Origin of the sequence: Sphingobacterium sp. UBA1897, from assembly GCF_002337775.1 — a bacterium.
Lineage (GTDB): Bacteria > Bacteroidota > Bacteroidia > Sphingobacteriales > Sphingobacteriaceae > Sphingobacterium > Sphingobacterium siyangense.
Genome location: NZ_DDGR01000003.1, coordinates 69462 through 127132, shown reverse-complemented (window position 1 = coordinate 127132; position 57671 = coordinate 69462). Strand labels below are relative to the sequence as shown.

General features: G+C 38.3%; 51 protein-coding genes and 1 tRNA gene (1 of these 52 only partly in view). 31 read left to right on the top strand and 21 right to left on the bottom strand.

Going from position 1 to position 57671, the window contains the following annotated elements; genetic code table 11:
* From B4N43_RS02500 to B4N43_RS02455, 10 genes are all read left to right on the top strand, one after another.
* Nucleotides 1–462, top strand: partial view of a BON domain-containing protein gene (locus tag B4N43_RS02500; protein ID WP_088160876.1) — the 3' portion only. Its footprint begins 45 nt before the window's first position; 462 of the gene's 507 nt are visible here — the last part of the coding sequence; the start codon falls outside the window, past its left edge; the stop codon is at nt 460–462.
* A 12-nt stretch (nt 463–474) separates the two neighbouring features.
* Nucleotides 475–894: an SH3 domain-containing protein gene (locus B4N43_RS02495; protein WP_046675658.1), complete on the top strand. Its 420-nt coding sequence runs from the start codon at nt 475–477 to the stop codon at nt 892–894.
* 228 nt (nt 895–1122) lie between these two features.
* A complete protein-coding gene (locus tag B4N43_RS02490; RefSeq protein WP_158638950.1) occupies nt 1123–1962 on the top strand; it encodes a hypothetical protein in 840 nt (279 codons plus the stop codon).
* 240 nt (nt 1963–2202) lie between these two features.
* The gene (tyrS, locus tag B4N43_RS02485; RefSeq protein ID WP_286732549.1) at nt 2203–3402 is read left to right on the top strand and encodes a tyrosine--tRNA ligase; all 1200 of its coding nucleotides are present in this window, start codon (nt 2203–2205) and stop codon (nt 3400–3402) included.
* 133 nt (nt 3403–3535) lie between these two features.
* A complete protein-coding gene (locus B4N43_RS02480) occupies nt 3536–5293 on the top strand; it encodes an aromatic amino acid hydroxylase (protein ID WP_286732547.1) in 1758 nt (585 codons plus the stop codon).
* Nucleotides 5294–5374: 81 nt separating this feature from the next.
* The gene (locus B4N43_RS02475) at nt 5375–5734 is read left to right on the top strand and encodes an S-adenosylmethionine decarboxylase family protein (RefSeq protein ID WP_088160879.1); all 360 of its coding nucleotides are present in this window, start codon (nt 5375–5377) and stop codon (nt 5732–5734) included.
* Nucleotides 5735–5737: 3 nt separating this feature from the next.
* Nucleotides 5738–7156 carry a hypothetical protein gene (locus B4N43_RS02470; RefSeq protein WP_286732545.1) on the top strand — a complete coding sequence of 473 codons (1419 nt, stop codon included), beginning with the start codon at nt 5738–5740 and terminating at the stop codon, nt 7154–7156.
* 13 nt (nt 7157–7169) lie between these two features.
* Nucleotides 7170–7388 (top strand): DUF350 domain-containing protein, encoded by a 219-nt coding sequence (locus B4N43_RS02465; RefSeq protein ID WP_088163497.1) that lies wholly within the window; start codon nt 7170–7172, stop codon nt 7386–7388.
* A complete protein-coding gene (locus B4N43_RS02460) occupies nt 7381–8898 on the top strand; it encodes a polyamine aminopropyltransferase (RefSeq protein ID WP_286732543.1) in 1518 nt (505 codons plus the stop codon). Before B4N43_RS02465 ends, B4N43_RS02460 begins: the two co-directional genes overlap by 8 nt.
* Nucleotides 8876–10492, top strand: coding sequence for an FAD-dependent oxidoreductase (locus tag B4N43_RS02455; protein ID WP_145330039.1), 1617 nt, complete (start codon nt 8876–8878; stop codon nt 10490–10492). The genes B4N43_RS02460 and B4N43_RS02455 overlap by 23 nt, the downstream gene beginning before the upstream one ends.
* Before the next feature lie 106 nt (nt 10493–10598).
* Here the strand turns inward: B4N43_RS02455 and B4N43_RS02450 are convergent, their stop codons facing one another.
* A complete protein-coding gene (locus B4N43_RS02450; RefSeq protein ID WP_286732542.1) occupies nt 10599–11498 on the bottom strand; it encodes a flavin reductase family protein in 900 nt (299 codons plus the stop codon).
* 10 nt (nt 11499–11508) lie between these two features.
* Nucleotides 11509–12483, bottom strand: coding sequence for a fumarylacetoacetate hydrolase family protein (locus tag B4N43_RS02445; RefSeq protein WP_286732541.1), 975 nt, complete (start codon nt 12481–12483; stop codon nt 11509–11511).
* 317 nt (nt 12484–12800) lie between these two features.
* Between B4N43_RS02445 and B4N43_RS02440 the strand changes: the two genes are divergently transcribed.
* The 8 genes from B4N43_RS02440 to B4N43_RS02405 all read left to right on the top strand — a co-directional run bounded on the left by B4N43_RS02440 (nt 12801) and on the right by B4N43_RS02405 (nt 22739).
* Complete coding sequence (locus tag B4N43_RS02440) at nt 12801–13958, top strand: homogentisate 1,2-dioxygenase (RefSeq protein WP_286732540.1); 1158 nt, start codon at nt 12801–12803, stop codon at nt 13956–13958.
* Between the two features lie 31 nt (nt 13959–13989).
* Nucleotides 13990–15117, top strand: a complete 1128-nt coding sequence (gene hppD / locus B4N43_RS02435) for a 4-hydroxyphenylpyruvate dioxygenase (RefSeq protein ID WP_088160885.1) — start codon at nt 13990–13992, stop codon at nt 15115–15117.
* Entirely contained in the window at nt 15089–16375 is a 1287-nt protein-coding gene (locus B4N43_RS02430) for a Glu/Leu/Phe/Val dehydrogenase dimerization domain-containing protein (RefSeq protein WP_286732538.1), read from the top strand. Before hppD ends, B4N43_RS02430 begins: the two co-directional genes overlap by 29 nt.
* An 818-nt stretch (nt 16376–17193) precedes the next feature.
* A complete protein-coding gene (locus tag B4N43_RS02425; RefSeq protein ID WP_286732537.1) occupies nt 17194–17973 on the top strand; it encodes an N-formylglutamate amidohydrolase in 780 nt (259 codons plus the stop codon).
* Nucleotides 17963–19795: a flavohemoglobin expression-modulating QEGLA motif protein gene (locus B4N43_RS02420; RefSeq protein WP_145331289.1), complete on the top strand. Its 1833-nt coding sequence runs from the start codon at nt 17963–17965 to the stop codon at nt 19793–19795. The genes B4N43_RS02425 and B4N43_RS02420 overlap by 11 nt, the downstream gene beginning before the upstream one ends.
* 13 nt (nt 19796–19808) lie before the next feature.
* On the top strand, nt 19809–20813 hold the full coding sequence (locus B4N43_RS02415; RefSeq protein WP_145331291.1) for a glutathione synthase: 1005 nt from the start codon (nt 19809–19811) through the stop codon (nt 20811–20813).
* A gap of 132 nt (nt 20814–20945) precedes the next feature.
* Entirely contained in the window at nt 20946–21929 is a 984-nt protein-coding gene (locus B4N43_RS02410; RefSeq protein ID WP_070569302.1) for a lipoate--protein ligase, read from the top strand.
* A 42-nt stretch (nt 21930–21971) separates the two neighbouring features.
* Nucleotides 21972–22739: a methyltransferase domain-containing protein gene (locus tag B4N43_RS02405; protein ID WP_145331293.1), complete on the top strand. Its 768-nt coding sequence runs from the start codon at nt 21972–21974 to the stop codon at nt 22737–22739.
* A 1-nt stretch (nt 22740) separates the two neighbouring features.
* Here B4N43_RS02405 and ybaK read toward each other — a convergent pair whose 3' ends face one another.
* Together ybaK and B4N43_RS02395 are read right to left on the bottom strand one after the other, a co-directional pair.
* On the bottom strand, nt 22741–23217 hold the full coding sequence (gene ybaK, locus B4N43_RS02400) for a Cys-tRNA(Pro) deacylase (RefSeq protein WP_286732534.1): 477 nt from the start codon (nt 23215–23217) through the stop codon (nt 22741–22743).
* A 3-nt stretch (nt 23218–23220) separates the two neighbouring features.
* On the bottom strand, nt 23221–24882 hold the full coding sequence (locus B4N43_RS02395) for a DNA polymerase/3'-5' exonuclease PolX (RefSeq protein ID WP_286732533.1): 1662 nt from the start codon (nt 24880–24882) through the stop codon (nt 23221–23223).
* Between the two features lie 260 nt (nt 24883–25142).
* Here B4N43_RS02395 and B4N43_RS02390 point away from each other — a divergent pair, with 260 nt between their 5' ends.
* A complete protein-coding gene (locus tag B4N43_RS02390; RefSeq protein ID WP_286732532.1) occupies nt 25143–26267 on the top strand; it encodes a lipid II:glycine glycyltransferase FemX in 1125 nt (374 codons plus the stop codon).
* A gap of 3 nt (nt 26268–26270) precedes the next feature.
* Here the strand turns inward: B4N43_RS02390 and B4N43_RS02385 are convergent, their stop codons facing one another.
* Nucleotides 26271–27473 (bottom strand): hypothetical protein, encoded by a 1203-nt coding sequence (locus tag B4N43_RS02385; protein WP_286732587.1) that lies wholly within the window; start codon nt 27471–27473, stop codon nt 26271–26273.
* Between the two features lie 342 nt (nt 27474–27815).
* Between B4N43_RS02385 and B4N43_RS02380 the strand changes: the two genes are divergently transcribed.
* Nucleotides 27816–28244: a nuclear transport factor 2 family protein gene (locus B4N43_RS02380; protein WP_083663549.1), complete on the top strand. Its 429-nt coding sequence runs from the start codon at nt 27816–27818 to the stop codon at nt 28242–28244.
* Between the two features lie 63 nt (nt 28245–28307).
* Here B4N43_RS02380 and B4N43_RS02375 read toward each other — a convergent pair.
* From B4N43_RS02375 to B4N43_RS02365, 3 genes are all read right to left on the bottom strand, one after another.
* Nucleotides 28308–28381: transfer RNA gene (locus B4N43_RS02375), tRNA-Ala, on the bottom strand.
* Nucleotides 28382–28600: 219 nt separating this feature from the next.
* Nucleotides 28601–29353: a BlaB/IND/MUS family subclass B1 metallo-beta-lactamase gene (bla, locus tag B4N43_RS02370; RefSeq protein WP_286732530.1), complete on the bottom strand. Its 753-nt coding sequence runs from the start codon at nt 29351–29353 to the stop codon at nt 28601–28603.
* Between the two features lie 73 nt (nt 29354–29426).
* The gene (locus B4N43_RS02365) at nt 29427–29765 is read right to left on the bottom strand and encodes a cupin domain-containing protein (RefSeq protein WP_145331301.1); all 339 of its coding nucleotides are present in this window, start codon (nt 29763–29765) and stop codon (nt 29427–29429) included.
* Between the two features lie 214 nt (nt 29766–29979).
* On the opposite strand from B4N43_RS02365, the gene B4N43_RS02360 reads away from it, so the two are divergent.
* Nucleotides 29980–31893: an AAA domain-containing protein gene (locus B4N43_RS02360; protein WP_286732526.1), complete on the top strand. Its 1914-nt coding sequence runs from the start codon at nt 29980–29982 to the stop codon at nt 31891–31893.
* A gap of 82 nt (nt 31894–31975) precedes the next feature.
* Here the strand turns inward: B4N43_RS02360 and B4N43_RS02355 are convergent, their stop codons facing one another.
* Complete coding sequence (locus B4N43_RS02355; protein ID WP_286732525.1) at nt 31976–33496, bottom strand: acyl-CoA dehydrogenase family protein; 1521 nt, start codon at nt 33494–33496, stop codon at nt 31976–31978.
* Nucleotides 33497–33670: 174 nt separating this feature from the next.
* On the bottom strand, nt 33671–34537 hold the full coding sequence (locus B4N43_RS02350) for a helix-turn-helix domain-containing protein (protein WP_172840662.1): 867 nt from the start codon (nt 34535–34537) through the stop codon (nt 33671–33673).
* Nucleotides 34538–34767: 230 nt separating this feature from the next.
* Between B4N43_RS02350 and B4N43_RS02345 the strand changes: the two genes are divergently transcribed.
* Together B4N43_RS02345 and B4N43_RS02340 are read left to right on the top strand one after the other, a co-directional pair.
* A complete protein-coding gene (locus B4N43_RS02345; protein ID WP_088163500.1) occupies nt 34768–35976 on the top strand; it encodes an exo-beta-N-acetylmuramidase NamZ family protein in 1209 nt (402 codons plus the stop codon).
* 24 nt (nt 35977–36000) lie between these two features.
* Nucleotides 36001–37254 (top strand): PQQ-binding-like beta-propeller repeat protein, encoded by a 1254-nt coding sequence (locus tag B4N43_RS02340; RefSeq protein ID WP_286732524.1) that lies wholly within the window; start codon nt 36001–36003, stop codon nt 37252–37254.
* Between the two features lie 33 nt (nt 37255–37287).
* Here B4N43_RS02340 and B4N43_RS02335 read toward each other — a convergent pair whose 3' ends face one another.
* Nucleotides 37288–37638 carry a DUF2200 domain-containing protein gene (locus B4N43_RS02335; protein ID WP_075991811.1) on the bottom strand — a complete coding sequence of 117 codons (351 nt, stop codon included), beginning with the start codon at nt 37636–37638 and terminating at the stop codon, nt 37288–37290.
* A 190-nt stretch (nt 37639–37828) separates the two neighbouring features.
* Here B4N43_RS02335 and B4N43_RS02330 point away from each other — a divergent pair, with 190 nt between their 5' ends.
* Nucleotides 37829–38578, top strand: coding sequence for a ThiF family adenylyltransferase (locus B4N43_RS02330; RefSeq protein WP_075991812.1), 750 nt, complete (start codon nt 37829–37831; stop codon nt 38576–38578).
* Nucleotides 38579–38696: 118 nt separating this feature from the next.
* Nucleotides 38697–39389 (top strand): hypothetical protein, encoded by a 693-nt coding sequence (locus B4N43_RS02325; RefSeq protein ID WP_075991813.1) that lies wholly within the window; start codon nt 38697–38699, stop codon nt 39387–39389.
* A 2-nt stretch (nt 39390–39391) separates the two neighbouring features.
* On the opposite strand, the gene B4N43_RS02320 is transcribed toward B4N43_RS02325, so the two are convergent.
* On the bottom strand, nt 39392–40153 hold the full coding sequence (locus tag B4N43_RS02320; protein WP_075991814.1) for a response regulator transcription factor: 762 nt from the start codon (nt 40151–40153) through the stop codon (nt 39392–39394).
* Nucleotides 40154–40955: 802 nt separating this feature from the next.
* On the opposite strand from B4N43_RS02320, the gene B4N43_RS02315 reads away from it, so the two are divergent.
* The 3 genes from B4N43_RS02315 (at nt 40956) to B4N43_RS02305 (ending at nt 49017) form a co-directional block, all read left to right on the top strand.
* Complete coding sequence (locus B4N43_RS02315) at nt 40956–44093, top strand: GH92 family glycosyl hydrolase (RefSeq protein ID WP_088160899.1); 3138 nt, start codon at nt 40956–40958, stop codon at nt 44091–44093.
* Nucleotides 44094–44450: 357 nt separating this feature from the next.
* Nucleotides 44451–46736: a GH92 family glycosyl hydrolase gene (locus B4N43_RS02310; RefSeq protein ID WP_286732523.1), complete on the top strand. Its 2286-nt coding sequence runs from the start codon at nt 44451–44453 to the stop codon at nt 46734–46736.
* A 34-nt stretch (nt 46737–46770) separates the two neighbouring features.
* Nucleotides 46771–49017, top strand: a complete 2247-nt coding sequence (locus B4N43_RS02305) for a GH92 family glycosyl hydrolase (RefSeq protein ID WP_075991816.1) — start codon at nt 46771–46773, stop codon at nt 49015–49017.
* Nucleotides 49018–49086: 69 nt separating this feature from the next.
* On the opposite strand, the gene B4N43_RS02300 is transcribed toward B4N43_RS02305, so the two are convergent.
* The 3 genes from B4N43_RS02300 to B4N43_RS02290 all read right to left on the bottom strand — a co-directional run bounded on the left by B4N43_RS02300 (nt 49087) and on the right by B4N43_RS02290 (nt 50272).
* Nucleotides 49087–49671: a GNAT family N-acetyltransferase gene (locus tag B4N43_RS02300; protein WP_286732522.1), complete on the bottom strand. Its 585-nt coding sequence runs from the start codon at nt 49669–49671 to the stop codon at nt 49087–49089.
* A gap of 114 nt (nt 49672–49785) precedes the next feature.
* Nucleotides 49786–50016: a hypothetical protein gene (locus B4N43_RS02295; protein ID WP_075991818.1), complete on the bottom strand. Its 231-nt coding sequence runs from the start codon at nt 50014–50016 to the stop codon at nt 49786–49788.
* A gap of 7 nt (nt 50017–50023) precedes the next feature.
* On the bottom strand, nt 50024–50272 hold the full coding sequence (locus tag B4N43_RS02290; protein ID WP_088160902.1) for a redox-active disulfide protein 2: 249 nt from the start codon (nt 50270–50272) through the stop codon (nt 50024–50026).
* 386 nt (nt 50273–50658) lie between these two features.
* Here B4N43_RS02290 and B4N43_RS02285 point away from each other — a divergent pair, with 386 nt between their 5' ends.
* Complete coding sequence (locus B4N43_RS02285; protein WP_248933332.1) at nt 50659–51159, top strand: hypothetical protein; 501 nt, start codon at nt 50659–50661, stop codon at nt 51157–51159.
* Between the two features lie 26 nt (nt 51160–51185).
* The gene (locus B4N43_RS02280) at nt 51186–52061 is read left to right on the top strand and encodes a hypothetical protein (RefSeq protein WP_286732521.1); all 876 of its coding nucleotides are present in this window, start codon (nt 51186–51188) and stop codon (nt 52059–52061) included.
* A 63-nt stretch (nt 52062–52124) separates the two neighbouring features.
* Here the strand turns inward: B4N43_RS02280 and B4N43_RS02275 are convergent, their stop codons facing one another.
* Nucleotides 52125–53240 (bottom strand): glutaminyl-peptide cyclotransferase, encoded by a 1116-nt coding sequence (locus B4N43_RS02275; RefSeq protein WP_088160905.1) that lies wholly within the window; start codon nt 53238–53240, stop codon nt 52125–52127.
* Between the two features lie 200 nt (nt 53241–53440).
* On the opposite strand from B4N43_RS02275, the gene B4N43_RS02270 reads away from it, so the two are divergent.
* Entirely contained in the window at nt 53441–54211 is a 771-nt protein-coding gene (locus tag B4N43_RS02270) for a DUF72 domain-containing protein (protein WP_075994709.1), read from the top strand.
* 12 nt (nt 54212–54223) lie between these two features.
* On the opposite strand, the gene B4N43_RS02265 is transcribed toward B4N43_RS02270, so the two are convergent.
* From B4N43_RS02265 to B4N43_RS02245, 5 genes are all read right to left on the bottom strand, one after another.
* Nucleotides 54224–54556 carry a hypothetical protein gene (locus tag B4N43_RS02265; RefSeq protein WP_088160906.1) on the bottom strand — a complete coding sequence of 111 codons (333 nt, stop codon included), beginning with the start codon at nt 54554–54556 and terminating at the stop codon, nt 54224–54226.
* An 11-nt stretch (nt 54557–54567) separates the two neighbouring features.
* Nucleotides 54568–54888, bottom strand: coding sequence for a hypothetical protein (locus tag B4N43_RS02260; RefSeq protein WP_088160907.1), 321 nt, complete (start codon nt 54886–54888; stop codon nt 54568–54570).
* Nucleotides 54889–54920: 32 nt separating this feature from the next.
* Nucleotides 54921–55235: a hypothetical protein gene (locus tag B4N43_RS02255; RefSeq protein ID WP_088160908.1), complete on the bottom strand. Its 315-nt coding sequence runs from the start codon at nt 55233–55235 to the stop codon at nt 54921–54923.
* 330 nt (nt 55236–55565) lie between these two features.
* A complete protein-coding gene (locus B4N43_RS02250; protein ID WP_232475732.1) occupies nt 55566–56624 on the bottom strand; it encodes a major royal jelly family protein in 1059 nt (352 codons plus the stop codon).
* Between the two features lie 318 nt (nt 56625–56942).
* Nucleotides 56943–57596 carry an alpha/beta hydrolase gene (locus tag B4N43_RS02245; RefSeq protein WP_286732520.1) on the bottom strand — a complete coding sequence of 218 codons (654 nt, stop codon included), beginning with the start codon at nt 57594–57596 and terminating at the stop codon, nt 56943–56945.
* Between the last annotated feature and the right edge of the window lie 75 nt (nt 57597–57671).

The window sequence follows — 57671 nt, the reverse complement described above, 5'->3', positions numbered from 1 at the left end:
GTGCTTTCCTTTACGGCTTGCAAATCAGGTTTATCTGATGAGAAGTTGGAAGAAAAGATCGAAAACGCACTTACCGGTCGTAAAACCGTGGACGTCGACGTCAAAAAAGGGGAAGTTATCTTAAGTGGTACGGTTGCTTCCGAAGAAGAAAAGCAACAAGTGGAGTCTATTGCTAAAACAGCAGGCGATAAGGACATCAAGTCTATTCAAAACAATATTATCGTTAGCGCCCCAGTGTCATCGACTCCAGCTCCTATTGAGGTATCCAATAATGATGCGGTGCTTGGAGCAGCAGTGAATACGTTTATGAAGGATTTTCCTACGGTACAGGCAAGTGTAAAGGATGGTGTGATCGCTGTTACAGGTACTTTGGAGCAGCCTAAGATAATCACCTTAAAGCAAGGTTTGGATAACTTAAATCCAAAAAAAGTGGATCTAAGCGGTATTGTTGTCAAAAAATAAAATAGTGAAGTTATGTCATTGCAGGAAAAATATAAGGTTCTTTTAGATACGGCACAGTCTTCAGGTGTAAATGACCTGAACTACGCCGAAATGGATGGAGTATTGCAAATTCGTGGTACAGCACCAACAGCAGATGTGAAAAATAAGCTCTGGGAAATCTACGGTAATATAGATCCTAATTTCCAAACTGGAGATGTGGTCTTAAATGTAGATGTGGCAACGGAAGTGCCCGGAAGCCAGGTGAAAGTTATAACAGAAAATAGCAATTTGAATATTAGAAAAGGCCCTGGTACAGACCAGCCTATCGTGGGAAAAGCTGCTAAAGGAGAAATCATCACATTGATTAGTAAGGCTAATGATCAATGGTGGTTGGTCAGAACCAAAGATAATGAAGAAGGGTATTGTTATGCACAATATTTAGAGTCTGTTTAGTTCTCGAATGTTATTTGCATGATGGGTACCAGTACCAATTGGCTTTGAAAAAAGGGGAGTTATTGATAAATAACTCCCCTTTTTTCATTTCACGATTAAGCTTGTCTGTTCTGTAATATGGAGGTACTACAGCATCTATCGTATTGGGGAATTATTTGGAAAATCAACCGTATTTTAATTTTTGGTGTAATAATTGTATTACTGTTATTGCAACAATTTTATTACATTATGTCGAAATCACGTTTTATCATATTATTATGCTTGTGTTTAGCTGTTCAGTTGGGAGTTGCGCAAGAGTATGTTCGCTTGGACAAAGATCGTTATCAATTGCATTTGTCAGAATATCCAAAGGATACAATCCGGGTACTTGAAAAAGGCAAAGAAACGAAGTTGAAACAGGGGAAATATATTCTGCAAAAGAATCAATTTATGGGACTTTCCAATGCATTTATAACGATTAATCAGGATGGCATCGTCGATGGTGATTTTAAAATTGAAAGAGATGGGCGTACCGGTGATGTTATCGTAAGACATGGTGTATTGCAGCAAATGACTGTGAAATCTGCTGCATTACCAGACTTTCAATACACCATAACGGATAGTTCAAGTGTGCAGCGTAATTTTAAGAATGGGAAAATCAGTCAGGAAAAAACGGTATTCTACCGAGCAGCAAATAGTGGTAAAAAAGTGACAAAAGTCTTCTTTGATAATTACTATACGGTTGAAAATGATTTTGACCATACCCGAGCTGACTATCGATTAGACAATACCTTAATGTACAGCGCCAAATTAAATTGTGGTGGGCAGATACAGGAATCAAAGTCATTTGATGTCAATGGTCAGTTACTAAAACATACCTATCGGAAAGCTAAAATTGATTACACTGATCTGTATCAGAATAATAATCTCGTTGAGCGGAAATATAACCTTAATAACTGCTTTTACCATGAGTATTTTAAGAATTCATTGTTAGTGCAAAAGGTCGTGGAGAAAAAGGATAAAGGGAGTATAGAAAAGTATGTTTATAATGGAGCCGGAAAATTGATAAACAAAAATACCGGCGGATAATTTAAAAATGCATCTTGAATCAAGTATGGATGCCAATATTTTTGCATTTTAAAAATATAGCACTACCTTTGTCAAGCAATGAAGAAAATGAACAACATATTACGTCTTCCATTTTTCTTTAATTATTATCGCCCGATAATCGTTCGGGACCCCTATGCCTATTAAATTAAGAAATTCAAATTATTATTTATAGCTAAGCCCGAACATAACGTTCGGGCTTTTTTTATTTTATATAACACCATGTTAAAAGAGTTAGAAGAAAATATCGAAATTATTTTACCGAAGGAGGGGCTTGCATCGAAGTTGAAGGAGGCCGAAGAAAGGAACCGACCATTGATTATAAAACTTGGTTTTGATCCAACAGCACCGGATCTTCATTTAGGGCACGCTGTAGTGTTAAAGAAACTACGCCAGTTTCAGCAGCTGGGCCACGAAGTCGTGATCCTCGTTGGTAGTTTTACAGCTCGGATCGGCGATCCTACAGGAAAAAATAAAGCCCGTAAACCTTTATGCCAGGATGCGATAGCGCACAATGCGGCAACTTACATTGCGCAACTGTCTAAAATTATTGATGTATCAAAAGCGAAAGTTGTTTTTAATGGAGACTGGTTGGATCAACTAAATTTTACAGAAATTATCCAGCTGGTATCGAAAGTCACTGTCGCTCAATTGATGCAACGGCATGATTTTAATAAGCGTTTTAACGAAAACCAATCAATAGCCATGCATGAATTGCTTTACCCGATATTGCAGGGCTTTGACTCCGTACATGTCAATAGTGATATCGAAATGGGCGGAACGGACCAACTGTTCAATTGCGCGATGGGCCGGCAGCTACAGGAATCTTTTGGACAGGATCCACAAATAGTACTGTGTATGCCGTTGTTGCGGGGGCTGGACGGAAAGGAAAAAATGAGCAAATCATTAAACAATACGATCGGTCTTTTGGATGAACCGAATGAAATGTTTGGTAAAACCATGTCTATTCCTGATCATTTAATTCCAGAATATATTGACTTGACAACTGATTTCAATCAGGAAACCAAACTTGGCATGAAGACCCGTATTGAAATGGGCGAAAATCCAATGGAAATTAAGAAACTTATTGCACATAATCTAGTTGCTCAATACCATGGCGAGGAGTTTGCGACCAGTGCGGTTAATTTTTTTGTTAAGCAATTTCAGAGCAAGAAATTAGAAGAAAAGGCTTTTGAGGAGGTGTCGGGTCAAGTATTGCGCGAACAGTTTGGTGAACAGATTAAACTGGTCGATCTATGTCATTTCCTAAAGGGAGCAACAAAGTCAGCGATGCGAAGATTGATTATAGGCGGTGCAGTGCAGATCGATTCAATAAAACAGCTGAATCCGGATCTGATGCTTGATTTGAATACATGTTTTAAAATTAAATTAGGTAAAAGGGCTTATTTTAGAGTTATCTAGTAAGGTTTGTGAGGGTATACTTTTTTGTTATTTTGCTGAAAGTAGTAAAATAACATCGTGGTTCTTTCTTAAACCATAAATAATTTCTACCTTCATATAGGAGTCTCATACTTTATTTTCATACCAATTATAGATGGAAACATATAATAACATTGTTTTGGAGCGCTTGCCCAAACATTTGAAACGCTATGTAGTAGCCCAACGATATGAACGTTACACCGCGCTGGATCAAGCATTGTGGCGTTATGTCATGCGTCAGAATTATTCTTTTTTGAAAGATGTAGCCTATTACCCTTATATTCCGGGATTGAAGAAAGCAGGATTATCCATTGCGACCATCCCGAACCTACAGGACATGAACGATAGTCTAAAATTAATTGGCTGGGGGGCTGTGACTGTGGATGGATTTATTCCGCCGGCTGCTTTTATGGAATTTCAGGCGCACCGCGTACTAGTTATTGCTGCAGACATACGTCAATTGGAACATATCGAATATACACCGGCACCAGATATTATTCACGAATCTTCAGGACATGCGCCTATAATCGGTGAGCCAGATTATGCTGCATATTTGCAGTACTTTGGGGAGGTTGGTACGAAAGCACTTTCTTCAGGCAAAGATTTTGAACTCTACGAAGCTATTCGCCACCTATCTATTTTAAAAGAACACGCTACAACAACGGCGGCTGAGTTGGCGGAAGCAGAGAAAAATTTGCAGATCATTCAAGATAATATGGGCGAGCCTTCGGAGATGGCATTGTTGAGCAGGTTACATTGGTGGACTGTGGAATATGGACTTATTGGAGATCTTCATAACCCCAAAATTTATGGAGCTGGTTTACTGTCTTCCATTGGAGAAAGCGCAAGCTGTATGCAGGAGGATGTGCCCAAGTTGGCGTATGGTTTAAATGCAATCGAATATCCTTATGATATTACCAAACCACAACCACAGCTATTTGTTACACCGGATTTTGAACACCTAAAGCTCGTATTGGATAAATTTGCTGATACCATGGCTTTTCGCGTAGGGGGCAAACAGAGCCTTGACAAGGCAATAGACTGTAAAGCTGTTTGCACTGTGGAATATAGTTCCGGTTTGCAGGTGTCGGGCGTTTTTAAGTTGGCCAACGCGGATAAAAATCTTTCTTATATTCAAACACAAGGACCTACAGCTTTGGCTGTAGCAGGTAAACAGCTTGAAGGGCACGGTATAATTTATCATAGCGAAGGGTTTGGCTCTCCAGTAGGACACTTGCGTGGTGCATATCATAACTTAGCCGATTTTGATGAAGCAACATTGATTCAATATGGTATAGTGGAAGGGCAGCAGTGTTCGTTAAACTTTGCTTCAGGGATTATTGTATCGGGAATTGTTCAAAAGATTGTACGTCAATTTGGCAAGATTGTTTTGATTTCATTTATAGGATGTGAGGTATATCGTAGCGATAGGGAAGAGGTATATTTTAAACCTGAATGGGGAACATACGATATGGCTGTCGGAGCGGAAATAGTATCTGTATTTGCAGGCGCTGCAGATAAAGATGCCTATGATGCGCTGGAAGAGCATTTGGATCAGGATCTATCTACAATATCTACCGAGACGGAAGATGTAAAACTAGTGAATTGTCATGCTGCGATACGGAATTTGCGGGACAACGGTTTTGATCAGAAAGTATGGCTGGAGATTTTCAGTCAATTGGGACCGGAAAATGCAGATCATTGGTTAGGTTTGGTTGAATTATTTGAAATTGCCCGGACTAATGATGGAGGGGAATTAACTACTCAGGCCGAACAGAGGCTCTTGGAATTTATTATCCGATATCCAAATTTGAAAAAACTGATTGATGATGGGTTACGTGTTGCTAAGGAGGAAGATTTAAATAACCACTAGGTTAGATGATCGTGGATTATTATCGTAAATCATGTAAAACTTTCTATATTTGCGGAAACAAAATTAACCGCATTATTTTTGATGAATGATAAGTATACTCCAGGGAGACACTTGCTTTTGACTTTGCAAGTTGAGGACGTATTGTTATTAACTAGTTTGGATCCATTTTTGGAGTTTACGAAAGATCAGATTAAGGTCAATCATTTAAACATTGTTGGCACTTCGACGCATACTTTTCAGGGGGGAGGATTTACAGCTGCAATTTGCTTAATGGAATCACATATATGTATCCATACGTGGCCTGAGTTTGGACAACTCACATTGGATATTTATTTGTGCAACTATCTGAAAGATAATAGTGATAAAGTCTTTCGATTAGGCAGTCTTTTCAAGGACTATTTTAATGCCATTGTTATTAACGAAACAGTCGTAGATAGATAGTATATGGAAGTTGTTTGTGCTGACTGTGGCCATGTTCATAAATTTATTGTGGATGTATCTGATTTCTCTGGTTTTGTATGTGTCAACTGCCATAGTTATTTTAAAGGAACAACACTGGCGACGCTGACGTTTGTCAAAAAGTTTGAAGTTCCCAAAATCTTGCAATGGGCTAAATTGAATGAATCCATTCAATTTAAACGGATGAATTATAGGATTATAACCAAAATTCTTAGACTTACAACAACAGGGGCTTATGGCAATGAATATGTAGGATTAAATAATGGTAATAAAAATCCGATTTATTTAGCCGATGGTGTTGATTACACAAGTGTTCTACATGCTATTTCTAAGAAAAAGGTGATCGTTACCCCCGATAGCGTTTGTAAATTCGAGAGAGGAAATTATGATTTAACATATACAGATCGCCAGCGCGTCATCTATGCCGAAGGTTTTGTGTTTGAAGATTTAGATGCTGAATCTACTGTCAAGACCTATATTCGAACGATAGATGAAGATCGTTTTATTTCAGAAGAGTTTATAGACGATGATATCGAATACTATCAAGGTTCTTATATTGACGAGAAGTCATACTTTAGTCTATTTGATTTTTATAAAGATTATAAATTCACAAGTGACCTTGTAGGGCGAAAGTTTGAGAAACTTGGGGTTATTTTGGTCTTATTAATAGCGTCCATCTTTCTTGCATTAAATTTTAAACAGATCGGAAGTGATGTCTATACTTTTGATGAGACGTTTAAGGTCAAGAAAGCCAGTAGCGAATTTATAGGGACGTCTTTTGAACTAAAAGGAGAGGTTTCAAAAACATTGCTGCTTGAAGGTATATCTGAAGCTAAAAATTATCCTCTTTTTTTGGAGATTAAGCTGGTAAATGAAAAAACAAATGCGGTGATCCAAACAAATTCTTTTGTACATGAAGATAATGATATTAATTATGCAAGAGGATTGACCGTAGATTTTTGTCGTGTGGAGCCTGGTATCTATCATCTTGTTTTTGTAACGTCGTTATCCAATGCCTCCCGAGATATGGCGCTTGATGTTGAGCTCTCTGAGGATTATAAATTAACCTATGGAGGTACAAGCTACCTTCTTTTCATCTCCTTTTTGGTAGGAGCGATTATTTTACTGTGGGTCTACCGCTATTGGTCCTCAGAATTAAAAAATAAAGATTTTTTTATAAGACTTGATCACGTAAATCTTTTTAGTATTTTAAAATTTAGAGGTTTAGCGTTTGTTTTGTTCATTTTTGTTGCCACATTTATTGTAATAACAGTCCTTGTTAATTCGTCGACCAGTTGTAAAACAACAATCAGCACAAATACATTGGAGGATCATACCTATACGGGTTCTAGAGGACATTACTACCGATCATACTATGATGAAGACGGTTCTGGTCATAAATAAAAACAATATAAACATGAATTACGAATTATTTTATAAAGGAGTAGCAGCTTCATTAATCTACTCAATTGTAGGGATAGCTGTATTGTTGTTGGCTTATTGGGTTATTGAGCGTTTAACCCCGGAAAAATCCTGGCAGGAAATTGTACAGAACAAAAATATGGCCTTGGCGATTGTTTTTGCTGCATTTATTTTAGGGATATCTATAATTATAGCTGCAGCAATACATGGGTAAGAGAAATAATTTGCCCATATTTCTTTTATTGGCAGTTTTTATCATCGCTACTTGTGGTCTGATCTATGAGTTGGTTGCTGGCGCATTGGCGAGTTACCTATTGGGAGATTCTGTTAAGCAGTTTTCATTTATAATTGGTACATACCTGTTTTCAATGGGGGTGGGATCGTTTTTGGCAAAGTATATTACCAAAAATTTATTTGATCGATTTATCGATATTGAATTGATGATCGGACTTATTGGTGGTTGCAGTTCTGTCGTTTTGTTTTTGATGTTCCAGCGGATCGAACATTTTCAGTTTGTGCTCTATTTCTTCGTGTTTCTGACAGGCTGCCTCTGTGGAATGGAAATCCCGCTGCTGATGAATATTTTGAAGGATAGAATACAGTTTAGAGATTTAGTTTCCAATGTTTTTGCCTTCGATTACATTGGAGCTTTGATCGCTTCGGTTTTATTTCCTATACTGCTTATCCCAAAGCTTGGCGTTATGGGGACATCGTTATTTTTTGGTATTATCAATATCTTGGTTGGTGTATTTTTATCGTTCTACCTTTCAAAAAAATTGAAAAATCCAATTTGGATAAAGATGAAATCTGTTTCTTGTTTGGTATTGCTATCCATAGTTTTTTTTTATTCAGATGATCTGTTGAAGTATTCCGAAAGCCAATTATATGGGAATAATATTATTTACAAACATTCTACGCCCTATCAGCGTATAGTCTTGACAGAAAATAGAGGTGATTATCAGTTGTTCCTAAACAATAATCTACAATTTAACACGAAAGATGAATATCGTTATCATGAAGTATTGGTGCATCCAGCCATGTCCATGGCTAAAGATATTTCCAATGTTTTAGTTTTTGGAGGAGGGGATGGGCTTGCTGTAAGGGAAATCTTAAAATATCCTGAAGTAAAAAAGGTAACGTTGGTCGATTTAGATGAAGGAATGACAAGATTATTTAAGACGAATGAGCTGTTGGTTCGGTATAATCAAGGTTCGCTAAACGATCCTCGGGTAACTGTCATCAATCAGGATGCTTTTATATGGGCCAAGTCGGCAAAGGATAAATATGATGTCATGATTATTGATTTTCCAGATCCTTCTAATTATAGTTTAGGGAAATTGTTCACCAACAGCTTCTATCAAACGTTGGCAGCTCTAATGACAGATAACACCATGGTTTCGGTACAGACAACTTCGCCCTATTTCGCTCCCAAATCTTATTGGTGTATACATGAGACCATCGGTTCGGTTTTTCCGAATAATATTGCCTACCATACTTATGTACCGTCATTTGGAGAATGGGGTTTTTGTTTATTCTCTACGAATATGCAGCAACGCTTTACTCAATTACGTCGCCGTGTAGATAAAGTTCGTTATTATAATTATAAGTTTGAAGAATTGACAAATTTTCCAGCTGATATGCGTACAACGGAAAAGGTAGAAATAAATCGATTGGATAATCAAATTTTAGTGCGGTATTTTGATGAGGAATGGGGTAAAATCTAATCAATCAAGGCGAGGATTTCTCAAAGCGACAGTTTTATTGGCACTCGGTGCTCAATTTTTACAGGCCTGTCGAACGAAAGTGAACCATATTTTTCTGCAGCTAACAGGAACCAATCATATTTTGGGGCACCGGCTTCGATTTCCGGATTTCCCCGCTTCGACCGAAGTAATAGAAGTACCCATCCTGATTGTGGGTGGCGGCATAGCAGGGCTTTCAGCTGCTTACCGTCTACAACAGAAGGGCTATTCTGATTTCATCCTTTTGGATTTAGAAGATGAGGTTGGAGGAAATGCCCGGAATGGTCAGAATGCACATAGTGCTTATCCTTTGGGCGCACATTATCTTCCTATTCCCAATGCCTCCAATAGGGAACTGCTTCAATTTTTGGAAGAATCGGGAATTATAAAAGAATGGACTAGCACAGGCAAGCCCATTTTTGATGAAGAACAGCTTTCGTTTGCACCGCATGAAAGACTGTTTATTCATAATGTATGGCAGGAGGGAATTGTACCCAGCTATGGGATTTCGGATGCTGAATCCGCAGAACTTGCGCGGTTCTTTCGGCAAATGCAAGATTTCAAAAAGTTGAAAGGCGCCGATGGTAAATATGTATTTGATATTCCCATGCGTAATGCTTCACAGACCCATGATCGAACAGTTCTTGACGGGCAGGATATGCTATCTTGGCTGAAAAGTCAGGGATATCATACCGAAGCTCTTCTAGAATATGTAAATTATTGTTGCCGAGATGACTATGGTACTGGAATAAAGTGTACTTCTGCATTTGCAGGGATACATTATTTTGCAAGTCGCAAACACGATTGGGACGACTATCAGGATCTGGTGTTGACTTGGCAAGAGGGAAATGGGCGGCTGGCCTCTCATCTCAAAAAATATGTCAAAGGAAAAGTCTTGAATAAGAATATGGCCTTTCGGATTGACTTCAAAGCCGAGAAAGTAGAAGTTTCTGTATATGACGTAGCTAAAGCAATTACGAAAGTTATAAAAGCAGACCGTATTATAAATTGCTGTCCCCAATTCGTCAATCAGTATTTGTTACCGAATAGAACTTCAATAACTAGGGAATTTCATTATGCGCCCTGGATTGTAGCCACTATTGTCTTGCGTCGCTTTCCTTTTGCTGATGGTGTACCTCTTTCTTGGGAGAATATCATCTATAAGGGGCATGGTTTAGGATACGTTTACGATCAGCATCAAAGCTTAAAGCAATTCAATAGTCCATTTGTAATTAGTTATTATCACAGTTTAGGAGATGGCGATTTAAAACAAAATCGAAAGCAGTTATTTGCTTGGACGGATCAACAATGGAAGAGCTTTATTTTAACTGATCTTGAAAAAGCTCACTATGGAATAGAGAAGGAGATTATTAGTATGGAAATATTTAGACATGGGCATGGTATGATTAGCCCAGTCAAGGGATTTTTGACTTCACAAGCGCGTACTGAACTAGCAAAATCGATTGGGGACAAAGTATACTTTGCACACTCCGATTTAAGCGGTATTTCGATTTTTGAGGAAGCTTTTTATCAAGGTTTAGATGCCGTAGATCAGCTGATTGCCGATCTTAGCTAAGTGCGCGTTGTTACAAAGCTAACGGTCTGGTTAAGTTTTCACTTTCCATATACTTAGTGCAGCACAAGGAAAGTGAAAGAGATTTATATGCTAAGATACTTTAATACTAGCCCCTTAATAAAATTTGCCAGGCTTCATGAAGTTTGCCCGCATCTAATAGTTGGGCAGCATATTCGTGAATTTTTTGTGTGAACTTTGATGGGCTGTCTTCAAAGTTTAGCTTCAGATAGTTGAAGTACTTATCTTCTTGCTGCGGGTCTTTTAATGTTGGTCGTGTTTCTACATTAGCCAGCAACCCCAGGTGATTTCCGGTTAATACATTCGAAAATCTAATTTTTTCTGGAAGTTGGTCTATGCCAATTCCCAGGCTACGGAGGGGCTTCGGGACAATAAATAAGTTTTCGTCGGTTACACGACAATACCAATCACCACCGAGCCGGGCTACCAGATCCAAATCTTTTTGTTGAATGGTATTGTTCTTGCCCAACACGTGTTTATGGACATGCATATAGAGGATCTCGGCGATAACGAGATTTCCAGCTCCTGGCTCATCGCTTAATGCGATAACCTCTCTGACCCGACATTCCAGCTGGACTGGGGATTCGGCTACACGAGGTGGTGCGACTCGAATAGAGGGAATGGGCGTAAAACCCGACTTATCAAATTCATTTATTTCCTTGCCATATTCGGTACTGGCAAGTGATTGTTGCTGGACCATATCGTAGTTAACAATATTGATGACAACTTCATTAACCTCCTGTATATTATCCAATGTATGTTTGGTACTACCATCACGCATGCGTCGCAAGGGAGAAAAAACACAGATTGGCGGCTGATGGGACATCAGGTTAAAATAGCTGAAGGGGCTTAAATTTATGTTTCCATTGCTATCGATCGTGCTTGCAAAGCAAATTGGCCGCGGTGCAACAGCATACTTAATTAAATTATCTATAATAGCTTTGTCTTTAACAGATTCAAAGGTGATGGTTTCAAAGGAAGAGGTCATATCCGTAGATTTATGAATGGTATAATACAATAGAATTGGAAAGTTTTCCGAGCGCCGTGATTTCTAGTTCAATCTCATCGCCAAGGTCGAGCCATTGGTCTTTATGATTAGGATCCGCTATGCGTGCTGTACCATTGAGCTCAAGAAAGCAGCCTGTTCCGACTGTCCCAGAACCGATTATATCACCAGGGGAAATTTGTACACCATAGGAAACACGTTCAATAATTTCTGCAAAAGTCCAGTGCATACTCGCAAAATTACCCGCTGAGACTTGCGTGCCGTTTACTTTACAAGTCATATTGAGCTCATAACAGTCGCCAATATGTCCTGCTGCAGGTTGAACCTTATAAGGTTCCAATTCATCCTTTGTCACCAAGTAAGGTCCAATTGCTGTTGCAAAATCTTTGCCCTTGGCAGGGCCCAAACTCAATTTCATTTCCTCCATTTGGAGTTTTCTGGCACTAAAATCATTCATAATCATATAGCCAGCAATATACTCATCCGCCTGAGTAGCGGGGATATTGATTCCTGGTTTGTTGATGACTATTGCAATTTCTAGTTCGAAATCCAGTTGATTTAAATGTAAGGGCATGCATTGAACGGGACCAGGTCCCTGTATGGACTGATGGTTGGAGAAATAAAAAACGGGAAATTCATCAAATTCAGGGATCATATCTAATCCGCGGTTTCTTCTCGAGGTTGCGACATGCTGTCGAAAAGCGTAAGCATCACGAAAAGATGTTGGCTGTGGCACGGGGGCGATGAGTTGGATATCGTCTAGTAGACGATAGGGCCTGTTCATAGCTCCTTGACGCAAAGCTGTTTCAAAGATTTGTAGCTGATTCATGGTCTCTTCGCCACCATTGAGGAAGTCCGACATCGTTGTGGGAAGGTTTTGATCGATGACTGAGCAACTATAAAAGCGGTCGTCTATAACAATGCCCAATTCTTGTTGACCATTTTTAGTGCTAGTGACAATTCTCATATATGAAGTGTTCTATTTGGTTATTCAATGTTGTTAGCATTCGACACAAATATATTGTATAAGATTTGAAAAAAATATTTCTTCTCTTGAAAATAGAAAAATATTCTTACCTTTATTAAAGCATTATAAACTATAAAAAATGATCAATCGTGGTGTACATCGCTTTGCGTCCTCCATGCCCTATGTTGCTTTTAATAAAGCAATCATAGCTGATATCGTTTTTGCACAATACTAATCTTCTCTTTTACTACTTGCCGATAGTTCTATTGGCAATTTGGATATTCATTTAATTTTATAACCGTTTAAATCGTAGAATTATGCCATTTTATGTTAAACAAGGGCAAATTCCAATGCAGCGACATACTGTTTTTAGAAAGCCCGATAACACGCTTTATGCCGAGGAATTAGTATCCACACATGGTTTTTCCAGTCTTTATTCCTTAGTGTACCATTGTCATCCACCCACACTCGTTAAACAAATAAGAGAGCCTTATGATGTGTCTCCCCGGATTGCCCGCGACAAACATCTTAAACATACCAGTCTAAAGGGATTTCAGGTACAGGCAAAAGATGACTACCTCGAAAGCAGGACACCTGTGTTGGTTAATCAGGACTTACATATATCCTTAGCAGCTCCCCGTCGGTCGATGGATGACTATTTTTATAAAAATAGCCAGGCAGATGAGATTGTCTTCATCCATCAGGGGATGGGGAAACTCAAGACTGGATATGGGAGTATCCCCTTCAAGTATGGAGATTATTTGGTAATCCCCCGAGGAACGATTTATCAAATGGAATTTGAACAGGAAGATAATCGACTGTTTATTGTTGAATCATTCTCTCCCGTACGTACGCCCAAACGTTATCGCAATGAATTTGGTCAATTGATGGAACATGCGCCCTTTTTTGAGCGGGACATTCGGGTACCTCAAAATTTGGAAACTTTTGATGAACTGGGTGACTTTGAAGTGAAGATCAAGAAGCAAGGGATGATTTATCCGTATGTTTATGGGAGCCATCCATTTGATTTTGTTGGTTGGGATGGCTATCATTTTCCATGGGCATTTTCGATTCATGATTTCATGCCGATAACAGGTAAATTGCATCAACCGCCACCCGTTCACCAGACCTTTGAAACAGACAATTTTGTCTTATGCAGTTTTTGCCCTCGTATGTATGATTACCATCCTCATTCGATTCCAGCACCATATAACCATAGTAATGTAGATTCAGATGAAGTCCTATATTATGTGGATGGCGATTTTATGAGTCGAAAATCCGTGGAAAGGGGACAGATAACGTTACATCCAGGTGGTATACCGCATGGACCTCATCCAGGGACGGTGGAAAAAAGCATTGGGCAAGTGAAAACCGAGGAGTTGGCCGTGATGATCGATCCTTTTCGACCACTGATGTTAACCCAAGAAGCACTCGATATAGAAGATCCAGATTATTATAAATCTTGGATGAATTAGGAAAAATAAAAGAATAACCTTTATATAAATTATGGCAAATACATTTGCAGAAAAGATTGCCCAAGCGCAAGATTTTCTACCTATTAATGGCACAGATTATATTGAATTTTATGTTGGCAATGCCAAACAGGCCGCACATTATTACAAAACAGCTTTTGGTTTCCAGTCGGATGCGTATGCCGGACCGGAAACAGGCGTTCGAGATCGGGTATCCTACGTGTTAAAACAAAATAAAATACGTTTAGTGCTTACCACAGCGTTGAAATCTGACCACCCTATAACAGAACATGTTAAAAAACATGGTGATGGTGTCAAAATATTGGCGCTTTGGGTAGATGATGCACGAAAATCATTTGAAGAAACAACAAATAGGGGAGCGAAAGTCTATCAGGAACCACAACTTCTGAAGGATGAAAATGGAGAAGTTTGGACAGCAGGCATTTATACCTATGGCGAAACAGTTCACATGTTTGTTGAACGCCGCAATTATGCTGGTCCATTTATGCCAGGATATGAAAAATGGGAAAGCGATTACAATCCAACGGAAACTGGACTGCTTTATGTTGATCATTGTGTGGGTAATGTTGGCTGGAATAAGATGAATGAAACTGTAAAATGGTACCAGGATGTGATGGGGTTTGTCAATATTTTATCTTTTGATGACAAGCAAATTAATACAGAATATTCGGCTTTGATGAGTAAAGTGATGAGCAATGGAAATGGCTTTGTTAAGTTTCCAATTAATGAGCCTGCCGAAGGAAAGAAAAAATCGCAGATAGAAGAATACCTTGAATTTTATGAGGGTGAAGGTGTTCAGCATGCGGCTCTAGCAACCAAAGATATTGTGGCCACCGTGCGGGAACTTAAAGCAAGGGGAGTAGAATTTTTGGGTGCTCCTCCCGAAGCATATTACGATATGTTGCCCGAACGAGTTGGAAAAATTGATGAAGAGATACGGATCATCCAAGAACTGGGTATTCTAGTTGATCGTGATGAAGAAGGTTATTTGCTGCAAATTTTTACAAAACCGGTAGAAGATAGACCAACTTTATTTTATGAAATCATCCAACGTAAGGGGGCACAAAGTTTTGGCGCAGGAAATTTTAAGGCTCTTTTTGAAGCAATAGAACGTGAACAAGAACGCCGAGGAAACTTATAGAAATATGAAAGGGATGAAGGAATTATTGCGGGCTTTTGAGCATAAAAGTCCGGAAATTGTTTTCGAATGGAAAGATAGTGAAACTGATGCTAGAGGATGGATTGTTATCAATTCTTTACGTGGAGGTGCAGCTGGCGGGGGCACCCGAATGCGGGCTGGATTGGATAGGCATGAGGTAGAATCTTTGGCAAAAACAATGGAGGTCAAATTTACGGTATCGGGCCCTGCAATAGGGGGAGCAAAATCTGGAATTGATTTCGACCCACGTGACCCAAGGAAAAATGAAGTCTTAGAACGTTGGTTTAAGGTTGTCACACCGCTATTGAAAAACTATTATGGGACAGGTGGAGATTTGAATATCGATGAAATTCATGATGTAATCCCGTTGACGGAAGAATATGGACTATGGCATCCTCAAGAAGGTATTTTGAATGGTCACTTTAAGGTGAATGAAAGCAATCGTATTCATCAAATTGGACAATTGCGTTATGGGGTTTCCAAAGTATTGGAAGATAGCTCCTACAGCCCGGATCTGAAGCGCAAGTACAAAGTGGCAGATATGATCACGGGATATGGCGTGTCAGAGTCAATTCGTCATTATTATGAACTTTTTGACGAAAATTGCTTTGGAAAGCGAGCGGTAATTCAAGGTTGGGGTAATGTTGCTGCCGCAGCGGCATTTTATCTGTCTAAACTTGGTGTAAAAATAGTTGGTATAATTGATCGAGTCGGCGGACTGATCAATCCGGAAGGATTTGGAGAGGAAGATATTACCCGTTTGTTTTTAGAGCGAAAAGGCAATGAGCTTTGTTCTCCGGATCTGATTCCCTTTGATCAGATACAAAAAGAAATATGGAGCCTGGAAACGGATATTTTTGTGCCTGCTGCGGCCTCCCGCCTAGTGTCAAAAGATCAGATCCAGCACATGGTAAATCATGGGCTTGAGGTGATCGCTTCAGGTGCCAATGTACCATTTGCAGATCAAGAAATATTTTATGGGCCTGTTATGGAGTTCGCAGATCAGCATGTTGCGGTCATACCAGACTTTATTGCGAATTGTGGTATGGCGAGAGTATTTGCTTATTTAATGCAACGTAATATCGAAATTAGTGATGACGCAATTTTTTCGGATGTTTCCAGTGTGATTTTTGAAGCATTAAAGAAAATTAGGACCGTTTCTTCTAAAAAGACACATATATCATCGAGAGCATATGAAATTGCATTAAAACAGTTGGTGGAAACCGGTAACGAACAATAAGAGGCTAAACTCTAATTTACTTCTGCTATAACGCTATAAAAAAAACACTTGAAGCGGGGAACTTCAAGTGTTTTAACTAACCAATTATTAACCTAAATTTATGAATGCTTAAAACAGTGCAATACCTATGCCAAAACTTATTTTCTTAGCATGAACATATTGTCATTTTTTTGTTATTAAAATTTCTGCCTGAAATTTGATTTTTTTGAAGTTTTGTTGAAAGATCAAAACGGGGTAGACTAAAAACAAATTTCATCCTGTAGTTTTCAAATACTGGTCCTCTTGATGAAATTTTTTGTTTTTTATTTTTCTTAAAGTACTGATAAACAAAAACTCCCGAAGCGGGGAGCAACAGGAGTTTTCCTAACCAATTATTAACCTAAATTTATGAAAAGTACCTATATAACGTAGTAAGTTCAAGAAATGTTTCAACTGATTGGAGTTTTTTTTACTTTTTAACATTTTTTGACTATTGGCTATTGATTTTCAATAAAATGTACTACTATTTATTTTGTTTTCTTTTTAGGGGAAATAAAAAACCTGTTAGCGGGGACTAACAGGTTTTTTATAAACTAACTAAATTATTAACCTAAATTTATGAAACTACAAAATAATATTCAAGAAGGATGCCAATGTACTGAACCCGTTAGCTGTTTAACGATTTTTAACAGCCTCTTTTCGGATAAGAGGGGGAGCCCCTAATTCTCAAGACAATCCAGTTAATTTTCAAACCTTTTGTTACTCATAAGCGTTTATCTAAACAAAAAGGTCAGCAATCAATGCTGTCTATTTGACGTAAACTGTTTAAAAAAAGGTACATGTCTTTAACATATCGCTATCAATTTGAAAATTACGATAGCCCATTTTGGGCTTTTGCCATTCATGATGGACATCAGGTCGATGCGCATTTGATGCCCTACATAAATATTTCAGACGAGGAACGATTACGCGAAGAGGATCCTTATACGGCTATTTTGGCCGAATTACCCTGTAATCGATTTGTATCTGGAACTTCCAGGTTTCAACTGGATCTTAATCGAAAACGAGAAGATGCTATTTATCTTACACCTGAGCAATCTTGGGGGATGCGGGTATGGCGAACAGATCTACCCAATGAACTAAAAGATCAGCTGTATGCAGCCTATGATGGCATATATGATGAAATAAACCAAGCTATTCAGCGCACGATTGATCGTTATGGCTATTTTATCGTGTATGATATTCATAGTTATAATATGCGTCGCGGGGGGGCTGAAACCAGTTTGAATAATGAAACCGACCCGCAGATCAATATTGGGACACAACATAATCATAAAAAATGGCGAACGCTGACTGATCAGATTTTGGAAGCACTACAGACTGGAAAAGATGGACAAGTTTACGACGTACGTGAGAATGTCAAGTTTAAGGGCGGATTCCTTTCTGCGTATTTGAATGATAAGTTTGGTGATAAAGGCTGTATTTTTTCTATCGAATTTCGGAAAGACTTTATGGACGAATGGACTGGGGAAGTATATCCGCAAAAGCTTCAGGAATATAAGCAACTTCTCTTGCACAGCATTGGAACACTGGAAAATTATTTTGCCTATGAAAGATAATGCGAAACAACTTGCTGGCATTTTAAAAATGATCAAAAATAAGGAGGTTTTCCACGTACAGATTCCGCCAAAAAACAAACTGGTATTTAATCAAGTTGTTCCTTATCTGTTTTTATACAGACAGTTTTTTAGTCAAGATCCTATGCTGGCAGAGTTGGTTAAATCAGAACCAGCTTATTTTAGGGTAAGAGATCCACAGATGAATGTTTCTGAATGGATCGCCCCAATCCTCAATCAACTTGTCGAAGAGTTTGGTGCTTGTTTGATTATTGAAGCTTGGGCAGCAGATTCAGCACAGGAGGAAGATATCCAAATTCATATTGCACGGAAAAATGTACAAGCTATCGCTCAGTATCTAGGTAAGCAACTAACAACAGAAGAATCGATTTCCAAAGTGGAGATATTGACAGATTCCAAAACAAATGCAACGCAAAGTTTATCCCCTTCGAGTGTACAGTTGGATAATCTGAACACCAATATATTTTACATGGGGCTGGAGATAAAACCGAAATACCTTTTAGGCGTAGATCAGCAAATTTTACCGATCGATCTGCGTCATTTCCGTGAAGCCATATCCAGGAGTCTGTCGAAAACATTCTTTGAATTCATTCGTATACATACCTTATCTAAACCTACGGCATTTAAAATAAGTCAGCCTAAAAAGATGCTTCCTTTAGCTTGGGAGATTGATCAGAAATTAGCGCGGGAAAGCCAACGATTTGATTTTTTATTATTGGTTACACCAACAAATTCTTATGATGCCTGGCAGCAATTTAAGAAGGGAAATTATCGAAAAACTCCTGTTTTTCGATATAGGCCCATGCCTATTGATCCAGATATTATCAAGAGAAACCTCTATAACTTGCATATCGAAGATTTATTTGATCCATCCATTGCTTATTTGTTTCGTGATAAACGCAAGGAGCTTGATCAGATGATGACCATGTTGAGTGAGCGGGGAAAAGAAGGATTTTTGTTGGGCAGTATGCAGGTTTTTGGTACTGTCAATGAAAAATTGTTGGAAAAGGCTCAGGCAATTTTGACCATTACGACAACGGATCGAGAAGTGAGAACGAAAGAAGAGGATATTGTCTATGCCGAAGAGTTCGCTAAGCTCGCCCAGGAAGAATTGGATTATCTGAAAAACCAAGATCCAAGCTTTGGCACCACAGTGAGGCTACGGGATGATATTTATGGCGTGATGGTGAATCAAGGCGTACTCAATATAAGTAAGCAGTATAGTTTGCCAAGGAATAGGGTAAAGGCATTGATTCAACATGAGGTCGGTACACATATTGTTACTTACTATAATGGGAAGCAACAGCCGTTCAGTCTCTTTAGATTGGGGGTTCCCGGTTATGAAAAACTTCAGGAAGGCCTCGCTGTACTTGCTGAGTATTTGGTGGGCGGTCTGACAAATAATAGACTACGTATTCTGGCAGGCAGAGTTATCGCTGTCCATCATATGCAGCAGGGCGGTTCATTTATTGATACATTTTCAGTATTGGTAGATAAGTACCAATTTTTGACCGAAACAGCTTTTCAAATGACGATGCGGGTCTATCGAAGTGGTGGGCTTACCAAAGATGCATTATACTTGAGTGGTTTAATCGAATTGACTAATTATATCAAGAGCGGGCGAGATCTATCCCTGTTGACGATGGGTAAAATCCGCGAAGATTATATACCAATCGTTGAAGAACTCATGTTAAAGGGCGTCTTGAAGGCCCCGGTCCTGACACCAAGGTATCTAATGGATCCATACAAGGATGCCTTGTTACAGCTCAAAAAAAGTAATGGAATATTTCAAATGATTCAGTAATCAGATATTTTATATGAAGATAGCATTCGTGATCAACCAAACCCATAAAGAAACTGCTCGTTTCACGACGACTGTTTTGGCATTGAAAGCCCATCAAATGGGACATGAAATTTATTATATTGGCTTGGCCGATTTCTACTATGAGTCGGCCCATATTGCCGCCCATGTGCGAAAAGTACTCCCTGATCAGATGCTTACCTCTACCAATAGCCTCATGGAAGTATTGCGCGCAACAGAGAAAACGAAGATGATTTTGGAAGATATGGATGTGGTTTGGCTACGGTTTGATCCAGTCCTCGATATGGTTAGCCGACCTTGGGCTGCCGCTTCAGCCCTACAATTTGCCGCTCTCCTAAAAGAAAAAGGTGTATTGGTTATCAATGATCCCGATAGCCTTAGTCGGGCTAGTAATAAGTTGTATCTCGAGGGATTTGATGAATCTATTCGACCTAAAACAATTGTAACCCGAAACTATGCCGATGTCATTGAATTTTTTGAACAACAGAATAAGCTTATTATTTTGAAACCCTTGAAGGGGTCCGGCGGTAAAAACGTGTTTTTAATCAATAAGGATAATCAGCAAAACCTCAAGCAAACTGTAGAGGCTATTGCCCGAGATGGTTATGTGATTGGCCAGGAATATCTTCCGGAAGCTGCCCGCGGTGATATTAGATTCTTTTTACTAAATGGAGAGCCTATTTCGATCAATGGTAAGTATGCTGCTGTTCATCGCGTGCAACAGGGGGATGAGATTCGGAGCAATGTGCATCAAGGTGCAAAGACGCAAGAAGCTATTATTTCACCGGAGTTATTGCTTATGGTTGATAAGATCCGGAATAAATTAGTTCAAGACGGAATGTATTTTGTTGGTTTGGATGTGGTAGGAGATCGTATTATGGAAATCAATGTATTTAGTCCGGGCGCATTATGCCAGACGGAAGAAATTGTAAAAGAAGATTTTTCGGCGCTTATTATTGAAAAATTAGCGGAGAAGGTTGCTTTCAGAGAACGAGGTTGATGACAATTGTATCGATGAAAATTGATGTTGTTGAAATCGCTGCGGGAGTGCTAAGTTAATGATTTGCGGTAATTATGAATTTGAAATGAATTACAGGAATTAAATTCTTGTTATTTTTGAAAAAAGAAAAATATGCTGATTATCGATTCTCCATCCCGCAACGCCTATTTTAACATCGCTTCAGAGGAGTATTTATTGGGTAAATTTCCTGAAGAGGATATTTTTTTACTCTATGTAAATGACCCTTCAATTATCGTGGGTAAATTTCAGAATACCTTGTCCGAAATCAATCTTGATTATGTCAACGAGCATCAGATTAAGGTTGTGCGACGAATGTCTGGCGGTGGTGCTGTTTATCATGATGCTGGAAACTTAAATTTTTCTTTTCATACCTTATTGGGAAATCATGATTTTATGGATTTTTCTACCTTTACACAGCCGATTGTACATATTTTGAACAAATTGGACATCCCTGCAAAATTAGAAGGAAGAAATGACCTCCTGGTAGATGGGAAGAAGTTTAGTGGAAATGCCAAGCTTGCAAAAAATGGGAAGATGATTCAACATGGTACGATATTGATTGATTCGCAGATGCAGGTATTAAGCGATGCTTTAAAGGTCAATCCATTGAAGTTTGTAGATAAGGCTGTAAAATCGAATCGCGCACGTGTCACAAACTTAATTGAATATCTACCTGCTGGTTTTACGACTGGAGATTTTAAGGAATTGTTGATTGAAGAAATAAAACGTGAGAATCCGGCAGCCAAAATGATTGAGTTTACCGCTTCGGATATTAAAAATATAGAAAAATTGGTTGAAGAGAAGTATGAAACATGGGATTGGAACTTCGGTTTTTCACCAAATTATAACTTTAAAAAAGCAATTAAGATCCCTGCGGGATTCATCGAGTTGCATTTGGATGTACATAAAGGATACATTGAAAGGGCTAAAATTTTCGGTGATTTTTTTGCATCCCGATCAATTCATGAACTTGAAAATTTATTGATTGGTGAAAAGCATGAAGTAGGAGAGATTGATACCTTACTGAAATCAATTGATTTGACGACGTATTTTGGAAAAGTTGAACCCGCAGAAATTCTTACCTTGTTTAAATAGAAAATGTAGTATTGCCCGATACGGGTGTTAATTAATAAATATATGCCTTGGAATCCAGCTATATACAATCAATTTAAAGATGTCCGTTTTAAACCGTTTTATGATTTATCTGAACTAATTACTACCGATAAAATGGAACATGCCGTCGATTTAGGTTGCGGTACAGGTGAACAGACAGCTATCTTAAGCGAACAATTTTCTCAAGCGACCTTTCTTGGGATAGATTCTTCTGCGGAAATGCTTTCTAAAAGCCATAAGTTGGAAACGGAACGTCTGAAATTTAGGCAAAGTTCCGTCGAGACCTTCCTTGCAGAGCCAAAAACCTGGGATCTTATATTCAGTAATGCTGCTTTACAATGGCTGGAAGATCATCAGGTTCTTTTCCCTCAAATTATTTCTAAGCTTAATGTTGGTGGGCAATTGGCGATACAAATGCCTTATCAGCCCGAAAATATACTCAATAAAATTTTATTTGAATTGGCGACGGAAGAACCCTATCGATCCTATTTAAGGGGCTGGAATAGGCCTTCTTCGGTATTGGATATTGATACATATGCGCAATTGTTATTTGATAATGGCTTGGATCAACTAAACCTTTCTCTTCGTGTCTATCCGCTCATCGCTGCTGATGCAGACATGCTTTATAATTTTATCGCTGGGTCTGCTTTGATTCCTTACATGGAACAATTGGAGGAAGATAAGAAGTCTGTGTTTGTAACTGAATTTAAAACACGCATCGAAAAACATTTCACTAAATTTCCAGCGATCTATTCTTTCAAGCGCATTTTATTATATGGGCGTAAAGGGTAATTCACATATCGATCAGATCGGACCAATGGGCAGCTGTGATCGTAGCCAGGTCTGTTGGAGCTAAAATAATCTGAAGCCCCCTTTTTCCCGCGCTTACCGAAATCGCTGTCTCCAATTGTGCGGCCTCTTCAACAAAGGTTGGGAACTGTTTTTTCATGCCAATAGGTGAACAGCCACCACGAATATAGCCGGTCACCGTTAAAAGGTCTTTCATCGGGAGCATTTCGCAGTTCTTATTCCCAGAGGCTCTCGCTATTTTTTTTAGGTCGAGCTGTGCATTTCCGGGAACTACGGCGACAATATAAGGATCTTTGTTGCCTTTTAAGACCAAGGTTTTATAAAGTGTCTCGGGCGACAAACCTAGGGTTTCGGCGACATGCTCAGCACTGACGTCCTGTTCGTCTACCTCATATGCTCTGAGTTCATACGTTATTTTTGCTGTGTCCAACAGCCGAACAGCATTTGTTTTACTCGACATACCCTAGCCTTGTTTTTTCTTATTAAAATAGGTCGTTATAGCATCTAGCGTGTATGTATTCAAACAGTTGCTTGCTTGCATACCACCCTTTTGCGCCACCAATACACCATATTGCATATCGTGCAATCCCTCTGTACGATGGGCATCCGGATTAATGGAAAGTAAAACTCCTTTCTCTACTGCATAACGGTGCCATCTCCAATCCAGATCTAATCGTAAAGGATTTGCATTTATCTCAATGACAACGCCATTTGCCGCACAAGCATCGATTACCCGTTTAAAATCTAAGGGATATCCGGCTCTACTTAATAATAGTCTTCCTGTTGGATGGCCTAAGATTGTTGTATACGGATTTTCGATCGCTTTGATTAGTCTTGTTGTGGCTTTGTCTTCGTCCATTTTCAGATTGGAGTGTACGGAGGCGACAACGAAGTCAAACTTAGCCAATACCTCATCGGGATAGTCTAATGAACCGTCAGCTAGAATATCAGATTCAATTCCCCTGAAAATCTTGAATGGAGCCAATTTTTCGTTTAATGTCGCAATCTCATTCCACTGCTGCTCCAATCGCTCAATGGAGAGGCCGTTGGCATAAACTGCCGTTCGCGAGTGATCGCATATACCCAAATATTCTAGCCCCAGGACATCTTTACAATGTAATGCCATTTGCTCGAGGCTATGTACGCCGTCACTATAGGTGGAGTGATTGTGGAGTGTTCCCCTGAGATCTTTGTATTGAATCAGCTTTGGCAGTGAATGCGTTTGAGCCTGCACTATCTCATTCAAGCCCTCTCGTAATTCGGGTTCAATATAATCTAAACCCAAGTTACGGTAAATGGCCTCTTCACTGGAAAGTGAAGGAAGATCCGGTAGAATATTAAATAGAAGATCGAGATGTGCAGTGGATCCGGTACTAAGAATCAGGTCGCGATAAAAATCATTGATATTACTACTGAATACTTTGAAAGTAAACCCCAATTCATCGGTCAGTTCTATGGAGTTTTCTGTTTTTTCCACTAAAGTAAATCCATCGAGGAATTTTTCGACGTTGTCTATACTTTCCGATATTAAAAGATCTACGGTACTCAAAACCTCGCATTTTCTTCTGAAATCTCCTGTATATGACAGCAGCGAAGAAGGGAAATGCAATTTCAATTCGTTGAAAAATTTTTCTGCGAGTGGAAGTACTTTTGCATATAAAAACCATCCCTTGTTGGAAATAGAAAACTCAATGGATTTTTTGATGTCTTCCTGCGTTTTAAGACCAAACCCTTTTGCTTCTACGAGACGGTTTTCATTACAGGCGTAAAGTAATTCGCCCACACTTTCAATCTCGAGTTCTTTCCAGATAATTTGAATCTTTTTAGGGCCAAGGCCCTTAATATTTAACATTTCAATAATACCGGATGGTGTGTTTTCAATAAGATCCTCAAGCTCTTTGAAAGTTCCTGTAGCGGCAACTTCTTTGGCTTTTTCAGCCGTACTTTTTCCTATTCCTGGCTGTGCACTCAAATCTTCAAGACTGGCCTCTTCAATACGGAAAGGTAGCTTGTCCAACTTAAAAGAGGCACTTGCAATGGATTTTGTTCGAAAAGGATTTTCGTTGTGAAGCTCCATCAATTGGCTACATAATTTGAAAATTTTTGAGATCGCTTTATTGTCCATCGTATTTGAATTGTTAAGCTACAAATATCTTAAATTTTAGGTCAAAATAACAATTCAAATATGGATATTATAGCGTTAAATAATGTAAAAAAGCTACTTTAAATGCCTGTTTTTCTCTATTTCTTGAAATTAACAACAAAGTGACAAATGCATGTGTGCTTAACCAAACATTTTGGCTATGTTTGCCGTTTTTGGGTGTTAAAATTGTGGTTATTTTGAGCATATCTTATAAAAACAACCCTATTAAATAGTAAAATATCATGATAGCAGACATTAGTGACAAAGAAATCAGTGGGCTTTATAAAACAGGTATTATTCAACAAACTGCTTATTGGTCTGCAGTAAAAAAAATGCAAGGTATACAATCCAAGGCATTTAATTTTAAATCCAAACAATCCGATCTGTATGTTGGGGTCGAAGACGATACCTATTTTATCGGCGATCTATTAATTATCATACAAGCCATAGATCAGGAACATAGCATTGCCTATGTACCTTATGGGCCTGAGATTGAACCTTCAGATGAAAACCAAGGCTATTTTTTAGAACAGTTATCGGAGAGCTTACGTTCCCATCTGCCACCAAATTGTATAATGATACGCTATGATCTATCTTGGGAATCACATTGGGCTAAAGAGGATGATTGTTATGATCTTCATGGTAACTGGCTAGGGGTACCGGAGAAACGTATTCAGGAAATGCGCTTTAATTTTAATACAGAAAACTGGAACTTTCATAAAGCCAATACAGATATACTGCCTTCCAATACTATTTTTATGGATCTTAGAAAGGGTGAGGATATGTTGCTTGGAAATATGAAATCTAAGACGAGATATAATATCAATTTAGCAGAGCGAAAAGGAGTACGTGTGCGTTCGCTGGGGCTTGAAAGTTTGGAGATTTGGTATGAGCTTTATCGGCAGACAGCTCTTCGAAACAACTTTTTTTTACATGATATAAGCTATTTTAAGATCGTTCTTTCTGCAAGGGCAAGTGATACATTATCTCCCGCAGATGTATATCTTTTAGTAGCCGAAGTGGATAACCAGCCTTTGGGCGCTATGTTTTTGGTAATTGCGGCAAATCGGGGGACTTATCTATATGGAGCTTCTGCTTCCGAAAATCGTAATTATATGGCGACATACGCTTTGCAATGGCGTGCGATGCAGCTTGCGAAAGAAAAAGGCTGTACGGAATATGATTTCTTTGGAGTATCGCCACAGGCAGATCCTTCACACCCTTTATATGGCCTTTATCGTTTCAAAACAGGATTTGGTGGTGAAATCTACCATCGTATGGGCTGTTGGGATTATCCCTTGGACAATAGGAAATATCAGTACTATGCGTCAATGGAGTTTAAAAACCAGAGCTATCATTTAAGTTAGAAATTAGAAGACCTCACCCAAGGTGAGCCTAACGCCGCGGTGATTCTTACTGATACCATAGTCGATTCCAATGTTGGTGCCCGAGTTTTTGTTAAATTTAATTCGTGCACCAGCACCAGTGCCGACGTTCCAGTCTTCGAACATGGAATTCTTTGGTCCGTTTAATGTGGTAAAGTTCATAAATGCAACAAATCCAAATAAGCCATTTTGGGTGATATCACGACGATATTCCGTTTCTAAATAGTAAAGTGATTTGCCACGAAAGCGGCTGACTGGAAAGCCTCTTCCCGAACTATTGTATGGATCCCATCCTAAATTAGGAAGATCAAGATAGGGCGCTTTACTATTAAATACAGTCCAGAAGAAACTCCTTATGGCAATCATATTTTGGCGATTTCTGTCTTGGTTAAGCCTATGGTATCGTCTAACTTCGAGAAATAGCGATTTCCAGTTCTGATCGCTTCCTAAGAATGTCGGATTTACACGGAACTGTAAATTGGCATAGTTACCCGACCAAGTATTGATCGAATTGGCGCGCGTATCGTAAATTAAATTGAAGCTGACTCCTGAAGACATGGTATTGTCTTTTAAATCTGTTCCATAAGGGTAGGAAGTGTAGTCTTCGAGCTTGGTATTGCTCGTAGACTTAATATTCATTCTATAATCCAGGTCATAACCAATTCCCATAAAAAGGCCCCCATGAATTCTTTTTAATGCATGTTGGTATAAACGAAAGTAGGTGTAATCTAAATTAATCTGCTGGTCGCCATGATGCTCTTTGCCGATACCCCAAGTTTCGTGCGGATATTTTAATAGGCGGATATCGCCATCAATCACCCATGTATTCTCTTTTAACCAGATGTAAGAACGGATTGGCAGGCCAAATCGTTTTCCAAAATTTGTGTAGGGCGTAAATGTCATTTTGGACATATAGGTATCGGAACGATCTCCTAAATAAAACCCTGCGGTTGTACTTGTAATTAAAGCATGCCCTCCTCCAGGAACATTTGTCGAAAAGGGTAAAAAGGAAAAATAGATTTTCTTTCCTGTACTATCGACATGTTGGGGAGGCTTGATATGTAATATTTCTTTTCCAATATCAATCAGGTCCCGTTGTTTACTTGTATCAGCGAGATGTTTGGTAGTTTCTATTTCATTGACGGGACGTTGTGCATATGCAGTATCGGCAAGTACAAGTAGAACCATCAAAATAGACCATTTAATATAAAAAAGATATGCGCTATCGTAGTGTGTCATGAAAGAATGCAATCTAGTAGGAAATAGACAGAATAACAATATTCAAACCAATAATTTATTCATTCTGTCACGTTTTGGCTATAAAGAGAATTGACTGGAAATTTCATTCGCCTAGAAAAAAATATCATTTACCGATTTTAATGTAATGTTAATCTAAATGTAATGAAATCAATATATGCGTTGTCTTAACTTTGAATCAGAAAATAAATAAAAAAAGTACGCAACAAATTTATATAGTAAGCGACAATAAAATAAGAAAATATACTAATACATTATAAAATTGAAAAAGATATGAAAACTTTAGTAAAAACATTTGTAGCAGCGGCAATGATTGCAATCTCTACTTGCTCAATGGCTTCAGTTAAACCAGAAGAACGCAATTTAATTACTGCTGATTTAGCCATCGATGAATACGTTGGAGCAATGACCGAAGGTCAGGTAGCTAATTTGGACAAGCTTTTTACAGCTGATTTTGACCAGAAAATTTGCGGTAAACAAGATTTGAAACATAGCCGTCATGAGATGATTGAATTTTTGAAAAAACAAAAAGGAATCAAGATGAACTGCAGAACAACAACACAGATCGTTGAAGAATTACCTGATTATGCAATAGCGAAAGTTACGATGCAATTTGATGGTTTTGCTAAAACAGATCTGATCACACTTGTTAAAGAAAACGGAACCTGGAAAATTTCTAAATCTGTAAACTCTTATAAATAAGAATTTGCTGTCAAAATTGGTCGATTAAAAATAAAAAAAGGGTACTTAAGTACCCTTTTTTTGTGGAGCATATCAGATTCGAACTGATCACCTCTTCACTGCCAGCGAAGCGCTCTAGCCAAATGAGCTAATGCCCCTGCTTTATTTGGTGTCGCTAAGATAGTACTTTTTTGGATAAACAAAGCCTCTTTTTTATTTTTCTACTGTTTTTTGTAGATCTGTTATATAGTTGCTTTTTTTTGACGACCTAAATGCATTATAATCAATGGTTTTATCTATTTGGTTCCTTAAAGATATTTTTATCCTATTGAAAAACAAGAGAGTTTACCGGCGTACTGGAGGATATGAACAATGTATTAGTGTCCTCCAGTAAGCAGCGCTTCGGTTCGCTTAATCTGACCTTTATCTTTCCAGGCATCGTGCCCAGGAATAACCATATTAATTTCGGGATATTTTGCCAATAACCTCGCTAGGGATGGCTTCCAGGATTTTATATCCCCATCTGCCGTAAATCCTAGATCTTGGGCTTCGGAGCTTTTTATAAAACAACCTCCGTCTAGGATCTTATATTCGGGAAACCAGACAACGACATTGTCCATGGAGTGTCCGGCACCAAAAAAGTTTAAAACAAAAGATTGTCCGCCGACGCTGTAGGTTTTATTGGTGGAAACAAGATGAGTGGCCTGGGCTTTGTGATTTGCCTTTAGCAGGTCGTTCGTCATTTTTGTTGCATAGGTTGGAATTCCAATGCGGTTGTAATAAGCAAAGCCACCTGCCCGGTCTTCGTGCCAGTGTGTCGCGTAAACAGCAATGACGGGTAAATTATGTTTCTGTTTGATACTGTCCAATAAGGGTTGATATTGTGTGGAATCCCATGGTGTATCAAAAAGGATAACGCCTTTTTTTGTAATTAGGTATACCGCATTAGCAGCATATTTGGTCCCTTCAAATGTATTAAAGGTCGTGTAAAGATACAGTTGCGGATTTAACTTCTCTATTAAAAGAGGCTTTTCTTGCGCTTGTAGAGATGGGGAAAGACCGAGTAAACCAATGCTCAGGCATACACCAGCAAATGTTGCGCGAATATGAGGAGAAAGAAGTGAGATCATATTTTTGAATGTTATTGCATTAACGTTAGAACAAAATGATTATTATTTTTTCAAGACCTTGTTAATACATTTTTTAGGTAGACTGAACAAAGTCTTCGCGATAAGGAGTGAACGAATCGATCAGTTCTCCTTCTTCAAGACATTCACATCCATGAATCAATTGTGAATAAATGATACAAGAATCACCTGCGGTTAGGATGCTGTCGACACCATCAATATGGTATCGGAATTTTCCTGCACTCACATAAGAAATCTGTGTGTGGGGGTGTTGATGAAGTGCACCGATGGCCCCTTTTTTAAAACGAACTTTCATGAGCATGAGTTCATCATTAAAAACGAGTATTTTTCGCATAACACCTTCGCCCAGGTCTGTCCATTGCTGCTCGCTGTCGTGTAAGAATATTTCGCTCATCTAATTGTTGATTTATGGATGTTTCGATTGGAAAACGCTCTTTTTCCCAATTATAGTAAAAAATTACGAATTTACGGCCAGATCCATTGCTTCTTTTGAAGCATATCAATTTGCTTTATAAAATTTGAAAAAAGATGGGATGAATTAAAAACCAAATGGTCCAAATACGTAAAAAAACAGTTATTTTGCGCTTGAGCAATATGTATATTACACGATGAATTATTTCGACGAGCTTATTACTTTATTACAAGAAGAGCAGCAATTTGATCGATTACAACATGAAAACTTGTTGTTGAAAAGTAGTTTGAATGAACGAAGAATGCAAGGTGTCACCTGGTTTCCGATTCAGATAACAGATACGGAGCTTGGAAGAGGAGACTATTTGTCCGTTAATTTAAATCGAACAAATCATTATGAGGTCGAACATAAGTTTCGCTTTGGTATGCCAGTTTGTCTGTTCTCAAATCACGATCCCGACCGAGATCGAATAGTGGGCATCATATCTTCGATCAATAGGGATGGGATGCGAATTTCATTTCGTGTCGATGAACTTCCAGAATGGAGCAGAAGAGGAAAGCTTGGTGTTGATTTGTTATTTGATGAGTATTCCTATCGGGAGATGTTCAATGCATTGGAGAAAGGAAAGGAATTGAGCCGTGATGCAAAGCAAGGTGGTTTTGTGAGAAGATTAATCGGTGAAGAGGTGATTCCAACTGAATCTATTGGAAAATTCTTTGAGCATCCCAACTTAAATACAGGGCAAAATAAAGCGATCCAACAGCTATTGGAAGCAAGTACTGTGGCTCTTTTGCATGGGCCGCCGGGGACAGGGAAAACAACAACATTGGTTCAGGCCGTGAGCGCATTGCTAAAACAATACAACAAGCAAGTATTGGTTGTTGCGCCGAGCAATACGGCCGTTGATCTGTTAACCGAACGTTTAGACGCTGCTGGAATTGCAGTAACAAGAATAGGAAACCCTGTTAAGGTTTCGGAACATCTTCAAGAATTGACACTCGATGCAAAGATTGATCGACATCCCGCAAATAAGGATATTAAAACACTTCAAAAACAAGTGCGGACGTATACAGAGATGGCTCAAAAATATAAACGTAATTTTGGAAAGGCTGAGCGGGAGCAAAGAAAAGCATTGTTTGATGAGGCCCATCGAATCAGAAAAGATGTCGATAAGATTCAAGATTTTATCAGTGCGGATGTTTTGGATAAATCGCAGGTAATCACTGCAACTTTGGTTGGATCGAATCATGAGGTTATTCGCAATCGCAGCTATGAAACAGTCATTATTGATGAGGCCGCACAAGCATTGGAGCCTGCTTGCTGGATACCGATATTAAAGGCACATCGAGTTATTTTGGCCGGTGATCACAATCAATTACCTCCAACAGTAAAATCAAGTAGCGTATCTCACCATGGCCTGAGCCATACATTATTCGAAAAATTGGTGGATCATAATCCGCAATTAGTTTCTTTGTTAGATGTGCAGTATCGCATGAATGAACAAATTATGGAATACCCGTCCGCAGCCTTGTATAATGGTTTGTTGAGAGCAGATAGTACAGTGGCACAGTGGAGCTTAGCAGTGGATACCGAACCGGTCTTATTTATCGATACAGCGGGAGCGGGGTTTGAAGAAACGGAAAGTGAGGGCGCAATCTTCAATATTGGAGAAGCTCATTTTATTAAAGCCCATCTGAACGACCATATTGGGGCTTGGAAAGCTTCCTTGAGCCTAAATGAAAGCCTGAGCATCGGGGTGATTGCACCTTATCGAAAGCAGGCCACTTTATTGAAGGAGATATTGGATGAGGAAGAAGTGCTACGACCTTTTAACGACTTGATTAAAATACAGACAATAGACAGTTTTCAAGGACAGGAGAAGGATGTTATTTACATCAGTTTGACCAGAAGTAACGCTGAACAGCAGATTGGTTTTTTGTCTGATGTTCGCCGGATGAATGTGGCAATGACTAGGGCTAAGAAGAAATTGGTTGTTATTGGAGATAGTGCTACAATAGGTTCACATCCGTTTTATCGAGAATTTATTGCCTATACCGAGTCGATAGGGCACTATCATAGTGTGTGGGAATGGGACATTTCAGCAATATAACGTAAGAGGCCACTTCATAGGAAGTGGCCTCTTGCTTTTATTGAAACTTACTGACTAGATTGATTCCTGTAATCTCTCCTTATTAAGAAGTGAACTTCATCCAATCTGTGTTATCATCATAGTTCATAAGTGGTTCGGCATTATTATTATTTGATAATTGGCCTACCAACATATAAATATCCATGCTCACGTGTTGACGTGTTATTTCTGTCATCTTATCATTGAACCCGGCATTGTTAATTTGTAAAACATACTGAAAACAAATGACGCGGGCGATTATCTTTCCAAGGGTAACAAGTTCACGTTGTTTCGGCTGTAGCGGAAAGTCAAAATTCAAGATTGATGAGAAAAATGGTGCTGCAAATTCAGTTGAGCTATATTTTTTTAAGAAAGACAATAAGTTGCTTTCTTTGGTTTTGCGCATAAGTTTACCGATCGCTTCAGCAACTTGAGAATAAAGCATTTCATTTGACCCTTCAAAGATTTGAAAAGGTCTACTGTCTATGAGGCCACGACCCGCAACATGGTCTAACCTGTAGCCATTTGCACCGGATAATTGCACACATATTTGCGCGGCTTCATGCATTAAGTCTGTCACAAATGCTTTCACACTATTGGCATCTACACCATAGGCTGAAAGGTCATTATGGATAGAGCTGATCGAGACACTGTATGAACACATTGCAGAACACAAGGTAAATGCAGCCTGTATGCGCGACAACTGAAATTTAACAGAGTCTAATTCATTTAAACTAATACCTGCTACACGGCGTTCGGAACAATGTGTCATGGCCTCATCCAACATCCGCTTTATAAAACCCATCCCCATTCCTGGGAACTGTAATCTGCTGCGGTGGAGGGTATCTAACATCAATTTAATTCCTGTACTTTCCGGGTTTAGTCTGTGATCTGTAGGAACATTGATGTCGATGTCGTTCACACCATAAGGAATCGCATAGAGCCCAAGGCTATTGTATTTCTTTGTAACAACAATCTTTTGTTCTTCGACGGCATTTTCTGTGACAAAGAAATCTATATCCCGCACCAGTTCTCCATTTTCATTTTTCTTGCGTGCTGTCACGAGCCAAAAGTCTGCAGCTCCAGTAAGACCTTGCCAGTGTTTTTCACCTTTTATATAGTACTTATCGTCCTTTTGTTCGTAAGATGTTCGCATATTGAGTGCGTCACTGCCGTAAGCCTGTTCGGTAATCATTAATCCTCCCATTGCCTGGTTTTCCAAAAATTGATGGAATACCCGCTCTTGAAGTAAGGTGTTGCCGTATTTGGCAAAAGGTTCCAAAAATAGCGCAATATTAATCCCGAAGATTAGCGATAAAGATAGTGATTCATAAGAAGCAGCTGCCAGTACACCCAAACATTCTTTTACATGAAGTCCCCGGCCACCGTGGTGTTCTGGGATAGCAACCGACAAGGGTTGCATTTTCATGATCTCAGCTAAAAACTCAGGCGGTAGCCCACGCGTTAAACTGAGCGAGTTATAATCATACTCTTTATTAAATAAGCTTGATAGCCTAGTTTTAAAATCCGCAATAAACAAATCGAAATCTTGGGTTATATTGTTGTGTTCTGAAACCTTAAGCATCTTTAAATATGTAATTAAATGATGGAACAATGTAAATTGAAACATGAAGAAGAACTGCCGGTTGACCAAAAATTCTCTTTTGCTTCAATCACTTACACAAAAATAACTCCAATCAATTTGATTCTCTTGTGTACTTCAGTATAAAAGATAGGACAAATCGTGCATATTGAAAACCTAAGTTGCTCTGTTTCGATAAGAAGTAGGAGAAACGCCAACTATTTTTTTGAAAAGCCGCGAGAAATAAGAGGGATCAGAAAAATCCAATTCATAACAGATATCTGCAATGCTTTTAGTGGATTCAAACAATAGAAATTGACTGTGCATAATCAGCACTTCAAGAATGAGTTCCTTCGACGATTTTTTGAATACAGAAAATACGCACCGATTAAGGTAGTTTGTAGATACCGCGAGTTTATCCGCGTAGAATGAAATATTTTTTTGCTTTTTGAAGTTTTTGTGCACAAGCTGTTTGAACATCATAGCAATTTCCTGTCTCCGATTGAGCGCTAGGTTGGATGAAGATAGCTTGATAATTTTTAGAATTGCAGATTTTAATAAATTTTCAAATAGTTCTTTATAAGGTAATTCCGAAAGCAATTCATCATAAAGTAATCTGAAAAGCTCTTGAAGATCGCTGCTGTCTCGCGCCGTTAAGTTCAGTAAGGGTGAGATATTAAAGATATTCAAAATCTCCTGTTCCCGGAATATGGAAGTCATTGCATTGTCGTTTATTAAAACGCAATGGCCTTTCGCAGATTTATCGACCGACTTTATTGTTGAGATATTGCCGTAATTGCTGATAAGAATTGCTGGAGCTGTTACGACATATTCCTTAGCTCCAATTTGATGTTTAAAATAACCCTCAGTGATATGAACGAGCAGGTTATAGCCCAAGAAAATAGGTGGGGTCGGGAATTTAATGTAAGGAGCGATTTCACTGAGCTGGAATATCTTGATCGGCGATTGCTGGTAGCGAAGATGCTCCAAACTACCTGTCATAAAACGATCTACAAATTCACCCGCATTTACCTGCTTTTCCATTATCAATTATTATTATAAAATTTAGTATGCCACAGCTTATGAATGTCATCTATTGTTTCATGTGCAAATCATGCTCCCAATAATATTCCAAAGGTAGCTGGATAAAACTTGTTTATCAATTTTAACAAATGATTTGCTAAAATAAAGCTTTATCCTTAGTTTAGTTTTTGCAATCAGATAAATAGCCTGATGCTCAGGGGCTATATTTTAATATTATAAACCAAATGAATATGAAACTAGTGCTCATTTCTATCTTGACTCTATTCCTGTTCAGAAATGCAACTGCACAGATCTCGTTGAATTATTGTAATGATCGTATACAAACTGGAGCAGAACAAACCGAGCGTTATCTTCCTTATTTAATGAATAAACGTATTGCAATATTGGGAAATCCATCTACGGTTATTAAAGGGAGACACCTTGTTGATAGTCTACTCGCACGCGGGGTTCAGATTGTGAGAATTTTTGGACCTGAGCACGGATTTCGAGGCAATGCAAGTAATGGAACTGAAGTGGGGGACGAAATCGATCCGACAACCAAAATTCCTATTGTCTCCTTATACGGGAATAAGAAAAAGCCAACAGCGAAGGATCTAAAAGATATCGATCTGTTTATTTATGATGTGCAGGATATGGGGGTGAGATTTTATACCAATATTAATACCCTTCGGGATATTATGGAAGCTTGTGCAGAAAATGATAAGGAGCTCTTGATCTTAGACCGGCCCAATCCCAATGCCTATCTAATTGACGGTCCTATTTTGGAAGAAGAATATAAGTCGGGTATTGGGCAATTTCCTGTTCCTATTGCACATGGGATGACTACAGCTGAATTTGCCCAGATGATCAATGGAGAAGGTTGGATGAATACTAAAAAGAAGTGTAAATTGAAGATTATTCCTGTAACAGATTATGATCATAGTATGCTTTATAAGTTACCAGTCAATCCTTCGCCCAATTTAAATACGGAACAAAGCATACTCTTATATCCAAGTACCTGCCTCTTTGAAGGTGTGAAAGTGAATCATGGCAGAGGCACCGATTATCCCTTTGTTGTGATCGGTAGTCCAATCTATAAGGGTATATATGACTTTTCATTTGTTCCCGTCAGTAAAAAAGGGATGAGTGAATCGCCACTTTTTATGAATGAAGAATGTTATGGAATAGACCTGCGTAAATATGATCTGCAGCAGCTAGTAGATAGCAAAAAAATAAACCTATCCTGGATGATAGCGCTGTATCGGAATTCTCCGGAAAAAGACAAGTTTTTTGATCAATCATTTTCGAAACAGATTGGCAGTATCGAAAAGCTGGTGGGCGTGGGTTTATTTCGCAAGCAAATTGAAGCCGGTGTTTCGGAAGAAGAAATCCGAAAAAGCTGGGAGCCGGGCCTAAGTAATTATAGAAAGACTAGGGAAAAATACCTTATCTATCAATAATATAACCTGAATAAAAGTAAATCGATGTTTGGACTAAAATATGATTGGCGCCCAATTATTATCCTATGTATTGCAGTGGGATGTTTTTGTCAATTACGGGCGCAGCAGCTGGCTAAAGGCCTAGATCGCCAAAATTATACAGCACAATCCAACATTAGGTTAAATCCCGCGTTGAAATGGAAATTCAAAACAAAGGGAAGGTTGTTTTCTTCGCCCGTCGTTTGGAAGGATATCGTTTTTGTCGGGTCTTGCGACAGTAATCTTTACGCATTGAATAAAACGAACGGTAATATACTTTGGAAGTATAAAACTACTGGTGAAATTCGGTCCACTGTTGCTCTTGATGGCGGAACAGTGTATTTTTTAAGCACTGATGGCTACTTGTATGCCCTGGATGCCCAAACAGGTCGAAAATTATGGCAGTTTTCAACCGATGGTGAAAAGAGTTATGATGTATGGGATTATTTCCTCTCATCTCCTGCGGTTGCAGATGGTGTAGTTTATTTTGGGTCTGGAGATCATCATGTTTATGCCGTAGATGCTAAATCGGGAAAACTTGTTTGGAAATTCCTGACTGGAGGTATTGTGCATGCAGCCCCAACGTTGACACAACAGCGTGTTTTCATTGGTAGTTTTGATGGTTATTTTTATTGTTTGAAAAAAGATGGTACCCTTCATTGGAAGTTTAAAACGGTTGGCGAACGTTATTTTCCAAAAGGCGAGATTCAGTTCCATGCAGCAGTCGCCGACAGTACAGTCTATTTTGGTGCTCGTGACTTTAATGTATATGCGCTAAATGCCACGAATGGAAGTGGTTTTTGGGTATATCATCAACCAGGGAGCTGGACGAGTGTTCCTAGTATTTTTGACGATAAGCTTGTCGTAACCATGTCGGATTCCTATAGTATACTTGTTTTAAATAGAATGGACGGTGTGAAAATAGTTGAACCTAAAGTGCCCTTAAACACATTTAGCAGTGCCACTATCATAGGTAATGAGGCTTTTTTTGGAACGCTGGATGGTGTAATTTATAGATTGGATATAAAAAACGGAGAAGTTGTGCCTGTTTTTCAAACGGAGTCGAGTAAAAAGAACAGGCCGTTGTTTATAAATGATGAAAATGTGCTCCGCGCTGATCTGCAACAAAAATATGAGGATGATATTACAAGACTATTTGCAGACTACCTGCAGATGGGAAGTATCTTTTCAACAATTTGGATTGATGAAAATCGGCTTTATTTTAGTTCGGCTGATGGTGCCATCTATGCATTGGAATAGTAAGTACGCGCTATTTACAAATCGTAGCAGGGCTTACTTTCTCAAAATTTTTTCCATGGATCTACCTTTGGCCAGTTCATCAATTAATTTATCGAGATAACGAACCTTCTGAACCAGCTGATCTTCAATATCCTCAATGCGATAGCCACAGATTACACCAGAGATCTTTGAAACATTCGGGTTTAAGCAAGGTGCTTCTTTAAAGAAATGTTCAAAGTCAATTTTATCGTCAATCGTTTGCTGTAACGATATGGGGTTATAGCCGGTAAGCCAGAAAATGATTTCGTCGACCTCTTCTTTTGTGCGTCCTTTTCTTTCGGCCTTTTGTATATAAAGCGGGTATACACCAGCAAATGACATGCGATATATTCTTGTATTATCCATTTTTACACGTTGATTTTATTAAAGGTATTCATTTTGAATGAAAATAGAAACAAAGGATAGTTGGCTAAATTAAGCATGATCATTGCTAATTGCTGCTACGTAACTATAAAATTTACTTAGCAATTTCTTTAATAATAATATAAATTATAATTCTATCTTTATGTGATACAAAATTATTGAAAGATTATATATGGATTTGAGGTATATTCGAAATAACATACATATTAAAGAAGAGGATCAACAACGTATCAAAGACTTTCCTGTGCTGATAGGAGGGTGTGGAATAGGTAGTTACATTGCAGAGTGCTTATTGCGTATGGGTTTCGAAAATTTGACAATTGCCGATGGAGATGTTGTCGAATTGACAAATCTAAACAGACAAAATTACACAAGCAAGGATATTGGTATTAAGAAAGTATTTGCTTTGCAGGAACGTTTAAATTCAATTAACCCGCAAGCCAAAATAACCGTGTTTTCTGAATTTATTAACAAAGATAATCTATATAATATCGATATTAACCATAAGGTTGCCATTAATGCGTTGGATTTTTCTTCTGATATTCCTTTTGTTTTTGACCAGTATATGGCGAAAAGAAATATACCGGTAGTACATCCTTATAATTTGGGCTGGGCAGGATTTTTAACAGTTCTTCCACCTGAAGGTCTTAATTTACATTCACTGGAAAAGGCTCACAAGACATTTGAATTAAATGTCGGTAAATTTATTGTAGAAAGTTTAAAAACAAAGGGAATAGAAACGAAATGGTTTGAGGAATTTTTGGTAGAATATGGTAAAATAGCGCTGAAGTCTTCTCCTCCGCAGTTATCATTAGGTCTGTATTTATTATCGGGAATGGTTAGTCATATCGTATTTAATTTAGCGACATCTAAACCTGTAAAATTCTTTCCAGATTCCTATTATTTATCAATGATTAGTTGAACTTAATATAATTGAAAAAAACATTCGTTCCATTACACTTTTGTGTAGTAAATTTGTCTCTGTGGGAATTTAAACGAAAAGTCTTTATTTTTATAATTGCATATCGAATAACATTTGCATGAACTGGACGCCTGAAAATTATTATTTTACCAAGCTTAATAAAAACGAACTTCCTGAACTTATTCATTTTTATTTAGTAACGACTCAGCAGCATTACAAACTGGATAGTTATTCCGAAGAGGAATATGCGTTTGACTTTGAGTCATTGATAGGAGAGGATCAGATTTTTTTTGATCGTTCCATTTATTATGTGCTTCGAAGTAAGCTTGATGACTGTATTCAGGCATCCATTAGAATTACATTTTGGGATAAGGAAACGAGTTTGCCGATTCAGAAATTATTTGATATCGAGACAGAAAGTTTGTTAATTCCGCATGTGAAGAATTTTTGGCACATTGGGCGTTTCGTAATTTCTGGAAAGATAATAGGTAATCGGATCAATATTCTGAAAAAGATGCTTTTTGACGCATTTTATGGCCCTTATAGCCTTGGTAGCGGACTAGTCATTGCGGAATGTGATCGAAAGGTGGTAAATACGCTTCGAAAATTAGAAATAGAATCTTTTGAACTTGGTGATCCAATTATCTACCTCTATTCTGAGACATTACCGATCTATATTAAATCAGAATGGCTGGACACTTTTATTGAGAAAAATAAATATTCCCAATTTAGTATGGGAAACCAGGTCGATATTCAAAAATTTGTTGAGATGTCTAAACTAATGCTGTTATGTGCAAAAAATAGTGAATAACATTAGAAAAGAGATAGTTCAATTGCTAATGCTGTAGCTTCTGTAATGCTTTTAACTTTCAGTTTTGAAAATATTTGTTTTTTATGAAATTTTACTGTATCAATTGATACATAAAGTCGATCTGCTATTTGATCCATAGTAAGACCCTGTGCGGAAAAAAGAAGAATATCCTTTTCACGGGGTTTCAATTTAATGCGAGGAGTTTCTACCCAAATATCTTTATCCAAATCATATTCAAACTGTTTCCCATCCTCATCAGATTTAAATCTAATGTTTCCCGAGTTTGCATGTGAAGATATAGAAACCAAGCAGAGCGCGATCCAGGGGTTAGAAAATTTATCCAGGAGCAGAGGCTTTAGTTTATGGTTTACTAATAGTGGTTTATTTCCAGGTTGTTTTAAATGAAAATCGTAAGATATCGAGAATTTTAAGCGATCTTCGGCATCCAAATCTCCAAAAAAGTCAAAACCAACGTCGTTGATCTTTTTTAGTAAATGTAAATCGCTCTCAGGGACATTATTCACATAGTGGTAATAGCCTTCCCGCATGACTTCCGCAGGAGTGCTTCCACACAAAAAGATTGGGTTATCAGAAACAAATAAAAAGCTTTTCTTTGAATAGTCAATTAAATATATACTCTGGTAGGTTAACCTGCTTAAGGATTTGGCAAAATTTATAAAGGCTTCGACAATCTCATAATCATCTTTGCTAAAGTCGTCTTTAACTTGTACCGGCTTGAAAAAATCTTCAATCTTAATTTTCATAGTGTAAATTACAAAGATGATCCGCAATCGCTTTTGAATACCACGTAAAATCGATGTTGTCCTGGCGTGCAAGTTACAAAAATAAGGGCATAATCTCAATTTATACGCTAGTAATAGGCTTTTTTACGTTCCTATCCTTACTTTGTAATCAACGTCAACGTTAATAGTTGAACTTGTTTAAAATATTAAATCTCTATCCAGCAATGAAATAAGTTTCTACACAAATGTGTAGAATATTGTTTATAATGATAATACAAAAGATAATACTCTTATCTTTAAGGTCTCAAAGCAAATAATTGTATAAATATAACTTATTAGATCCAAATAGCCAATAGTAATTATTGCTTTACTTGAGTTTTGACAAAGTTTTAATCCTAGAATAATGAACTCTAGGTAAATTATTGCCATGTGCACCCTTTTATTAAGCTTTTTTATCATAAATAATCTGTAGAAACACTTTTCTAAGTAAAGACAATTTTTCCACCGAAAACTAGGAAACAGGATCGATATGGCGCAAACTACAAATTGACCTAACTTTCCTATCCAAGAATCAAAACCTTTCATTTTCCCAGCTTGTGTCAATTAGATTCAGTTCATTTTTTTTCTTTCAGTATGTATATACATTTTAATTTTATTCATTTGATATTTGTTTTTTTTGTAGTAATATTGTGCTTAAAGTTTTGCTTTTAAACGTTTTTGTAGATTATTAATGTATGTACAATGTGATGTATTTTGTGAATTGTTTCGTGCATTTTATGAGGAAAGCAACTGATGTAATTAAAAATTATAAAATCTGATACTTATGAAATTACGTTTCTCACTTTCTTTTGCCGCCGGTCTGTTGTTCATGTGTGCTCAGTCTGTTGTTGGCCAGGAGCACACAATATGGCAATTGGGAAATTCAGACGGTTCAAGCAGCGAATTTGCCTTGTCCCCGAATGGATATAAGAAATTTTTGGAACATGATTTTGGTTATGAAGACAATGCGTTTATCATAGGTCAATCTTCTTTAACAAGGGATTTACCCTATGTATTGCCCGGTCCGGCCAATGAATGGGGCGGGACTGGAGGAACCTCTGGTCTGAGAACACATTTTTTGAATTTATACTACGTGTTAAACAATAGTATAAAAAATGGTCAGTGTACACTTCAGGTTAAATTGGCCAATAGTGACCCTAAAAATAAACCTACACTACAGATCGCAATCAATGGCAAGCCCTATAATTTTGAGGTGGAGCGGGGAGCAGGAAATGGTGAGCCGCTAGAGAATTCTTTAAAATCTGGAAATTCTACGATAAATATACCATTGCCAGCTGATCTCATTAAGAAAGGCGGAAATCAGATTACCATGACTGTCATAAAGGGAGGTTGGGTTGAATTTGATTCCTTTAAACTGCTGGGGCCACAGCAAGTAAAGCTAATAGCCAATCATTCTGTAATTGTTAAAAATGTACAGCAAGCTGAATTTGAGATCTTAAATGCAGGGAAACCCGTCCAAAATATGTTGGTTGATCTCTTGAAATTGAAAGATGATGAACAGTTGAAAGTAGTCTTAGATGGAAAGAAAATTTATGAGAAAACACGTGAAAAAGGTGCAGCGAAATTGGAAATACCAATGCCTTATGTCGCTAAGGATATATGGAGTAAGTATGAAATTTATTGTAATGGGCAATTAATACAGTCTTCAACAATCAAGCGGGGTCCAAAAAGACTAGGTGGAGTTTCAGATTATGTGAACACGATGATGGGTGCAGCACATTCCAGATGGATGATAGCCCCGGGACCATGGATGCCTTTTGGCATGGTAAAGATAAGTCCAGATAACCAAAATATTGGCTGGCAGGCAGGTTATGAACCTTCTATCGAATCTATTGGTACATTTAGCCATATTCACGAATGGACAATGGCTGGATTGGGAACATTTCCGACAGCAGGTCAATTGAAGACTCGGGTCGGAGATCAGTACAGTACAAATTCAGGATATCGATCAGCAATAGATAAAACCAGCGAAAAAGCTCCATTGGGATATTATGCTGTTCATCTCCTTGATCACGATATCGACGTAAAATTGACGGCTGGTACACGTTCCAGTTTTCAACAATATACCTATCATAAGTCGGACACAGGACGTATCATGATTGATCTCAAGGTTAACGGAGAATATGATTATAAAATTAAAGATTTCTCGCTGAAAAAGGTTTCTGACTATAAGGTTGTGGGATACAGTAATCAATTATCTGAAAACGTTTGGTCCACGGATGCAAAACAGGATTATGTCGTATACTTTGTGATGGAGTTTGATAAACCTATCATAAACTATGGCACATGGCATAATGATCGGTTGACTGAACGGGCTGATTTGGTTGCTGATAGCGCTCAATTTGCGGGAATGTACGTGGAATTTGATGTGCATAAAGATAAGGCTGTACAACTGCGCACAGGGATTTCTTATGTGAGCTTAGCCAATGCAGAGGAGAATCTAAAAACGGAACTGTCGGAGCCATTCGGATGGTCCATTGATCGGGTCGTGGAAAATCAACATAAAGTTTGGGATGAACTTTTAAGTAGATTGGCGATAAAGTCTTCAGACTATTTTGAAAAAGAGAAATTCTATACCAACATGTATCGCACTTTGGCAAGCCGAAACACATTCAGTGATGTGAATGGTCAATGGAGATCTTCGGATGAAGTGATACGAACTTTAGCCCATAAAGGGGATCTCGCTTTAGGTTGTGATGCTTTCTGGAATACCTTTTGGAATTTAAATCAGTTTTGGAACTTGGTTACGCCGGAATGGTCCAATAAATGGGTTAGATCGCAACTTGCGATGTATGACGCAAATGGCTGGTTGGCGAAAGGGCCGGCTGGAATGGAGTATATTCCCGTCATGGTTGCTGAACATGAAATACCGTTAATTGTCGGGGCATACCAGATGGGGATTAGAGACTACGATACTGAAAAGGCATTTGAAGCTGTTAAAAAAATGCAGACAACAAGTCCATTGAAATTTGAAGGTGGTTTTGCAGGTAACAGGGATTTGGATGTCTATTTAAAATATAAGTACGTTCCTTATGATTTGGGCCGGTTTTCCAATTCAATGGAATATAGTTTTGACGACTGGACAGTTGGGCAGTTCGCAAAATCGTTAGGAAAGGAGCAGGAGTACAATTATTTTAATGATCGCGGAAACTGGTGGAGAAACGCGATAGATGTCAGTAGTGGCTATGCTCGGATGAAGGATTCAAAAGGAGAATGGTATAAAGATTTTGATCCTTTTAAATCGGGAGCTAACCATCATTATGTAGAAGGAAATGCATGGCAACTGACTTTTTTTGTGCCACAGGATATTCCTGGGTTAGCTAAAATGATCGGACAGGATGTGTTTTTAAAACGATTGGAATGGGGATTTCCAGAAAGTGAAAAATGGCGCTATAATGGCCCTAATGATCAATATTGGGATTATCCTGTTGTTCAGGGAAATCAGCAATCAATGCATTTTGCCTATATTTTTAATTGGTTGAATAAGCCCTGGTTGACACAAAAATGGAGCCGCTCTATAGGTGAGCGCTATTATGGCCAAGGGGTTTCGAATGCTTATCTCGGCGATGAAGATCAGGGGCAAATGAGTGCTTGGTATATCATGAATGCTATTGGTTTATTTCAGATCGATGGCGGAACAAGGGTCAAACCAATTTATGAAATAGGAAGCCCACTCTTTGAGGAGGTTAAGATTAGATTGGATGGTAAATATGGAAGAGGTGAACAGTTTATTATCAAAGCGAAAAATGCAAATAAGAAAAATATATATGTGCAACGCGCAACGTTAAATGGAAAACCGCTCAATACCTTTTATTTTGATGCTTCCGAATTGCTAAAAGGAGGGGAGCTTGTCTTGGAAATGGGCGCTACCCCGAATAAACAATGGGGACTGTATCAATAAAAAATATGTTTACTGCTAGATCTCAATAGACCGAGTTGACCTATAACAATGATTTGTTAAAATTTGGTTAAACTAAGAGACCTGATATAAGAAACTCATTTTTGATGACGTTATATCAGTAGTTTCATAATTTAGGTTAATAATTGGTTAGTTAGTAAAAGCCTGAAGTTCCCCACTTCAGGCTTTTGTTGTTATTGACCATCATAAATCTCTTTGCTTAACATGTATAGTTTTGCTAAATCCTATTAACAAACGTAAAATCATCGATATAACCATTTATAAGATTTGTAAATCTTTGCGATTATCTGTAGTATTGTAGGTACACGCTAAAATGCGCGGCCTATGGTGTTTGCTTGAATGAAAGCAATTAACAATGTCGTCTATCAAGATTATATGATCAAATCTATTCGTTTTTTACTTTTAGGATTATTTCTTTGGGAGAACGTTTCTGCCCAAAAGCTTCCTACAGACTATGTCAACCCGTTTATCGGTACCAGCAATTATGGAACAACTAATCCGGGTGCTCAGGTTCCCAACGGCTTGATGAATGTTTCTCCGTTTAATGTAATGGGATCATCACTTAATGCATTTGATAAAGATGCAAGATGGTGGTCTACTCCCTATGAACATAGCAACAGTTATTTTACAGGTTTTTCTCATGTTAATTTAAGTGGGGTAGGATGTCCAGACATGGGAAGTTTGTTGTTGATGCCAACTTCAGGTAAATTAGAGGTTGATTATCATCAATATGGAAGTACCTATACGCAGGAGGTTGCCCATCCGGGGTATTATAGCAATGTGTTAAAGAAATACGGTATCAAAACCGAAGTTTCAGCGACAACCCGTGTAGGTGTTTCTAAATTTACTTTTCCAAAAGGACAGGCAAATATCCTGCTTAATTTGGGCGAAGGTTTAACAAATGAAACGGGAGCAACAGTTCGTTACGTAAGTGATACCGAAATAGAGGGATCTAAATTGTTGGGCTCCTTCTGTTACACGAACAATCAGGCTGTTTATCCAATCTTCTTTGTTATGCGTGTCAATAAAAAACCGTCAAAAAGAGGATATTGGAAATTCCAGCGTGCCGGAGAAAAATGGGAAAACGATTGGAATAAAGATGCCGGAAAATATAAAATTTTTACGGACTATACCGATCAGCTTTCCGGCGATGATCTTGGCGCATATTTTAGTTTTGATGTCAAAGAAAATGAAAGCTTAGAAGTACAACTGGCCGTATCATTTGTGAGCGTTGAGAATGCGCGTAAAAATCTAGATGCTGAGCAAGCAGACTTTAGCTTTGAAAAAACACAAAAGAATGCAGCTTCGCTTTGGAACAATGCATTGTCAAAGATACAGGTAGAAGGTGGTACAGAGGACCAAAAAACAGTGTTCTATACGGCATTATATCATGCCATGATTCATCCAAATATCCTGCAGGATGTAAACGGAGAATATCCTGCCATGGAAAGTCGGAAAACACTTGTTGCAGATCACAATCGTTACACCGTGTTTTCGCTATGGGATACGTACCGAAATGTTCAGCCTTTAATGTCACTGGTTTATCCCGATAAGCAGGTGGGCATGATACGTTCCATGATCGATATTTATAAGGAAAGCGGTTGGATGCCCAAATGGGAGTTGTATAGCCGAGAAAGCTATACCATGGATGGCGATCCGGCAGTTCCAGTGATCGTTGATGCATGGATGAAAGGCATTCGGGATTTTGATATCAATACAGCTTATGAAGCGTTTCTGAAATCGGCAACGACTACGGACTCCACGAATAAAATTAGACCAGACAATGCGGACTATGTGAAGTATGGGTATGTCCCATTGCGCGATTCATTCGATAATTCGGTATCTCATGCCATTGAATATTATGTTGCAGATTGGAATCTAGCGCAGTTGGCTGGTTCATTGGGGAAAACCAAAGATGCCCAGCTTTTTGCTAAGCGAGCGCAGGGATATAAACATTATTATTCTTCGGAGTATGGGACTTTTAGACCTATTCTTCCTAACGGCGAGTTTTTAAGTCCGTTTAGCCCATTGATGGGTGCCAATTTTGAACCTAATCATGGTTTCCATGAGGGTAACGCTTGGAACTATAGCTTTGCCATTCCATTTGATATCCCTGGTTTGGTGAAATTGATGGGCGGAAAGCAAAAATTTGTGGATAGACTGCAGGCAACTTTTGATAAAGGGTATTTTGATGTTACTAACGAACCAGATATGCTGTATCCACATGTGTTTTCAGAAATCAAAGGAGAAGAATGGCGTACCCAGAAGCTAGTCAAAGAAATTTTAGAAAAGCATTTTACGAACAGCCCTGGGGGGATACCGGGAAATGACGATACGGGAACAATGTCTACATGGGCTTTAATGAACATGATTGGAATCTATCCTTTTTGTCCAGGTAGACCAGATTATACCGTTGTAACACCTGTATTCGACAAAGTGACCATCCAACTCGATAAGAAATATTATCCAAACGGCGACAAAGTGACGATAAGACGTCAAAAAGAGGGGGCTGGTGATTATATCAAAAAGATCGTTATCGATGGAAAACCATTCAATGGATTTAAAATCAACCATCAAACTTTGGTCAACAGTAAGGATATTCTAATCGTTACTGGAAATAGATAATTAGGCAAACTAAACTGAAAAACTGATCTACACGATGAAATATATTAATTATGCGGTCTGTGCAGGCCTTTTGTCCTTAATTGGTTGTGCTTCACTAAAAAATTCCGATGAGACTTCTTATGCAGGGTATGTAAATCCTTTTATCGGAACGGATTTTACAGGCAATACATATCCTGGAGCACAGTCACCTTTTGGAATGGTACAGCTTAGCCCAGATAATGGACTACCCGGCTGGGACCGTATTTCCGGATACTTTTATCCCGACAGTACGATTTCTGGTTTTAGCCATACACATTTAAGTGGAACTGGTGCCGGTGACTTGTACGACATATCTTTTATGCCGGTTACCTTACCATATCATGAAGCCGCGGCTCCCCTAGGTATACATTCCAAGTTTTCGCATAAAGACGAAAAGGCTCACGCCGGATACTATCAGGTAAAACTTACTGATTACGATATAAATGTGGAGCTGACAGCAACGGCACGCTGCGGCATTCAACGTTATACCTTTCCAAAAGCCGAGTCTGCTGTATTTTTAGACTTAAAGAAAGCAATGAATTGGGATGCTACCACGGATTCGCACATCGAAGTGGTTGATTCTGTCACTATTCGTGGTTATCGTTTTTCGGAGGGCTGGGCAAGGGGCCAACGCGTTTATTTTGAAACTCGGTTTTCTAAGCCTTTTATGGCCGTTCATATCGATAGTTCAGCAATATTATCCAGCGCTGATACAACGGCAAAAAGTGCAAAACGCATTGGTACAGCATTCAAAGCACGTTTTGATTTCAAGACAGCAGCTGGAGAACAAGTGACTTTAAGTACGGCCCTTTCGGGTGTAAGTATGGAAGGCGCTTCCAAAAACTTAAAAGCAGAAGTTCCAAAAGATGACTTTGATTATTATTTAAAGGAGGCCGAGCAAAATTGGAATCACGAATTGGGTAGGGTAGCGATCGAGACCAAAGACAAAGAGGAGCAGGTTAAGTTCTATACAGCGTTATATCATTCCATGTTAGCACCGACGATTTTCGGTGATGTTGATGGTGCGTATATGGGGGCTGACCGGAAGGTACATCAGGCCGAAGGTTGGACCAATTATAGCACGTTCTCACTTTGGGACACTTATAGAGCCTCGCATCCATTATTTACGTATATCGACCCTAGTCGAGTAAATGATATGATTAAGTCCTTCATCGCCTTTTATGAACAGCACGGCCGATTACCGGTATGGAATATTTACGGGAGTGAAACGGATATGATGATTGGGAATCACGCCATTCCTGTCATTGTAGATGCATATTTAAAAGGAATCGGTGATTTTGATGCATCAAAAGCGTTAGAAGCTTGTGTTGCCACAGCTAATATTGACAATTATCGGGGCATAGGTCTGTATAAGAAACTAGGCTATGTGCCTTATGATGTCAAAGATGAATACAATGCCGAAAACTGGTCCCTATCAAGAACACTTGAATATGCCTATGACGATCATTGCATCGCAATGATGGCCGATAAGATGGGAAAGAAAGAGATTGCGGGAACATTTTTTGCAAGAGCTCAAAATTATAAAAATGTGTATAATCCGGCTACTTCATTTATGCAACCTCGTGATAGCCATGGTAAATTTATTACTCCATTTGATGCGGAGGAATATAGCGCGCATATCTGTGAAAGTAACGCATGGCAATATTTTTGGTCTGTACAACATGATATCCCTGGATTGATTAAACTCGTTGGTGGACAAGAGCGCTTTGGACAGAAGTTAGATAGCATGTTTACATTTCATCCTTCTGACACCAGCAAGCTTCCAATTTTTAGTACAGGAATGATTGGGCAGTATGCGCATGGTAACGAGCCGAGCCATCATGCACTCTATTTATTCAATGCGGTTGGACAGCCTTGGAAAACGCAGCAATATGCGGCAGAGGTAATGAACAAACTTTACTTGAATACACCTTCGGGATTAAGTGGAAATGATGACTGCGGGCAGATGTCGGCTTGGTATGTATTCAGCTCATTGGGATTTTATCCTGTAGATCCCATAAGTGGAAAATACGAAATCGGTACCCCTTTATTTGAAAAAGCTGAATTGAAGTTGTCCAATGGAAAGAAATTTACCGTGAAAGCTAACCATGTCAGTAAATCCAATATTTATATACAAGCCATTACGATCGATGGTAAGCCTCTTGAAACAAGTTATATCACACATGAACAAATTATGTCCGGAGCGACATTGGTGTTAGAAATGGGTGAAAAACCAGGGCCAGTATGGTACAAAAATAAATAGGATCAATAGGTCTATAGGTCTTCTTAAGTGAAGCCTTCAAATAATTAAGAGAAGCCTCCCAATGAATGTTTAATCGTTTCGGAGGCTTTTTATTTTGTCTGCTGGAACAATCAGGTTTTTGTAAAAGTATGTCGTGCTACACCATGTTCCATTCGGGAAGAGCGCATAATTTGGGATATCTCCGACTATCGTCCAGCCACATTTTTGATACATAATATAAGCCGGGCTATCGGTTACAGTATCTAGTACCAATAGTGTCTTATTTAGATCAATGGCTTTATTTTCAATGTGTTGAAGTAAATTTTGTGCAATGCCCATTCTTCGAAAGTCAGTATGGACTAACATTTTGGCTACATCTGCACGATGTGTCTGATTTGATGGGAGGTCGATTTGCAGTTGAACAGTTCCTGCGATTCGATGGGTAAAGGCATCTCTTGCAATAATCAATATTATTTTCTGTTCCTTGACCTTGTTCAGTACATCAGTCCAAAATTTTTTTGCCTGTTCAACTGTTAGATCTTCCATGAAACCTACGGAGGCACCTCCTTGGACAATATTAAAAGTCAGGTCTACTAGTTCAGAAATTAAGTTAATGCTAGATTCTTTGACTTCTTCAATGACAAAATCTGTATGGGAAATAGGTGAGGAACTCATGTGTTTGATTAGGGACGAGATATAGAATAGATATTGATAGCGATGTTATGTAAGAAAGGACATTCTGGTCATGATCGGCTTGGCTCTTCTGGTGAGAATCATATTTAAGAATCGTTACTCGTTGCGGGTGAATGCAAAATAGATGACATATAACCAGCCAAGTATTCCATGAATTAAAGCCCAGAGTATGGATTTATTGCGATCCCATGAGGTGACAACGGCAATTACAGAACCGAGTCCAATACCCGATTGTGTGATCGTCTGTGTCGTTGATTTACTTATCTCTTGACCAAATGCGATATCCGCGATGAAAATAAAGAATACGAATAATGAGAGGTGTTTCATGACGAATTTATTGAGCTCCTCTTATTTTGAGTTCTTCATTGATTTCTTTTATTCTTTTAAAATTCAGAATAACAATGGGAGATAAGGCGAAAGGAATGGCCATCAGTGCACTGAATCCTTTGCTAATTGAGGTGTAAATTCCCATACCTAATAGGATAAAAAGCATGGTTGTGAGCATCCAAGTAATTACCAAAGCAGTTTTTTTGTTGGTTTGAAGCTCTTCGTCAGTCATTCCGTTTAAAGGTCTATTATTCATATTTCGGTGGTTTATAGTCTCTAAGTTCCGTAATTCTTTTTAAGAAACAAAGTTTTCTGCATTAAATGATGTGTGAATCTTGTTAAATATAACGTTTTTCTTGTTTTTCTTAAAAAAGATTAATTAAATGGCTAAAATAGTAGGTTTTGAAGGAGCTTTTTTCTTAATAACAGAGCATAAGGTGATTATTATGGATTCCATTTTTTAAAAGAGCAACTTTCTCAACTTTCTGGGTAACGAACAATTTGTGTAAAGTAGGTATAAGCGTATTGTTTTGAGCAAGTGGATTGTGCGGAGAATAACGAATCTTAAAACAAAGACCACGAATATTAAACGAGACGGAAATACTGTTTTAAAAAGCTGTTATTTGTGAAAAAAATCAAGAAATGAGAATGCTAGCTTTAATCTTTATGCTATTTACCATGTGTTCCTGTAGGGGTAATTTGGAATCGGGGTACAACGAGAAAATGGCTAAGCTCTTTCATAGCTGTCGAGAAAAAATGGATGAGAGCTATGGAAAATTGCTGGAAGGGGAATATGATGTCGATAAATCAGACTATTCCTATCACATGAAATTGAATGAGGCACGTGCTTTGAGTAGTTACATAAAAGGAATAAAATGCGAAGCTTCTCAATTGAAATACAGTAAAACTGCCGAAAGTTTTCACATCGCTACAATTGGTTATATGACGGAGATCGTTGATGGATATGGTGTTTTATTAATTAAATATATTGATGAACAGAAAAAAGGGACTCGGAAAAGTCTGTTGCGGGAGATTACTGATGAAAAAGAGAAAATTGCAGCCTTAGCTGAGTCGTGTTTAGGACATCAAATAGCCTTCTTGAATCGAGCTGGAATAAAAGTAGATAGTCAAAAAGGAAAGTAGTTGAAATATATTTTAATTTTATAACAATGTTAACACTAAAAAATAAGTGGTATTTGCTTATCATTTTACCTATGATGGCATTGTCCTGTAAGAGCAAAATAGCTGCGCATCAGCCAATACCCCCGTATTCATTGGCTGATACTGTGAAACCCGATTGGTATCGCGAATCCTATGGTCAGGTTGTGATGATCGACAATGATTTTGTGACTCAGAAAAACGGCAGTTATTTAATAGATCTTCCTTTGCAGATCGTGCCAGATTCAACTTACGTTTTCTTTTTGAGTACTAGAATTCCAGTGGAGTTACTAAAAAGGTCAACTGAATTCTATCCCGATCTTCAACATTTTGTACTGATTGTCCCCGATTGGAAGTATTATGATGAGGTCGCCAAAGAAGCCTCGAAAAACGGAATGTGTATAGAACCTGCGACGACCAATTTTTATTATTCCATAAAAAGAGAGGATGGTGCGGTTAAAGTCGACAGTATCCGGCTTTCTGGTGAAGATAACGCGAGGTTTGATTTTGTTAAACCAATTTCACCTAAAGGCATGCTTACCGTTTATCGAAGAGAAAGTTACGGATCGGTTTGTTGCCCGCGTGACCCCAAGTGGGATAACGTCGATAAAGATGAGCTCTTTATACGTGAGTTTGAACACCGCAGTCACCTGAACGTGACCAAAGGGAGGTATGTACAGATGGAAGGGAAAGAAGGCGAAAAAAGTGTCTATTATACTTTACCAGGATTATCTTCAGCACAGCGATTGGAATTTTTAGCAGATAAATATACGGAATGGGGTGTCAATAAAGATATGGAGGCAAAGACGTTTATGCCACAGTTATTTACACCCCAAATTGTACCTATGGTAACCGAAGGTTTTAACAAAATGAAAGAATTACCATAAAGTTAGCGATACCGAAATTTGAATGTTTCCATAACAATACGCTGTTTTTAAATGGAGATAAAGCTATTCTGTTAGCTTTATCTCGAACATTTTATCCCAGTTTTTACCGGTAACAAAGAAAGTGTTTGATCTTTTATTGTAGGCGATACCATTTAATACATCTAAATCCACATGTTGTGTTACATGTTCACGTAATTTAGATAGATCGACTAAAGCCTCCACTGCACCTGTTTTAGGGTCGATCCGTCCAATGACATCCTCCATAAAGAAATTTGCATAGATTTTTCCTTTTACCCATTCCAGTTCATTGATTTGATCCACCATGGCTGTGTTCGTTGCTGCACGGATATAATCCATTTTTGAGAAGTCATTTGGATTCAGCGTATAGATATAATCAGAACCATTGGACATGTATAAGTTTTTACCGTCAGAAGTTAAACCCCAGCCTTCCATTGGCTGAAAGTAAGGAAGTGTTTTAATAACAGAAAGGCTATTTATATCATATAGGTAGGCTAGATTGTTTTTATAAGTCAACTGATATAATTTTCCATTTAGGACGGTGGCACCTTCGCCAAAAATTGAATCATCCAATTCAATTTTTTTGGTGGGTTGACCCGTTTTTGGATTAACAATACGAACACTCGATTTACCCTTATTTCCGCTCGGACCAACCCCATTCCCGGTACTTTCGATCAAATTATCCCCGTAGAACTCCAATCCCTGTGTGAAAGCTTTGATATCATGGGGGTAAATATTCACAATGCTATAGCTTAGCAAAAGCGGAGGAGTGGACGCGAATAGATCGATGTTGACCGAATTTTCTTCTCGTTTTCCAGCACTAAATACGACAGCTTTAATAATCTGCTTGCCAAATTTCTCCTGTTTTAATGAATAACGGAAAGGTTCATTTCCGATTACTTGACCAATCTTTTTATCGTTTATAGTGTAAATAACAGAGTCTATTTTGGACGTTTTTTCGCTGTCCACCTTTAAGATCAGATCCTCGCCCTGCGTATAGCTTTGTTTGATGTTGTTAAAGGTAAATGTCGGATTTTCATCGGCATATTCGGGCTGAGAGCTTGAAGTTGTATTTGTATTTGTATTGTTACTTTTATTTCCGGTACAACTGCCCAAAATGGTGCCAATAACGAAAAAAATGAGGTAAGATTTTTTGTGCATTGATAGAGGGTGCTTGATTAATTATCCGCTAATAAACTAGAAAACGAGTTGAGTATACATAGCTGTTGCTGTAATACTCGTTTCTCAAACTTAGATAAATTGTTTTTTATATGCAATTTAATTGCTGATCAATACAAAAGATAATTTGTCTGTGAAAGAAAAAAATGAACAATTACATGCTAGCCGATTGTTATAAAGGTATGGAAAGATTATATTTTACTGGAACGAGCGGTATCCTTTTGCCTTACAAGAATAAAAGCTACTATCCTGAGGAGTTTCAGGATAAAAGTCGATTGGCTGTATATAGCTTATTATTTAATTCATTGGAAGTAAACAGTTCTTTTTATAAAATCCCCAGAGAAGAAACCGTCAGAAGATGGTCCGAAGAAACGACCGATGACTTTCGTTTTACGTTTAAACTATGGAAAGGAATTACACATCAAAAAGAACTCAAATTTGATCCACAGGATGTCGCTAGATTTCTATCCGTTATTGACGCTGTCGGCCAAAAGAAAGGGTGTTTGCTCATACAATTACCACCATCTTTTAAATTTGCTTCTATTGGATTGCTTGCTGAATTGCTGGATTGTATTGCTCAGGACAAGAGAAGTGAAGGGTGGCCGATCTGTGTAGAATTTAGGGATCCAGTTTGGTATAGGGAAGAAACTTCTGAACTTTTAAAATCTTATAATATGAATCTGGTTATTCATGATAAGAATATGCAAGGTATGCGTCTTCAATACGCAGATGCAAATGCAAACATAATCTATATGCGATTCCATGGCCCAAATGGTGACTATAAAGGAAGCTATACGGACAACATATTGTTTGAATACAGCACCTATATTAACGACTGGATTGCAGAGGGAAAAGAAGTCTATACTTATTTTAATAATACAATCGGAGCGGCACTTTCTAATCTGAATACATTAGCCAAGTATATCACAGCGCGCAAAATATCTCCTGCTTAAAAACTGTCTTTTTTAAAGTGCACTGCCACGGATATATTCCGTTCCCATGTAGCCGTCCCAGCCTTCATGTTCACGCATAATCCGCTGATAAGCTGCGGTCAATGCCTGAACCTTCGTAAATAAGGGAATACCTCTCCGGATGCAGTCGTGATCAGCGTAAGTCCCGGCATTATCGTACCATTGTAGCCACGCAAGTAATTCCTGTCTCTTCATAAGCGTTAATCTATCGAATAGCGTCTTATCTTTTAAACTCATGAGCTGATAACGCCAATCCTTGCGATGCGATTCCATGGCTAGAATTTTTGGAAGCTGATGCGCTATGATCTGTTTAATAAGAGATTCCATAATTTGAAATTTTAGTTGTTAAAGATGAGTTGTGCGTGGGTATTCGAAAAGTCATTATATCTTCTTTTCATGTGGATACGCAGGATTTCTTTATGTATATACGCGACAGCCTTTAATTTGGAAAGCTGCTGCACGCCATTTTCAACACATTTGCGATCTGTATAGTTTCCTTTTGGATCATGCCATTGCAGCCAATCAAGGAGTATTTCTCTTTCTAGTTTCTCGAGTCTCTGTTGTAAGCCGATTAATTCACTTTCCCGAAGTTGTTCTCGCCAGTCAGACCAAATCGGACCTGACACTATACCTCGTTTCTCTTTGAATTTGTTTTCCATATTTTACGTCGAATTTGAAGATCTAAAATTTGTTAGATGACTAGCTTACTGATAATAGCATTGCCAAGTTTACTTTTCATAAATAGCTCAATTTGTTTCAGCAATTCTGGACTTACTTCGGAGACTCTTTCTAAATCTCGTATAAACCACTTCTGAATAACAGGCGTTTGTTTGGAACTTTGGTCAAATTTTACGACTTCAGCCCGTGATGATTTTCCTGTAGGATCATAGTATGACCACAGTACAATGAAAATCGTATTCGGATCTTCATCGGGATAAGGAGTATGAAAGCGAACGATGTCACCTACGTGTAATTCCTTATTGTCATATGCTGCGCTGTGTTCCATAAAAGCGTTGTCTAAAACTGATATTCAAATATACTAAAAATATTAGTATTAAAAAGTTTTTGCTAAAAATTTTATACTTTATCTAAGAGGCCGTTGTTTTTTATAATTGGAGGCATGTCTCGGTGATTTGTTCTTTTACTTCGATTTTATTGTTTTTATTAAGTTGAATTTCAGTACCTTATCTTGTGACTGGGGAAAGTGGACAAATATAAAGGGGAACTATTTGAAGGGAATTTTGTTAAGGCTGCGCATGGGATAATACCTAGGTAAAAAGTAGATGTGTTAGCGCGAGTTTTATGCTTCAGCACGTCACTTATTGTAACATTCTTTTCAAAATTTCGGTAATTTGACTTTAAAGACATAATATGGCAACTCTACCTTATCAATTCCTTTATTCCATTGCGGGTCTTTAAAGAGCTGAGCACAGGAGAAATAAAGGTATCCATCTCCGCTGATGCCCATAGAATCGGGCCAAAGTATTCGGGAGTCCTGTACCAGGGTATTCACATTTCCATCAGGATTTAAATACTTAATACTATAATCTATTGACGATGTTAGGTAAATATTTCCAACGCTATCTGCGAGTAAGCCATGTGTAATTCCGACTTCCCCTTTGTCTTCTACTTTTTCTTCCAATTCTTGATCCGTCAGCCTTGCGTCCGCTAAAAATTCTGTTGCAATACAATACAGATGGGTTTGATTGATCGGTTTGAAATATAGATATTTAAAATCGTGACTTATTGCTATGCCATTCACGTTGGAAGAAAATGGTTTTCCATTATCATTACGCATATCATTACCGTTATAGCTTAATATTACTTCAGGATCAGCCAGCGTAAAACGGCTTCCAGTTAAAGCCTTTCTAGTCTGTCCAGTTTTGAGGTCTAAAATAATGATGGCCGCTTGGCCGGGATCGGAGAGATAGGCTAAATTTCGCTTCTGGTCAATGCGCATATCATTTAGACCTGATTTGGTTTTATCAAGGTCACCGAAACGATAAATATGTTCAATTTTGTTTTTTTTTGTATCGATTTTTAACAATTTAAATTGGCCTTGAGTTGATTTTTCATCTTTTCCAAAAATTGATCCGGCAGAAGATGGTTTAGAATCCAATACCCAGAGATTGTCCTCGGTATCGACAAATATATCCTGGACATTTACAAAGTGGGAATTCTCTTTTCCTTTTAAATTCCATTCTTCATTTGGATAAGGAACAGGTTTTCCATTGATGATTTCAGTAAGTGCATACTGATAATTTTTCGCTTGTTTTGGGAAGGAAACAAATAGTCGATTGTTGGAGGTAACGCTCACACCGATCGGACGGTACGGACCTAAGGCTGCTGCGACCTCCAGTTTCGGGGCTGTAGTATTATTGACTTGTGCCAGCATAGTGAGAAAAAAGATGTGACAGAATAAAAAACTTAATATGAGCCGTGTTCGCATATTCTTGTTATAATTTAACCTAACTATATTGCTTTTGACTGTTCCCACTAAGTAATAAAGGGGGATTTTTAGCTTCCATAAAGAGACCGCGCTCTCATAGAAGAACCTTCTATTCTCAATTATTGTTTGTCCTTTTCTCCAAATAATACTTTTTTACACTGATCAGCATGTCGTGCGACTAATGCCGATACGAATCCACGTGGATTTAATTTTCTGAGCGACTAGAAAAGTTGGGATTGGTCTCGGTGATTAAAAGTTGGTGATTTACGAGCCGATTTCTTGCAAGAGTTTTTCAACTTCCTGGGCATGAGTGACCGTCATAAAATGTCCCGCACCCTTAATGATAAAGTTGGGCTTTACATTTTTGATGGGGATAATATGATCGCTACTACCGTGTACATGAATTAAATTGTCCGGAACCGAATTGTTTTTCCATTGTAGAATTTGATGTATTGCCCAGGCTATAAAGATTGGATCTGTATCCTTTAGGATTTGTTTTAGCAGTAAAGAATCTTCCTTGCAGCGTATACCAAAAAAATAATCCGACAGAAAGCTATGGGTCTTGAGCAATGAATTAGGGACAAAAACGTTCAGCTTGAGTCTACCCGCTAATCGATACAGTACGGGTAATTCATACCGTCCTTTGGCCGAAGCTAGCAGAATAACTCGTTGAACAGTTATAATTTTGGCAATTTCCATTGCAAGCATTCCTCCGAAAGAAAGCCCAATGAGGATGGGTTGCGCTGCGGTAATTTTAGCAGATATTCTTTTTGCATAAATAGATAATGGTTCATTAAGGCTTGGTGTAATCCAATCCAGATAGGTTATATCAAGCGAGCCAAAGTCGATCTTGCTGAATACACGTTGATCTACACCCAATCCGCTGATGACATATATTTTGCTTGCGGTGATTTTCATTTAATCAAGTGTTTGTATCCATTTGTGGAGACAAGTTAATGAATTATCGCTATAAAACAGGGGCAAAAAATTGAT

Bases quoted from the DNA above. Each gene is read 5' to 3' on its own strand.
- B4N43_RS02495 (WP_046675658.1), top strand. From the start codon at position 475: ATGTCATTGCAGGAAAAATATAAGGTTCTTTTAGATACGGCACAGTCT.
- B4N43_RS02490 (WP_158638950.1), top strand. From the start codon at position 1,123: ATGTCGAAATCACGTTTTATCATATTATTATGCTTGTGTTTAGCTGTT.
- tyrS (WP_286732549.1), top strand. From the start codon at position 2,203: ATGTTAAAAGAGTTAGAAGAAAATATCGAAATTATTTTACCGAAGGAG.
- B4N43_RS02480 (WP_286732547.1), top strand. From the start codon at position 3,536: ATGGAAACATATAATAACATTGTTTTGGAGCGCTTGCCCAAACATTTG.
- B4N43_RS02475 (WP_088160879.1), top strand. From the start codon at position 5,375: ATGAATGATAAGTATACTCCAGGGAGACACTTGCTTTTGACTTTGCAA.
- B4N43_RS02470 (WP_286732545.1), top strand. From the start codon at position 5,738: ATGGAAGTTGTTTGTGCTGACTGTGGCCATGTTCATAAATTTATTGTG.
- B4N43_RS02465 (WP_088163497.1), top strand. From the start codon at position 7,170: ATGAATTACGAATTATTTTATAAAGGAGTAGCAGCTTCATTAATCTAC.
- B4N43_RS02460 (WP_286732543.1), top strand. From the start codon at position 7,381: ATGGGTAAGAGAAATAATTTGCCCATATTTCTTTTATTGGCAGTTTTT.
- B4N43_RS02455 (WP_145330039.1), top strand. From the start codon at position 8,876: ATGAGGAATGGGGTAAAATCTAATCAATCAAGGCGAGGATTTCTCAAA.
- B4N43_RS02450 (WP_286732542.1), bottom strand. From the start codon at position 11,498: ATGACCTCTTCCTTTGAAACCATCACCTTTGAATCTGTTAAAGACAAA.
- B4N43_RS02445 (WP_286732541.1), bottom strand. From the start codon at position 12,483: ATGAGAATTGTCACTAGCACTAAAAATGGTCAACAAGAATTGGGCATT.
- B4N43_RS02440 (WP_286732540.1), top strand. From the start codon at position 12,801: ATGCCATTTTATGTTAAACAAGGGCAAATTCCAATGCAGCGACATACT.
- hppD (WP_088160885.1), top strand. From the start codon at position 13,990: ATGGCAAATACATTTGCAGAAAAGATTGCCCAAGCGCAAGATTTTCTA.
- B4N43_RS02425 (WP_286732537.1), top strand. From the start codon at position 17,194: ATGTCTTTAACATATCGCTATCAATTTGAAAATTACGATAGCCCATTT.
- B4N43_RS02420 (WP_145331289.1), top strand. From the start codon at position 17,963: ATGAAAGATAATGCGAAACAACTTGCTGGCATTTTAAAAATGATCAAA.
- B4N43_RS02415 (WP_145331291.1), top strand. From the start codon at position 19,809: ATGAAGATAGCATTCGTGATCAACCAAACCCATAAAGAAACTGCTCGT.
- B4N43_RS02410 (WP_070569302.1), top strand. From the start codon at position 20,946: ATGCTGATTATCGATTCTCCATCCCGCAACGCCTATTTTAACATCGCT.
- B4N43_RS02405 (WP_145331293.1), top strand. From the start codon at position 21,972: ATGCCTTGGAATCCAGCTATATACAATCAATTTAAAGATGTCCGTTTT.
- ybaK (WP_286732534.1), bottom strand. From the start codon at position 23,217: ATGTCGAGTAAAACAAATGCTGTTCGGCTGTTGGACACAGCAAAAATA.
- B4N43_RS02395 (WP_286732533.1), bottom strand. From the start codon at position 24,882: ATGGACAATAAAGCGATCTCAAAAATTTTCAAATTATGTAGCCAATTG.
- B4N43_RS02390 (WP_286732532.1), top strand. From the start codon at position 25,143: ATGATAGCAGACATTAGTGACAAAGAAATCAGTGGGCTTTATAAAACA.
- B4N43_RS02385 (WP_286732587.1), bottom strand. From the start codon at position 27,473: ATGGTTCTACTTGTACTTGCCGATACTGCATATGCACAACGTCCCGTC.
- B4N43_RS02380 (WP_083663549.1), top strand. From the start codon at position 27,816: ATGAAAACTTTAGTAAAAACATTTGTAGCAGCGGCAATGATTGCAATC.
- bla (WP_286732530.1), bottom strand. From the start codon at position 29,353: ATGATCTCACTTCTTTCTCCTCATATTCGCGCAACATTTGCTGGTGTA.
- B4N43_RS02365 (WP_145331301.1), bottom strand. From the start codon at position 29,765: ATGAGCGAAATATTCTTACACGACAGCGAGCAGCAATGGACAGACCTG.
- B4N43_RS02360 (WP_286732526.1), top strand. From the start codon at position 29,980: ATGAATTATTTCGACGAGCTTATTACTTTATTACAAGAAGAGCAGCAA.
- B4N43_RS02355 (WP_286732525.1), bottom strand. From the start codon at position 33,496: ATGCTTAAGGTTTCAGAACACAACAATATAACCCAAGATTTCGATTTG.
- B4N43_RS02350 (WP_172840662.1), bottom strand. From the start codon at position 34,537: ATGGAAAAGCAGGTAAATGCGGGTGAATTTGTAGATCGTTTTATGACA.
- B4N43_RS02345 (WP_088163500.1), top strand. From the start codon at position 34,768: ATGAAACTAGTGCTCATTTCTATCTTGACTCTATTCCTGTTCAGAAAT.
- B4N43_RS02340 (WP_286732524.1), top strand. From the start codon at position 36,001: ATGTTTGGACTAAAATATGATTGGCGCCCAATTATTATCCTATGTATT.
- B4N43_RS02335 (WP_075991811.1), bottom strand. From the start codon at position 37,638: ATGGATAATACAAGAATATATCGCATGTCATTTGCTGGTGTATACCCG.
- B4N43_RS02330 (WP_075991812.1), top strand. From the start codon at position 37,829: ATGGATTTGAGGTATATTCGAAATAACATACATATTAAAGAAGAGGAT.
- B4N43_RS02325 (WP_075991813.1), top strand. From the start codon at position 38,697: ATGAACTGGACGCCTGAAAATTATTATTTTACCAAGCTTAATAAAAAC.
- B4N43_RS02320 (WP_075991814.1), bottom strand. From the start codon at position 40,153: ATGAAAATTAAGATTGAAGATTTTTTCAAGCCGGTACAAGTTAAAGAC.
- B4N43_RS02315 (WP_088160899.1), top strand. From the start codon at position 40,956: ATGAAATTACGTTTCTCACTTTCTTTTGCCGCCGGTCTGTTGTTCATG.
- B4N43_RS02310 (WP_286732523.1), top strand. From the start codon at position 44,451: ATGAAAGCAATTAACAATGTCGTCTATCAAGATTATATGATCAAATCT.
- B4N43_RS02305 (WP_075991816.1), top strand. From the start codon at position 46,771: ATGAAATATATTAATTATGCGGTCTGTGCAGGCCTTTTGTCCTTAATT.
- B4N43_RS02300 (WP_286732522.1), bottom strand. From the start codon at position 49,671: ATGAGTTCCTCACCTATTTCCCATACAGATTTTGTCATTGAAGAAGTC.
- B4N43_RS02295 (WP_075991818.1), bottom strand. From the start codon at position 50,016: ATGAAACACCTCTCATTATTCGTATTCTTTATTTTCATCGCGGATATC.
- B4N43_RS02290 (WP_088160902.1), bottom strand. From the start codon at position 50,272: ATGAATAATAGACCTTTAAACGGAATGACTGACGAAGAGCTTCAAACC.
- B4N43_RS02285 (WP_248933332.1), top strand. From the start codon at position 50,659: ATGAGAATGCTAGCTTTAATCTTTATGCTATTTACCATGTGTTCCTGT.
- B4N43_RS02280 (WP_286732521.1), top strand. From the start codon at position 51,186: ATGTTAACACTAAAAAATAAGTGGTATTTGCTTATCATTTTACCTATG.
- B4N43_RS02275 (WP_088160905.1), bottom strand. From the start codon at position 53,240: ATGCACAAAAAATCTTACCTCATTTTTTTCGTTATTGGCACCATTTTG.
- B4N43_RS02270 (WP_075994709.1), top strand. From the start codon at position 53,441: ATGGAAAGATTATATTTTACTGGAACGAGCGGTATCCTTTTGCCTTAC.
- B4N43_RS02265 (WP_088160906.1), bottom strand. From the start codon at position 54,556: ATGGAATCTCTTATTAAACAGATCATAGCGCATCAGCTTCCAAAAATT.
- B4N43_RS02260 (WP_088160907.1), bottom strand. From the start codon at position 54,888: ATGGAAAACAAATTCAAAGAGAAACGAGGTATAGTGTCAGGTCCGATT.
- B4N43_RS02255 (WP_088160908.1), bottom strand. From the start codon at position 55,235: ATGGAACACAGCGCAGCATATGACAATAAGGAATTACACGTAGGTGAC.
- B4N43_RS02250 (WP_232475732.1), bottom strand. From the start codon at position 56,624: ATGCTGGCACAAGTCAATAATACTACAGCCCCGAAACTGGAGGTCGCA.
- B4N43_RS02245 (WP_286732520.1), bottom strand. From the start codon at position 57,596: ATGAAAATCACCGCAAGCAAAATATATGTCATCAGCGGATTGGGTGTA.